The 56,988-nt window shown below is 60.4% G+C and carries 54 protein-coding genes, 1 tRNA gene and 1 pseudogene (1 of these 56 cut by a window edge); 25 read left to right on the forward strand and 31 right to left on the reverse strand.

Annotated features, from left to right (window positions below; translation table 11 throughout):
* Positions 1-244: 244 nt before the first annotated feature.
* The 7 genes from GJA_RS17315 to GJA_RS17345 all read right to left on the reverse strand — a co-directional run bounded on the left by GJA_RS17315 (position 245) and on the right by GJA_RS17345 (position 4,751).
* Complete coding sequence (locus GJA_RS17315; RefSeq protein WP_038494598.1) at positions 245-1,387, reverse strand: patatin-like phospholipase family protein; 1,143 nt, start codon at positions 1,385-1,387, stop codon at positions 245-247.
* Positions 1,388-1,583: 196 nt separating this feature from the next.
* The gene (locus GJA_RS17320; RefSeq protein WP_038494601.1) at positions 1,584-1,928 is read right to left on the reverse strand and encodes a hypothetical protein; all 345 of its coding nucleotides are present in this window, start codon (positions 1,926-1,928) and stop codon (positions 1,584-1,586) included.
* A 64-nt stretch (positions 1,929-1,992) separates the two neighbouring features.
* Positions 1,993-2,373 (reverse strand): phage holin family protein, encoded by a 381-nt coding sequence (locus GJA_RS17325; RefSeq protein WP_038494604.1) that lies wholly within the window; start codon positions 2,371-2,373, stop codon positions 1,993-1,995.
* 20 nt (positions 2,374-2,393) lie between these two features.
* Positions 2,394-2,696 carry an ElaB/YgaM/YqjD family protein gene (locus GJA_RS17330; protein ID WP_038494606.1) on the reverse strand — a complete coding sequence of 101 codons (303 nt, stop codon included), beginning with the start codon at positions 2,694-2,696 and terminating at the stop codon, positions 2,394-2,396.
* A 48-nt stretch (positions 2,697-2,744) separates the two neighbouring features.
* Positions 2,745-3,281, reverse strand: a complete 537-nt coding sequence (locus GJA_RS17335) for a ferritin-like domain-containing protein (RefSeq protein ID WP_038494609.1) — start codon at positions 3,279-3,281, stop codon at positions 2,745-2,747.
* Between the two features lie 86 nt (positions 3,282-3,367).
* Positions 3,368-4,267 (reverse strand): OmpA family protein, encoded by a 900-nt coding sequence (locus tag GJA_RS17340; RefSeq protein ID WP_038494611.1) that lies wholly within the window; start codon positions 4,265-4,267, stop codon positions 3,368-3,370.
* Between the two features lie 106 nt (positions 4,268-4,373).
* Entirely contained in the window at positions 4,374-4,751 is a 378-nt protein-coding gene (locus GJA_RS17345; RefSeq protein ID WP_038494614.1) for a DUF4398 domain-containing protein, read from the reverse strand.
* Between the two features lie 259 nt (positions 4,752-5,010).
* Between GJA_RS17345 and GJA_RS17350 the strand changes: the two genes are divergently transcribed.
* Positions 5,011-7,062, forward strand: a complete 2,052-nt coding sequence (locus GJA_RS17350) for an AsmA family protein (protein WP_038494617.1) — start codon at positions 5,011-5,013, stop codon at positions 7,060-7,062.
* 56 nt (positions 7,063-7,118) lie between these two features.
* Complete coding sequence (locus GJA_RS26300) at positions 7,119-7,553, forward strand: DUF695 domain-containing protein (RefSeq protein WP_051781031.1); 435 nt, start codon at positions 7,119-7,121, stop codon at positions 7,551-7,553.
* Between the two features lie 15 nt (positions 7,554-7,568).
* Here the strand turns inward: GJA_RS26300 and GJA_RS17360 are convergent, their stop codons facing one another.
* Entirely contained in the window at positions 7,569-8,483 is a 915-nt protein-coding gene (locus GJA_RS17360) for a LysR family transcriptional regulator (protein ID WP_081905469.1), read from the reverse strand.
* A 108-nt stretch (positions 8,484-8,591) separates the two neighbouring features.
* Between GJA_RS17360 and GJA_RS17365 the strand changes: the two genes are divergently transcribed.
* Positions 8,592-9,614, forward strand: coding sequence for a hypothetical protein (locus GJA_RS17365; protein WP_051781035.1), 1,023 nt, complete (start codon positions 8,592-8,594; stop codon positions 9,612-9,614).
* 166 nt (positions 9,615-9,780) lie between these two features.
* Positions 9,781-9,999 carry an osmotically-inducible lipoprotein OsmB gene (locus GJA_RS17370; protein WP_038494621.1) on the forward strand — a complete coding sequence of 73 codons (219 nt, stop codon included), beginning with the start codon at positions 9,781-9,783 and terminating at the stop codon, positions 9,997-9,999.
* An 82-nt stretch (positions 10,000-10,081) separates the two neighbouring features.
* On the opposite strand, the gene GJA_RS17375 is transcribed toward GJA_RS17370, so the two are convergent.
* Positions 10,082-10,837, reverse strand: coding sequence for a Crp/Fnr family transcriptional regulator (locus tag GJA_RS17375; protein WP_038494624.1), 756 nt, complete (start codon positions 10,835-10,837; stop codon positions 10,082-10,084).
* 210 nt (positions 10,838-11,047) lie between these two features.
* Between GJA_RS17375 and GJA_RS17380 the strand changes: the two genes are divergently transcribed.
* From GJA_RS17380 to GJA_RS17390, 4 genes are all read left to right on the forward strand, one after another.
* A complete protein-coding gene (locus GJA_RS17380) occupies positions 11,048-11,707 on the forward strand; it encodes an outer membrane lipoprotein (protein ID WP_038494628.1) in 660 nt (219 codons plus the stop codon).
* Between the two features lie 141 nt (positions 11,708-11,848).
* The gene (locus GJA_RS17385) at positions 11,849-12,112 is read left to right on the forward strand and encodes a hypothetical protein (protein ID WP_038494631.1); all 264 of its coding nucleotides are present in this window, start codon (positions 11,849-11,851) and stop codon (positions 12,110-12,112) included.
* Between the two features lie 194 nt (positions 12,113-12,306).
* Entirely contained in the window at positions 12,307-12,453 is a 147-nt protein-coding gene (locus GJA_RS27485) for a lmo0937 family membrane protein (protein ID WP_010396376.1), read from the forward strand.
* A 188-nt stretch (positions 12,454-12,641) separates the two neighbouring features.
* The gene (locus GJA_RS17390) at positions 12,642-13,277 is read left to right on the forward strand and encodes a YiaD family glycine zipper/OmpA-like lipoprotein (RefSeq protein ID WP_479686748.1); all 636 of its coding nucleotides are present in this window, start codon (positions 12,642-12,644) and stop codon (positions 13,275-13,277) included.
* Positions 13,278-13,360: 83 nt separating this feature from the next.
* Here the strand turns inward: GJA_RS17390 and GJA_RS17395 are convergent, their stop codons facing one another.
* Positions 13,361-16,171 carry a M16 family metallopeptidase gene (locus GJA_RS17395; RefSeq protein ID WP_038494634.1) on the reverse strand — a complete coding sequence of 937 codons (2,811 nt, stop codon included), beginning with the start codon at positions 16,169-16,171 and terminating at the stop codon, positions 13,361-13,363.
* A gap of 169 nt (positions 16,172-16,340) precedes the next feature.
* Here GJA_RS17395 and GJA_RS17400 point away from each other — a divergent pair, with 169 nt between their 5' ends.
* On the forward strand, positions 16,341-16,892 hold the full coding sequence (locus GJA_RS17400) for a DUF3617 domain-containing protein (RefSeq protein ID WP_038494637.1): 552 nt from the start codon (positions 16,341-16,343) through the stop codon (positions 16,890-16,892).
* Here the strand turns inward: GJA_RS17400 and GJA_RS17405 are convergent.
* Positions 16,889-17,968 carry a porin gene (locus tag GJA_RS17405; protein ID WP_038494640.1) on the reverse strand — a complete coding sequence of 360 codons (1,080 nt, stop codon included), beginning with the start codon at positions 17,966-17,968 and terminating at the stop codon, positions 16,889-16,891. The genes GJA_RS17400 and GJA_RS17405 overlap by 4 nt on opposite strands.
* A gap of 325 nt (positions 17,969-18,293) precedes the next feature.
* Here GJA_RS17405 and GJA_RS17410 point away from each other — a divergent pair, with 325 nt between their 5' ends.
* Together GJA_RS17410 and cls are read left to right on the forward strand one after the other, a co-directional pair.
* Complete coding sequence (locus GJA_RS17410) at positions 18,294-20,357, forward strand: site-specific recombinase (protein ID WP_051781037.1); 2,064 nt, start codon at positions 18,294-18,296, stop codon at positions 20,355-20,357.
* Positions 20,354-21,757 (forward strand): cardiolipin synthase, encoded by a 1,404-nt coding sequence (gene cls / locus GJA_RS17415; RefSeq protein ID WP_051781039.1) that lies wholly within the window; start codon positions 20,354-20,356, stop codon positions 21,755-21,757. Before GJA_RS17410 ends, cls begins: the two co-directional genes overlap by 4 nt.
* A gap of 8 nt (positions 21,758-21,765) precedes the next feature.
* Here the strand turns inward: cls and GJA_RS17420 are convergent, their stop codons facing one another.
* From GJA_RS17420 to GJA_RS17430, 3 genes are read right to left on the reverse strand one after another with little or no spacing between them, the layout of a single operon-like run.
* Positions 21,766-22,584: a metallophosphoesterase family protein gene (locus tag GJA_RS17420; protein WP_038494647.1), complete on the reverse strand. Its 819-nt coding sequence runs from the start codon at positions 22,582-22,584 to the stop codon at positions 21,766-21,768.
* 21 nt (positions 22,585-22,605) lie between these two features.
* Positions 22,606-23,487 carry a diacylglycerol/lipid kinase family protein gene (locus GJA_RS17425; protein WP_339325662.1) on the reverse strand — a complete coding sequence of 294 codons (882 nt, stop codon included), beginning with the start codon at positions 23,485-23,487 and terminating at the stop codon, positions 22,606-22,608.
* A gap of 57 nt (positions 23,488-23,544) precedes the next feature.
* The gene (locus GJA_RS17430; protein WP_038494652.1) at positions 23,545-24,261 is read right to left on the reverse strand and encodes a phosphatase PAP2 family protein; all 717 of its coding nucleotides are present in this window, start codon (positions 24,259-24,261) and stop codon (positions 23,545-23,547) included.
* Between the two features lie 153 nt (positions 24,262-24,414).
* On the opposite strand from GJA_RS17430, the gene GJA_RS17435 reads away from it, so the two are divergent.
* Positions 24,415-24,639: a hypothetical protein gene (locus GJA_RS17435; protein ID WP_038494655.1), complete on the forward strand. Its 225-nt coding sequence runs from the start codon at positions 24,415-24,417 to the stop codon at positions 24,637-24,639.
* Positions 24,640-24,709: 70 nt separating this feature from the next.
* Here GJA_RS17435 and GJA_RS17440 read toward each other — a convergent pair whose 3' ends face one another.
* From GJA_RS17440 to GJA_RS17455, 4 genes are all read right to left on the reverse strand, one after another.
* On the reverse strand, positions 24,710-25,792 hold the full coding sequence (locus tag GJA_RS17440; RefSeq protein WP_038494658.1) for an AI-2E family transporter: 1,083 nt from the start codon (positions 25,790-25,792) through the stop codon (positions 24,710-24,712).
* A gap of 113 nt (positions 25,793-25,905) precedes the next feature.
* Entirely contained in the window at positions 25,906-27,090 is a 1,185-nt protein-coding gene (locus GJA_RS17445; RefSeq protein ID WP_038494659.1) for a DUF1501 domain-containing protein, read from the reverse strand.
* 14 nt (positions 27,091-27,104) lie between these two features.
* Positions 27,105-28,673, reverse strand: a complete 1,569-nt coding sequence (locus GJA_RS17450; RefSeq protein ID WP_242404565.1) for a DUF1800 domain-containing protein — start codon at positions 28,671-28,673, stop codon at positions 27,105-27,107.
* 123 nt (positions 28,674-28,796) lie between these two features.
* Positions 28,797-29,708, reverse strand: a complete 912-nt coding sequence (locus GJA_RS17455) for a LysR family transcriptional regulator (protein WP_038494665.1) — start codon at positions 29,706-29,708, stop codon at positions 28,797-28,799.
* Positions 29,709-29,815: 107 nt separating this feature from the next.
* Here GJA_RS17455 and GJA_RS17460 point away from each other — a divergent pair, with 107 nt between their 5' ends.
* Entirely contained in the window at positions 29,816-30,829 is a 1,014-nt protein-coding gene (locus tag GJA_RS17460; RefSeq protein WP_038494668.1) for a zinc-binding alcohol dehydrogenase family protein, read from the forward strand.
* Between the two features lie 59 nt (positions 30,830-30,888).
* Here the strand turns inward: GJA_RS17460 and GJA_RS17465 are convergent, their stop codons facing one another.
* Positions 30,889-31,431: a hypothetical protein gene (locus GJA_RS17465; RefSeq protein WP_242404566.1), complete on the reverse strand. Its 543-nt coding sequence runs from the start codon at positions 31,429-31,431 to the stop codon at positions 30,889-30,891.
* Positions 31,432-31,532: 101 nt separating this feature from the next.
* Here GJA_RS17465 and GJA_RS17470 point away from each other — a divergent pair, with 101 nt between their 5' ends.
* The gene (locus tag GJA_RS17470) at positions 31,533-31,874 is read left to right on the forward strand and encodes a YnfA family protein (RefSeq protein WP_038494671.1); all 342 of its coding nucleotides are present in this window, start codon (positions 31,533-31,535) and stop codon (positions 31,872-31,874) included.
* 569 nt (positions 31,875-32,443) lie between these two features.
* On the forward strand, positions 32,444-32,800 hold the full coding sequence (locus GJA_RS17480) for an addiction module antidote protein (protein WP_051781041.1): 357 nt from the start codon (positions 32,444-32,446) through the stop codon (positions 32,798-32,800).
* A 26-nt stretch (positions 32,801-32,826) separates the two neighbouring features.
* Here GJA_RS17480 and GJA_RS17485 read toward each other — a convergent pair whose 3' ends face one another.
* The gene (locus tag GJA_RS17485) at positions 32,827-34,035 is read right to left on the reverse strand and encodes an MFS transporter (protein WP_038494677.1); all 1,209 of its coding nucleotides are present in this window, start codon (positions 34,033-34,035) and stop codon (positions 32,827-32,829) included.
* Between the two features lie 186 nt (positions 34,036-34,221).
* On the opposite strand from GJA_RS17485, the gene GJA_RS17490 reads away from it, so the two are divergent.
* Entirely contained in the window at positions 34,222-34,632 is a 411-nt protein-coding gene (locus tag GJA_RS17490) for a DUF6713 family protein (protein WP_038494680.1), read from the forward strand.
* A gap of 79 nt (positions 34,633-34,711) precedes the next feature.
* Here GJA_RS17490 and GJA_RS17495 read toward each other — a convergent pair whose 3' ends face one another.
* Positions 34,712-34,951 carry a hypothetical protein gene (locus GJA_RS17495; protein ID WP_038494683.1) on the reverse strand — a complete coding sequence of 80 codons (240 nt, stop codon included), beginning with the start codon at positions 34,949-34,951 and terminating at the stop codon, positions 34,712-34,714.
* Positions 34,952-35,421: 470 nt separating this feature from the next.
* Here GJA_RS17495 and GJA_RS17500 point away from each other — a divergent pair, with 470 nt between their 5' ends.
* The 4 genes from GJA_RS17500 (at position 35,422) to GJA_RS17515 (ending at position 38,395) form a co-directional block, all read left to right on the forward strand.
* Positions 35,422-36,804: an aminotransferase-like domain-containing protein gene (locus GJA_RS17500; RefSeq protein WP_038500258.1), complete on the forward strand. Its 1,383-nt coding sequence runs from the start codon at positions 35,422-35,424 to the stop codon at positions 36,802-36,804.
* Between the two features lie 194 nt (positions 36,805-36,998).
* Positions 36,999-37,583, forward strand: a complete 585-nt coding sequence (locus tag GJA_RS17505; protein WP_144241582.1) for a hypothetical protein — start codon at positions 36,999-37,001, stop codon at positions 37,581-37,583.
* On the forward strand, positions 37,580-37,906 hold the full coding sequence (locus GJA_RS17510; protein WP_038494684.1) for an STAS-like domain-containing protein: 327 nt from the start codon (positions 37,580-37,582) through the stop codon (positions 37,904-37,906). The genes GJA_RS17505 and GJA_RS17510 overlap by 4 nt, the downstream gene beginning before the upstream one ends.
* Before the next feature lie 12 nt (positions 37,907-37,918).
* Positions 37,919-38,395 carry a hypothetical protein gene (locus GJA_RS17515; protein WP_038494685.1) on the forward strand — a complete coding sequence of 159 codons (477 nt, stop codon included), beginning with the start codon at positions 37,919-37,921 and terminating at the stop codon, positions 38,393-38,395.
* Between the two features lie 298 nt (positions 38,396-38,693).
* Here GJA_RS17515 and GJA_RS17520 read toward each other — a convergent pair.
* From GJA_RS17520 to GJA_RS17540, 5 genes are all read right to left on the reverse strand, one after another.
* Positions 38,694-38,783 (reverse strand) — tRNA-Ser (locus GJA_RS17520).
* A gap of 106 nt (positions 38,784-38,889) precedes the next feature.
* Complete coding sequence (locus GJA_RS17525) at positions 38,890-40,947, reverse strand: putative bifunctional diguanylate cyclase/phosphodiesterase (protein ID WP_038494688.1); 2,058 nt, start codon at positions 40,945-40,947, stop codon at positions 38,890-38,892.
* 2 nt (positions 40,948-40,949) lie between these two features.
* Complete coding sequence (locus GJA_RS17530) at positions 40,950-42,059, reverse strand: HDOD domain-containing protein (RefSeq protein WP_339325663.1); 1,110 nt, start codon at positions 42,057-42,059, stop codon at positions 40,950-40,952.
* Between the two features lie 288 nt (positions 42,060-42,347).
* Entirely contained in the window at positions 42,348-42,974 is a 627-nt protein-coding gene (locus GJA_RS17535; RefSeq protein ID WP_038494693.1) for a response regulator, read from the reverse strand.
* A 36-nt stretch (positions 42,975-43,010) separates the two neighbouring features.
* Entirely contained in the window at positions 43,011-44,369 is a 1,359-nt protein-coding gene (locus GJA_RS17540) for a cache domain-containing protein (RefSeq protein WP_038494694.1), read from the reverse strand.
* 199 nt (positions 44,370-44,568) lie between these two features.
* On the opposite strand from GJA_RS17540, the gene GJA_RS17545 reads away from it, so the two are divergent.
* The 5 genes from GJA_RS17545 (at position 44,569) to GJA_RS17565 (ending at position 52,587) form a co-directional block, all read left to right on the forward strand.
* Positions 44,569-46,629, forward strand: coding sequence for a carbon starvation CstA family protein (locus GJA_RS17545; RefSeq protein WP_038494697.1), 2,061 nt, complete (start codon positions 44,569-44,571; stop codon positions 46,627-46,629).
* Entirely contained in the window at positions 46,629-46,829 is a 201-nt protein-coding gene (locus GJA_RS17550) for a YbdD/YjiX family protein (RefSeq protein WP_038500264.1), read from the forward strand. Before GJA_RS17545 ends, GJA_RS17550 begins: the two co-directional genes overlap by 1 nt.
* Positions 46,830-47,028: 199 nt before the next feature.
* On the forward strand, positions 47,029-47,607 hold the full coding sequence (locus GJA_RS17555) for a YfiR family protein (RefSeq protein ID WP_051781045.1): 579 nt from the start codon (positions 47,029-47,031) through the stop codon (positions 47,605-47,607).
* Between the two features lie 8 nt (positions 47,608-47,615).
* Positions 47,616-50,474 (forward strand): response regulator, encoded by a 2,859-nt coding sequence (locus GJA_RS17560; protein WP_038494699.1) that lies wholly within the window; start codon positions 47,616-47,618, stop codon positions 50,472-50,474.
* 1 nt (position 50,475) lies between these two features.
* Positions 50,476-52,587 (forward strand): putative bifunctional diguanylate cyclase/phosphodiesterase, encoded by a 2,112-nt coding sequence (locus tag GJA_RS17565; RefSeq protein WP_038494702.1) that lies wholly within the window; start codon positions 50,476-50,478, stop codon positions 52,585-52,587.
* 19 nt (positions 52,588-52,606) lie between these two features.
* On the opposite strand, the gene GJA_RS17570 is transcribed toward GJA_RS17565, so the two are convergent.
* The 5 genes and pseudogenes from GJA_RS17570 to GJA_RS17590 form a co-directional block, all read right to left on the reverse strand.
* Positions 52,607-53,770 (reverse strand): esterase-like activity of phytase family protein, encoded by a 1,164-nt coding sequence (locus tag GJA_RS17570; protein ID WP_242404568.1) that lies wholly within the window; start codon positions 53,768-53,770, stop codon positions 52,607-52,609.
* Between the two features lie 48 nt (positions 53,771-53,818).
* A complete protein-coding gene (locus tag GJA_RS17575) occupies positions 53,819-55,036 on the reverse strand; it encodes a CaiB/BaiF CoA transferase family protein (RefSeq protein WP_038494705.1) in 1,218 nt (405 codons plus the stop codon).
* A 3-nt stretch (positions 55,037-55,039) separates the two neighbouring features.
* On the reverse strand, positions 55,040-55,630 hold the full coding sequence (gene recR, locus GJA_RS17580; RefSeq protein ID WP_038494708.1) for a recombination mediator RecR: 591 nt from the start codon (positions 55,628-55,630) through the stop codon (positions 55,040-55,042).
* A 44-nt stretch (positions 55,631-55,674) separates the two neighbouring features.
* Positions 55,675-56,001: a YbaB/EbfC family nucleoid-associated protein gene (locus GJA_RS17585; RefSeq protein ID WP_038494711.1), complete on the reverse strand. Its 327-nt coding sequence runs from the start codon at positions 55,999-56,001 to the stop codon at positions 55,675-55,677.
* A gap of 69 nt (positions 56,002-56,070) precedes the next feature.
* Positions 56,071-56,988 (reverse strand): annotated as a pseudogene (locus tag GJA_RS17590) (DNA polymerase III subunit gamma/tau) (it continues 1,176 nt past the right edge of the window).

Raw genomic sequence — 56,988 nt, forward strand, 5'->3', positions numbered from 1 at the left:
CCGATGGTCAATGCATACAGCCGCGTGGCGCTGGTGAATGCCGCCAGTGCGGAAAATATTGTCCCTACCAGGTTGGATAACATGCCGTTTCCTGTGAGTTCATCGAAGCATTCGATGAAGTGTCAAGCAACTTATTTATTTAGCATGTTAAAGTGTATAGGGAAATTTTTATTTGGTGCGCTCCGTTGACCCGGGTCAAGCAAACCGTGGTTCCGCAGTGATCCGACGATTCTTTAGCGCTGTCTCAGGCCGCATTACGCTGATATGGCGGCAATTCATGCACCACCAGCGGCGTATCTTCGGTGACGAAGGCCAGCCAGCCGGCAGCCTTGATGGCGCGCATGGCGTCCTGGTAACCCTGCTCCCAGCGCCATTCGATCGATCCCTTCGAGAAATTGATATCCTTGGCCGCCATATGCCAGTCGCGTCCCGCATACGGCAGGCGCACGATGTGCATGGTGCTGTCGCAGCCGAGCGCCGCCAATTCCTCGGCATCGCGCCGGTTGCGCGCATTGTCGGGCAGCATGGCGTATAACTCGCGCAATTTCTGCTGCATTTTATGGGTGTTGACGTAGTCTTCGATATGCCGCTTCGAGCGCGACGCAAAGGTCACGTCTTTCTGGCGCGTCTGCACTTCATCGAGCGTGGTCGGCTCGGGGCCTTCCGAACTCCATAAATCGACCATGAATACCAGCGTGTCGACGTGCGGCAAATCGTCCAGCACGGTTTCCAGCGGGGTATTCGAATACATGCCGCCATCCCAATACAACTGGCCATCGACGCGCACCGCTGGAAATCCCGGCGGCAAGGCGCCGCTGGCGAGGATATGTTCAACCGCGATCGGTTTTTCGGTACTGTCGAAACTGGTCAGGCTGCCGCACGTCACTTTCAGAGCGTTGACTGTCAGGCGCATGCCGCCCGGCTGGTTCATATAGTCGAAATCGACCAGCTCGCCCAAAGTGCGGCCCAGCTCGCTGGTATCGTAATAACTGGCTTCCTCGGGTTTCACCGGGATGCCAACCGGAAACATGCTGAACAGGCGCGGCTTGAAAAAGCCCGGCACGCCGCGCACCAAGGTGTCCAGCGTAGCCAGCCAGATATTGGAGCGGCGCTGCTCATCGGTGACCAGGTTCATGTCGATGCTGTCGCGGTGCGACACCCGTTCCCAGAATTGCTTCAGGCGCGGCAAGCGGTTTTTTTCATCGTTACCGGCAAGAATGGCGGCATTGATCGCGCCAATCGACGTGCCGACCACCCAGTCCGGCACCAGGCCATGTTCATGCAGTGCGTGGTAGACCCCGGCTTGATAAGCGCCCAACGCGCCGCCGCCTTGCAAGACCAGCACGATGCGCAAGCCCGCAGGATTCAGTTGTTTGATCGAAGTCACTAAAATTGCTCCGTTCTGTGGCGTGCAAGGACTGCACTATGAAACTCATTGTAAAGTATTGTGCAGCGCAAGGTATTTCTAATGTTTTCTTGCGTGCGATCAAACGCCATACAGGATTTAGCGCATGTCACATAGGTCGCAGGCAAAAAAAAGCGCCGTCGTAACGGCGCCGTCAGGCTGCTGCGGAACAGCAAGATTAACGCTTGCGGCGCGATAGCCAGTTAACCGCCACCGCCGCCGCGACGGCAACGCCGATGGCCGGCTTGACCAGCTTTTTGCGGGCGATGAAGGACAATACCGTCAATACATACGGCATCATGCCTTGCAGGCGCAAACCGCCAGGCGCCATCAGGCTTTCCACCCGGTTGCTGGCGAAACCGACGGCGTGTTCCACCACGCCCTGCAACAGCGAATTCGGACGCAGCGCTTCGCTGACATGGGCCCGTGCATGCACGATGCCGACCCGATACAGCTCGCCTTGGGCAATTAATTTTCGTTTGTGCGCAGCGACTGCTTCCGCACTATCGTCGTGATTCGACATTCCGCTCTCCAGGATCGTTGCCGGCGAGGCCAGGCGTATCAGCGCCCGGCCCGGCCGCGCAGACTTACATCAACATGTCGCGGTCGGCTTTCAATTCCGCCATCGTGGCCGGCATGGTCAGCTTGCCTTGACGCAACAAGCTGCGCGCATATAGCGCCAGGCCGATGGCCAGCACCACGAACAGCGCCGTCATGATCAGCAGGATTTTCCAGCCCAATGCGTCCCAGGCCAGGAACACTACCATCACGCTGCCGTAAGCGATGGCAAACAAGCCCGCCACCATCGCCAGCGCAAAGATCACGATCAGTTGCAGCACATGATTGCGCACTTCCGACAGTTCAATGGTCGCCAGCTCCAGGCGCGACAGCACCAGCCCGATGGCATTGCGCGCCAGCCCGGCAAGGGAGCCGATCAATCCCGGTCCCTGGTGAGTAGACTTGTCCATATCGCTCCCGCCAGTGTGGATTACTTACGGCCCAGGATGAAGCCGACCAGCAGGCCGACGCCGGCTGCGGCGGCGATGGTGCGCCATGGGTTTTCCTTGACGTAGACGTCGGCCGAAGCGGCGATCTGTTTGCCGGCTACAATCGCGTTCGCTTGCGCTTCCTGGGCTTTCGCCAGGGCGGCGTCCAGGGTGCGCATGCCGCGGGTACGAACTTCGTCAGCTTTTTCACCGGTCAGCGCGGCCGCTGCGCTAAACAGCGCTTGCGCGTCTTTGACCAGAGTTTTCACATCGTTGTTGACGGTCGTAATATTGTTTTCCAGCATGATTAAACTCCTAATGAATGAATAAAGTGTCACTGTACTGCGTAAAACCTATGCAAGCAAATCGCGCATGTCATCAGCGTGCTCTTCTTCAACTGCCATGATCTTGATCAACAAGTGACGCGTGGTCGGATCGCTGTCGCCAATTTTCGCGATCATTTGACGATATGATTCGATCGCCACGCGCTCGGCAATCAGGTTGGCACGCACCATGCTTTGCACATCGGCAGAGTCATCATACTCGGCATGGCTATGCTCGAGCAATGTTGCTGGATTGAAATCAGGCTCGCCATTCAACTGGACGATGCGTTCGGCCAGCCAGTCGGCGTGTTCCTGCTCTTGGGTCGCGTGTTCCAGGAATTCAGCCTTGATGGGACCGTTTTGCAAACCGCTGACGGTGTAATAGTGGCGCTTATAGCGCAGCACGCAGACCAGCTCGGTCGCCAGCGCGCCATTCAACATGCCGATCACCGCCTTGCGGTCGCCCTGGTAGCCGGATGTGACCGGACCATCGTCGAGGTTTTGAGCGGCGGCGCGGATTTCCGCGGTGTTGATTCCACTTGGAATCGAAGTCGGGGTAGCAGACATGATAATCCTTCACAAAAGATTACTGCTTGGGTAAGCGCCGGCACAGATGATCCGGCCGGCGCTGCCTTGAAACTTGCATCGCAAACTTAACGGCGGGCCGGGATCGCCGTCCCGTCTTCCGACAATACAATTTCGACGCGGCGGTTCAACTGGCGGTTGCTCGCGGTGTCATTGCCGGCCACCGGGAACGCGGCGCCATAACCATTGGTGGCGATGCGGTCGCGGCTGATGCCGAGGTCGAGCAGCGCATTGCGCACCGCTTCGGCGCGGCGTTTCGACAAGTCCAGGTTATGCGCCGAGCCGCCGGTGCTGTCGGTAAAACCTTCGATCAGCACGGTGCGCTGCGGGTTGCTGCTCAATACATCGGCCAGCTTGCGCGCAGTGGCCGTGCCGGTCGCCGTCAAATTGGCCTGGTCGGTGCCGAACAGCACATCGCCCAGCGTGATAATGATGCCGCGCTCGGTTTTCTTGGCCGACAAATCGGCCAGTTGCGCTTCCAGCGCAGCCGCGCGGGCTTGCGCATTGCGCGTCGCGGCCTGGGCGTTTTGCGCCTGGGCCTGGGCAGCAAGCGCCTGGGCTTGCGCCGCTTCAGCCTTGGCCTGGGCCTGGTTGGCTTCCTGGGTGCGGGCGTCCAGGCGCAACTGGTCGCGCTGCTTGCCGGCGTTGGCGATGTCGGCTTCGGCCAGTTTCTGTTTGGCTACTTCTTGCGCGGTGGCGATTTTTTGCTTGGCCAGATAGGCCAGCTTGTCGACCTTGTCGGCGTCGTCGCGGCGCTCGGCGGCGGCGTTGGCTTGCTCCAGCGCGGCGCCGGCTTCCCGGAATTCACGCGCCGCATAGGTCGATACGGCCGGATTCGATTGCGCCGCCATGTAATCGCCGCGGGTTTGATCCAGCAAGCTGGTGCTGGTGGGCGCGGTGCTGCAGGCGGCGACAAAGACAGCCATGGCCAGCAGCGCCGGCAATGTTTTAAGGGTATGTTTTTTCATGATATTTTTCCTTGGCTTGTGCAAGCGAACCACTCTTCATGACCATGAGCGCGGCTTGCTTCTTATTGGTTTTGATCAGCGCAACGGATGCGCCCGAAATAGGGGATTACTTGTTGGCGCGGTCGAGTTCTTCGCGCATGGCACGAATGTTTTGATTGATTTCATCGGCGGCGCTGGTCGCCTTGGCCGAATTAGCCTTGCTTTGCGCCAGCTTGGCGTCGGCTTGTGCCTGGTCGGCCAGCTCACGCGCGGTTTTGTAGTCGCGGTCTTTCAAGGCTTGATTGGCGCGGATCATTTTTTCGCGCGCCGAGCGCATTTCATCCGGCGCCAGTTCAGCCGCGCCAGCGCTGGCGGCATTGTCGACGGCAGCGCGCGATACCGCGACATCGGCGGTGGCAGGAGTTTTCAAGCTGCTGCATCCGCTCATCAGGATCAGGGCGGCGCCGCACACGGCCAGCAGTTGCGTATGTACTCGTGTTGTCATTGTTATTCTCCTTGGCACTACGTTGATGGGGGAACTGCGTCTGTAAAACCAGTTGCTGTATGACGTTATAGGCGCTAGTTCCAGCTACCTCCGTTCGGTGCCGCACATAGCGTGCGGATTCGACAACATTGACTGGCGATCTCGACTGGAGGCTCACTTTGTGCGCGTGCGTACATAAAGGGAACATTGATTGGTGTAGCATCAACAAAAATCCTGCCACGCCCCAATGCCTCCGCCCCCGCTAAGAAAGAAGCCCGCCATGACCATGCCGCGCCGTACCAAAATCGGACTCGCCATCGCCTCCTTCGTCATCACGGTGCCGGTGGCGGCCGTCGTCGTCTTGCTGAATGTCGATTGGAACCGCGCCAAGCCGTGGCTCAACGAGCGCACCAGCGAAGCCATCGGACGCCCGTTCGCCATCCATGGCGACCTGTCGCTGACCTGGGACAAAGGCGCCAATGCCGGACAAGAAAAGACTTGGCGCGACTATCTGCCATGGCCGCACCTGGTGGCCAAGGATGTGCATGTCGGCAATCCGGCAGCGATGACTGCCGCCGATAAAACCTTGCCGGCAGACATGGCCAGCGTCAGCCAGTTTTCGTTTTCGCTGAATCCGCTGGCGCTGCTGGATAAAAAGATTGCCATCCCCGAGTTACGTTTTAATAGTCCGCAAGTGTTCTTGCAGCGTAATGCCGACGGTAACAATAACTGGACCTTCGACAAGAAAGACAAGCCGTCCCCGTGGCAACTCGATTTACAGAGCGTGGTGTTTACCAAAGGTACCATCCACCTGATCGACGCCCGGCAACATGCAAACATCCGGGCCGACGTCGACACTATCGCTGCCGATCCGACATACGGCGTCAGCTGGACCGTGCGCGGCAAATACAATGGCGATACGGTCAGCGGCAGCGGCAAGGCCGGCGCCGTGCTGTCGCTGCAACAGCAAATCGCGCCCTACCCGGTCGCCGCCGACCTGAAGGTTGGCGGCACCGCGATCGCCATCGTCGGCACGCTGACCAGGCCAACCGAGCTGGCGGCGCTCGACATGCGCCTGAAAGTATCAGGCGCCAGCATGGCACGGCTGTATCCGCTGACCGGGATTGTATTGCCGGAAACCCCGCATTTCGCCACCGAAGGCCATTTGACGGGCACGCTGGGCGCACAGGGCAGCCGCTGGCGCTACGATGCATTCAGCGGCAAGGTCGGTTCCAGCGATATCGGCGGCCAACTGGCATTCCAGCAAAAACAGCCGCGCAATCTGCTGACCGGGGCGGTCAAGTCGCGCTTGCTGCAATTTAGCGACCTGGGACCGCTGGTCGGCGCCGATTCGAACGCCAGCAAGACCGAGCGCGGCGTGCCGGCGGTGCAGCCGGCCGACAAGGTCTTGCCGGTGGAAACCTTCAAGACCGAGCGCTGGACCAGCATCGACGCCGACGTCAGTTATCAGGCGGCAAAAATTATCCGCGACAAGGACTTGCCGATCAGTAATTTGAACACCCATTTCATCTTGAAAGATGGCGTGTTGTCCTTGCTGCCGCTCAATTTCGACATCGCCGGCGGCAAGCTGACCTCGGAAATCAAGCTCGACGGCAGCGGTAAAACCAATCCGCATGCGATCCGCGCCGAGCTGACGGCCAGCGCGCGCCACCTGAAATTGCAGCAATTGTTTCCGACCCTGGACGCGCTGCACACCAGCGTCGGCCAGATCAATGGCGACGCCAAGCTGAGCGCGACCGGCAACTCGGTGGCCAGCCTGCTCGGCTCGTCGAATGGCGAAGTCAAGACCTTGATCGACCAGGGCACCATCAGCAAATTATTGCTGGAAGAAATGGGACTGAATATCGGCAATGTCGTGCTGACCAAGCTGGTCGGCGACAAACAAGTCAAACTCAATTGCATGGCGACCGATTTCGCCGTCAGCAATGGCTTGATGCAAACCCGCAGCTTCATCGTCGATACCGAAGAAGCGCTGCTGAACGTCGACGGCACCGTCAACCTGGCCAATGAAAAGCTGGACTTGACGCTGAAACCGGATACCAAGAGCCTGCGCGTCTTTTCGCTGCGTTCGCCGCTGTATGTGCGCGGCACCTTTAGTAAACCGGATGTCAGCGTCGACAAGGGCGTGCTGGCCTTGCGCGCCGGCGGTGCGCTGGCGCTGGCGGCGGTGGCGCCGGTGGCGGCGCTGATTCCGCTGATTAATACCGGCCCGGGCCATGACAGCGCCTGCGGCAAATTGCTGGCCGAGGCCCGTGTCAAGCCGGTGGCGCCGCCGCCGGGCAAGACCTTGCATGTCAAGCCGAACAAATAAGTGGAAAACGGCGGCACCCTTCATAATGGCGCTTTTACCTTTTTATCTTTGTCACCATGAATTTATCGTCCACCTCCGCTAAATCCTGGGCCACCGTCGTGACCCATAGCGACGCGCAAGCGATCATCTATCGTTTTGTCGACGCCTTCCATCCGGACTGGGATTTGTCCACGCAGCCGGACCGCATCATCCTCGCCTGGAAATATCAAGCGGAAAACGGCATGCCGTCGCCCGCCGAACGGGAGCGCATGGAGGCGCTGGAAGAAATCCTCGAACCGGTGGTCGAAGAAGAGGGCTTCGCCACGCTGGCGCTGGTGTCGACCGGCGAAAACTTGCGCGAATGGGTGTATTACACGGCGTCGGGCGAGGAATTCTTCAACCGCCTGAATCAGGCGCTGGCGATCCACCCACGCTTCCCGATCGAAATCCACAGCGCGCCGGACCCGGCCTGGACCACTTATGAACGGCTGCGCGCCAGCGTGGTCAAGTAAGACCCGCTCACGGCGTCAAGCCGGCAAGATGAAATCGTCGCGCTGCAAGTTGTCAGCCAGAAAATCGATGAAGACCCGCACCCGCATCGGCAATTGATGCCGGCTCAGGTAACAGGCGTAATGGCCGCGATTGCTGCCGCTGATGTAATCGCGCAAGACCGGCACCAGTTGCCCCGAGCGTATCAGCGGTATCAATTGATAGCTGCCCAGTTGCACCAGCCCCAGCCCCGCGATCGCGGCCTGGGCGCAAGCATAAGGATCGTTGGCCGTGTAGCGGCCGCCGACAAACTCGCTGAAGATGCTGCCCTGGTGCTCGAATTCCCACGGGAACGGCCGGCCAGTCGATGCCAGCCGGAAATTGATGCATTGATGGTTGGCCAGCTCGGCCGGCGTGGCCGGCACCCCATGTTGCGCCAGGTAAGACGGCGCCGCGCAGACCAGCATTTGCATCGGCGCAATCTGGCGCGCGATGATCTCGTGGTCGCTCAAGCGGCCATTGCGGATCGCCACATCGATGCGGTCGCCGACCAGGTCGGCGTGTTTATCTTCCAGTTGCAAATCCAGCTCGATATCCGGATAGGCCCGCAAAAAGGCCGGGGCCAGCGGCGCGATGAACTGGCGGCCGAAACCCTGGGTGCAACTGACCCGCAAGATGCCGCGCGGCTCGCTGGTGGTCTGGCCCAGGCCCAGCGCCGCGCCATGCAAATGCTCCAGCAGCGGCGTGACGCGCTGCAAATACACCACGCCTTCCTGCGTCAGGCTGACGGTGCGCGTATTGCGGTTCAGCAAACGCACCTTCAGCGACTCTTCCAGCCGCTTGATGCTTTTGCTGACGGCCGGCGCCGACAAGCCCAGCTCCGCCGCCGCGCGCGAAAAACTGCCGGTCGATGCGACCTTCATGAAGGCAAGAATGCCTGAAATATTTTGCATCGGCCAATTTTACTGGAATTAACTTCAGGTCACGACAGCGATAACCCGGACACGCCTTATCCCGGCGCGCCATCCGCCTCACAATCCATGCAACGATGAAAGGATGGAATGATGCAGATCACAACAAAATGGACCGACTGGGCCTGGCTGCCGCCGTTTGCGGCAGTGTTGTATTACCCCTGGGGCTTGGCCGGCGCCAACCGCGCCGTGCTGGACGGCGCGCCGTTGGCAGCCGGCGCATGGCTGCTGAGCGCCTGCCTGGCGCCGCTGTCCGGCGTGCTGGCCGTGCACTTGCTGGGCCGCCATGCGGTGTCGGCGCGGCAATTGACGGCGGCCCGGCTGGCCCACCTGGCGGTCGCGGCGCCGCCGCTATTCACCTTGATGGGCGTGCTGCTGTACCTGATGAAAATCAATGGCCACGACGCCGCCGTCTGGAGCGGCTTATGGGCCGTGCTGCTGCTGGCCGGCTTGCTGCAAGTACACACCGGCAGCCGCGCTGCACCGCCGGCGCTTGATGCGCGCCTGTACCGCGGCTTGCGGACGATGCACGGTGTCAGCGCGCTGCTGTTGCTGCTGGTATTCCTGGCGCCGCATCTGTTCAACCATGTGTTCGGCTTGTGGGGCATCGACACCCATCGGGCGCTGATGCGGATATTGCGCGTATGGTATCGCAACGGTCTGCTGCAACCATTGATCATCGCCGGCTTCGCTTTCCAGATTGTCAGCGGCCTGGTCTTATTCAAGCGCAAGAGCGGCGTCGCCCGCGATTGCTACGATACGCTGCAAACCGCGTCCGGCGTCTATCTGGCGGTATTCATCGCGGCCCATGTCAATTCGGTATTCACGCTGGCGCGTTATTTCGGCACCGATACCGATTACGCGTGGGCGGTCGGCGCACCGACCGGCTTGCTGGCCGATCCGTGGAGCATCCGCCTGGTGCCGCATTACGCGCTGGCGGTATTTTTCCTGGCCAGCCACCTGGTGTGCGGCGCGCGGCTGATCCTGCGCACGCACGGCATGGCGGCGCGGCGGGCCGACCGGCTCAGCGCTGTCCTGCTGGTAATCGGCTTGTTGCTGACGCTGCTCATTGCCGCCGGCATGCTGGGAGGCCGCCTGCATGGCCAGCCATGACGGCACACTGAGCTGGTAACACTCGGTAACACTTTAGCAAAAACAAATGTGCGTTGTCGTACAGACCTTGTTAAGGCACAGGCCTACCCTGAAGGTGCGCTTGAAAAAACCACATCCGCGTGCGCCTGTTGCCGCTGCGGAGTTTGCCTCAACAAGGAGATACAAAATGAATACCATCAAAAGACTTGCAATGACCACCTCGATCGCCACCCTGGTATTGAGCCTGAGTGCGTGCGCCAATATGTCCAACCAGGATAAAAATACCGCGATCGGCGCGGGTGTCGGTGCGGTGGCAGGCTCCGTGTTGACCGGCGGCAGCACTGCCGGCGCCATCGGCGGCGCGGCGGTCGGCGGCGTGATCGGTAATCAAGTCAAGCCGAAGTAATCCGCTTGCCTCCTGACAGGGGCTGACACGTCAAAAGCGCGGCGGCCTGTCCCGGCTGCCGCGCTTTTTCACCTCCGGCTTTTTACAGGAAAACGTTGGCCATGCCGATCGCGCCGGCATCCTTGACCAATTCGTAACAGCGGCACGATACCGCTTCCAGGCCGGCCGAATCGAGGATTTCAATATTGCCGCGGCTATACGTGATCAGTTTTTGCTGTTGCAGCGCGCTGGCCGCCTTGGTCACGCCGACCCGCCGTACGCCCAGCGCATGCGCGAGGAATTCATGGGTCAGGTGAAATTTTTCTGATTGCAAACGGTCGCGGGTAATCAGCAGCGAGCGCGCCAGCCGGGCTTCAAGGACATGAAAACGGCTGCATACGGCGATCTGGATCGCTTGCGCCAGCAAGGTGTCGGTATAGCGGTACAGCAAGCGCTGCAACGATTCCATGCGGCTGAATTCGGCGCAAAAATCGGTGCTGTCGATGCGCGTGGTGCGTCCCGAGCGCTGCACCACGGCGCGCACTTGCGCCACGTCATGGCCCAGCGCCACCGACGAACCCAGCATCCCTTCACGGCCGACCGAACCGACTTCCAGCGTCATGCGTCCTTCAGCCACCGCCAGCAACGAAATCAGGCTGTCGGCCGGGAAATAAATATAGCGGATCGCCTGGCCCGGCTCGTACAGCACGTCGCCGACTTCCACCGTCACGGTATCGGTCAGCGCGGACAGGTGCGCCAGATCGTCTTCCGGCAGGCTGGCCAGCAAGCGATTGCCCAGCGGCGGCGTGCTGCCGTTGGCGCCCCCCGGACTGGCACCCGGACTCCAGGACAGGTTCATGGTGCTTGTGGACATTGATGACCTTGCCTTTTCGAGTGGATAGCGACTGATATACGAGGAATTGCAAAGTTATTCTGTAGCGTAGCGGCAAATATTTCGCCTGTATGTACGGTGACGCACGGAAGTGCAAGAAGCAAAGCCGGACAATGTGCCAGAAGCCAAAATTTCGCGGCTCAGCAACACCCTACAAAACCAAAAAAGGATTCAACCATGCAAGACCAAACACCTCCAAAATCATCGATGCACCCGTTGCTGATCGCCGCTGCCGCCGCCGTGATCCTGTTTTGCGCGGTCGGCAGCGCCGCCCTGCTCGGCTGGCTGCCCGCGTCGAAGGGCGGCAATCCGCCGGCCGGTTCGCTGACGGCCAGCGACCGGCAAGCCAGTGCGCCAGCGCCAGCCGACACGGCCAATCTGCCGCTGCCTGCCCCTGCGCCATTGCCGGCGCAGCCAGCGCCGCGCCAACTGGCGGCCGCAGCGGCGCCGGTCCAGCGTCCAGCCGCGCCGGCGTATGCCGAGCCGGCGCCGGAACGGCGCGTCTGCCCGAATTGCGGCGTGGTCGAATCGGTGCGTGAAATCACTACCCGCGCCGAGGGCAGCGGTATCGGCGCGGCCGGCGGCGCGGTGGTCGGCGGCTTGCTCGGCAACCAGGTCGGCGGCGGTCGCGGCCGCGACGTCGCAACCGTGCTGGGCGCCATCGGCGGCGCCGTCGCCGGCAATCAAGTCGAAGGCAATGTCAGGGCCATCCATAGCTACAACGTCAGGGTGCGGCTGGAAGACGGCTCGTCCCGCACCGTGCATCAATCGGCCAACAACTGGCGCGCGGGCGACCGGGTGCGCATCGTCGACAACGATTTGCGCGCCAACGGTTAATCCCATACCGGCACGCGCAAACGCCCCGCTCGACGGGGCGTTTTTCATTTTGGAAGTGCGGCAACGTACAGATCGAAAATCAGGCAGGCCCGACAATGGTTCCAGGTTGCAAGCTGTATTACTTCCACGCAAAGGACGAACATGAACAACAAGATGATCTGGGCTAGCTTGATGAGCGGCGGCCTGATGGCCACGGCGCTCGGTTTCGGCGCGCTCGACAGCGGCTATCCGGGCAGCAGCGCGGTGCTGCCGGCGATCGCGGTATTGCTGCTGCTGACAGGCGGCCTGGCCAGTTGCCTGAGCGGCTTGATCGGCATGACCGGATTGATGGCCTGGATACCCGGCCTGGAACATCCTGAACCAAGCAGTGCAAGTAGTCCGCCTGCCGAAAATCGCAACATCTGAGCGTTTGTGTACGGCAGCGTACAGAAAGGAGTGTAGGCTGGGAAGATAATGACACCATGACATCAACGTTGCCAAAGTTTCATGGCAGCAGCGGATGCCGGAACGATTGCACGCTGGCCTCACCGTCACCGTTGTCGTCGCAGATAGAACCGAGGCTCGCTACCTAAGCCCTATAACATTACTGAGGACACATCATGCTCTATACAATCGCCGTCGTTCTGATCATCCTTTGGCTGCTGGGTCTGGTCACCTCGTACACCATTGGTGGTTTTATTCATATCTTATTGGTCGTTGCGGTTATCATGGTGCTACTGCGCCTGATCAGCGGACGCGGCTTATAGCCGCCACCCGGACCAGCGGCGCAGGCCGCCGGCGTCCGTGCATCGACAGGCGCCGGCGGCGCCGCATCGCTCGCGGTGCGGCGCCGTTTTAGCGCCATGTTCCACTCGAAGTTACTATCCATAACAAAGCCAGGAGAACATCCATGCAACAATTCAAAATCAGTCCAATAAGCAAAGCCCTGATCGGCATGATTGCCCTGACGATGGCCGTATCCGGCTGTGCCGACATGTCCGGCACCCAGCGCGGCACCGCGACCGGCGCGGGCGTCGGCGCCGGCCTGGGCGCGCTGATCGGCGCGACCACCGGTGGCGGCGGCGGCAATCGCGCGGCTGGCGGCGCACTGATCGGTGCGGCGGCTGGCGCGATTGCCGGCAATATCTGGTCGACCAAGATGGAAAATCAAAAACGCGCCATGGAACAAGCGACCCAGGGGACCGGCGTGCAAGTGTCGCAAACCGCCGACAATCGCCTGAAAATGGAAATCCCGAGCGACATTTCCTTCGATACCAACCGGGCCGACATCAAGTCGAACTTCCGCCCCATCCTCGACCGTTTTGCCAGCACGCTGAACGACAACCCGGCGACCACGGTGAGCATCGTCGGCCATACCGACAGCACCGGCAGCGATGCGATCAACCAGCCTTTGTCGGTCGAACGCGCCGCGCATACCCGCGATTACCTGGCCCAGCGCGGCGTATCGCCGACCCGCGTGGTGGTCGAAGGCCGCGGTTCGCGCGAGCCGGTGGCGTCGAATAATGACAATGCCGGCCGTGCACAAAATCGGCGTGTGGAAATTTATGTCGCGGAAGTGGCACAGCGCTAAGCTGGCCCGCACCTGGCCTGACTCCCGCTGATGAACAGCCACAGCCGGCCCTTGCAGCCGGCTGTTTTACTTCTGCTGTAAAACTATTTGGCCGGCTGGCCAGCCTTGCTGAAATCGCCGGCGCTGATCACCGACAGGTCGGCCGGTTTCAGGTAGTGGCGCAGGCTGTCATTCACCTGGACCAGGGTCAGTGCATTGACCTTCTGCTCCAGATCCTTGTCGTAGGCCATGGTACGGCCCAGTTCCAGGTACAACGACAATTTCCCCGCCAGCGGAGCGTCGGAGGTACGCGCCACCTCTTTGGATTGCAGCCAGGCTTTCTTGGCTTCGGCCAGTTCGGTTTCGGCAAAACCATCTTTCAGCACGGTATCGATTTCTTCGCGCAAGGCCGCTTCCACCTTGGCCGTGTTTTGCGGCGCGCTGATGGCGTAGGCAAACCACAGGCTGGCCGGTTCGCGCGCGCGCACCGTCAATTGCGAACCGACACCGTAGGACAAGCCCTCTTTTTGGCGGATCCGGTCCGCCAGACGGCTGCGCAAGGTGCCGCCGCCCAGCATATGATTGGCGATCAGCAGCGCCGGATAAGCAACGGCGTCATCCTTCAATTGCATCGGTTCGAGCGCCAGCAAGAAGCTGTTGGCCTTGTCCGGCGTTTCCAGCGCGAGCTTGGCGCCGGCCGCCGGCTTGATCGTGTCCGGGATGCGCACATACGGCTGGGCCGCCTTCCAGTCGCCAAACAGCGCCGCCACTTGCGCTTTCAACGCGGCCGGATCGAAATCGCCGACCGCCGAGAAAGTCGCGTCCGAGGCGCCGTAATATTGCGCGTGGAATGCTTTGATATCGTCCAGGCTGGCGCTTTTGAGTTGCGCCAATTGCTCGGGCAAGGTCCCCACATATCGCACATGGCCTTGCGGATTGGCGTCGATCAGGCGCTGGAAAGCGTTCAGCGCCAGCGGTTGCGGCTCGGGCATGTCCTGTTCGGCGCGGCCGACCCGCTCACGCTGGGCTTCCAGGAACTCGCTCTCGGCATAGGCCGGCTTGCGTAACACCTGGCCCAGCAAATCGAGCGCCTTGGCCAGGTTTTCGCGCTTGCCGGTCAGCGTCGCGCTGACGCCTTCGGCATTGCCGTTGACCGCGACCTGCATATTGAGCTGATCGAAACGGTCCTTGATTTCCTGGCGCGACAAACCCGCGCCGCCGTGCAGCAGCAAGGCGGCGGCGAACTCGCCTGTGACTTGCTTGCCTTGCAGGCTGGCCGCGCTCCCCATGCGCAATTGCAATACCACGCTGACCGCGCCCCCCTTGGTTTTCTTCGGCAGCAATGCGCCTTTCAAGCCGCCCGGCAAGGTGAAGCGCTGGGTGCGGGCTTCGATATTGTCCGGACTCGGATCGAACGCTTCGCCCTTGGCGAGCACCGCGCGGCCGGTATATCCGGCCAACTGCGGCGCCACGTCGGCATAGGCCGGCACCACGGTGCGGTCGGGCGCATCGGTCGGGATGAAACGGCCGACGGTGCGGTTCGACGACTTCAGGTATTTGACGGCCGCCGCCTGCACCGCCGCCGCATCGATCTTTTCCAGCTGGTCGCGCTGCAGGAAGAACAGACGCCAGTCGCCGGCGGCCAGCGATTCGGTCAGCGCAATGGTCAGGCGCGCCGTATCCGACGTCGCCAATTCGATAGCCTTGCTCACTTGCTGCCTGGCGCGCACGACTTCGGCTTCGGTGATCGGCTGTTGCTTGATGTTTTCCAGCACGTTGAGCATCACGCCTTGCGCCTCGTCGAGCTTGCCGTCGGCCGGCACCACGGCGCCAAAGATGGTGTAGCCGGGTTCCAGGTTGCTGACCGAGTTGATGTCGATGCGCGACGCCAGCCTGGTCTCTACCAGCGCCTTGTGCAGGCGGCCGCCCGGCGCATCGGTCAGGATCTTGCCCAGCACTTCCAGCGCCACCTCATCCGGATTGCCCGATGGCGCCACGTGATAACCGGCGCCGACGAACTGGGTGCCGCCGCTGCGCCGCACGGTCACCGAACGCTCGCCATCCTGGGTCGGCTCGGCGGTGTAGGTCGGTTCGATGATACGTTGCGGTTTCGGTATCTTGCCGAACACATCGCTGATCTGCTTCAAGACCTTGGCTTCATCGAAACGGCCGGCGACCATCAGCAGCGCGTTATCGGGCTGGTAGTATTTGTGATAAAAGGCGCGCAGGCGCGGAATATTGACTTGCTCGATATCGGAACGGGCGCCGATCGTCGATTTGCCGTAATTGTGCCAATCGTAGGCGACTGCCTGGATGCGTTCGCTGGTGACGCCGATCGGATCGCTTTCGCCCATCTCGAATTCATTGCGCACCACCGTCATTTCACCTTTTTGCGTTGCGGGGTTCCACAAATCGTTCTGGTCGATCGCCGCATTGACCATGCGGTCCGCTTCCAGCGCCAGCATCTGGCGCAAGTTATCGTCGCTGGCCGGGAAGGTCGCGTAATAATTGGTGCGGTCGTACCAGGTGGTGCCGTTGAAGCGGGCGCCGGTCGAATTCAAGACTTCGACCGGCGTCTTGCTGCCCTTCTTGACACCGAAATTGGCGCTGGGCTTGAACATCAAATGTTCCAGCAAGTGGGCCATGCCGGTTTCGCCATAGTTTTCGTGGCGCGATCCGACCATGTAGACGATATTGGTGGTCAGCGTAGGCTTGCTATCATCTGGAAACAGCAGCACGCGCAAGCCGTTTGCCAGGCGGTATTCGGTAATGCCCTCGACCGACGTCACCTTGACCGGTCCGGCTGGCGCGGCGCTTTGATGGGACTTGGATTGAATGGCGGGAGGGACTGCGGCAAACACGAAGGCCGGCGACAAGATGCCGGCGCTGAGCAAGATAGCGGTAATCGGTTTCAAATCAAATTCCTGTCAAAAAGTTCAATCAACAAAGGTGGCATGCAGCCGGATCACGCTGCAATCTGTACACAGTACGGCATCATTGTCAATAACGCAAGCAGCCTGCCGGACGCCGCCGGTCGGACCACCTGGTTTATGCTGATGGCTAGCAAACCAGCCTGGAGTTTTCATGACCCATCGATTATTGAACATCATCATTGCCGGCAGCCTGGCGCTGGCGGCCCTGCCGCAGTTGGCGCTGGCGCAAACCATCAAGCCCGGCCTGTGGCAGATCGATAACAAGATGCGTGCCGCCGATACGCAAACCGATACCGCCATGTCGGCGATCTTGCAGCAGTTGGGCAATTTGCCGCCGGACCAGCGCAAGGCGCTGGAAGACATGGCCGCGCAGCGCGGCGTGGCCATGCCGAAGATAGGCGCCGACGGCGCCGTCACGGTAAGCGCCTGCATCACGCCGGAAATGGCGGCCAAGAAACAGATTCCTACCGGCCAACCCGGCGATTGCAGGTCGAACAATGTGCCGCTGGCCGATGGCATGCAACTGTCATTTACCTGCGCCAACCCGCAATCTAGCGGCGAAGGCAAGCTGACCTACCAGGGCGACCAGGCGTTTACGATGGCGATGAAGGTGAATACCAGCGCGCGCGGCACGCCGGAACAGTTGACGGTGAATAGTTCCGGCAGATGGCTCGGCGCAACGTGCCCTGCCACAGCGCGTTAAAAGCCGTAGCGTAATCCAAGGTTAATGGCTGAGTTGCCGCGCCCGGCATCGCTGGCGTTGCCGACCGTATATGGCGCGCCATTGGTATTCCGGATCTTGGCGTAGGACGCATAAAAATCGGTGCGCTTCGAGAACGAATACGTCATGCCGATCGCGATCTGCCGGGCGTCGCGGTTGGCCAGGTCGCGGTCGTCCTTGCGGATATACGAGGCCATGAAATTGGCGGCGCCGACCGGCACCGAAATACCGGCCAGCATATCGCGGCTGTCGGTCGACGACATCGACAGCGCCAGGCTGCCGTACGGATTCGACGGGTCCCACGGCGAACTGCCCAGGCCCTTGTTGACGCCGAACGCGGCAAACGCGATCGCCGGACCCAGATTGACATTGGCGGCCACCAGCGTGTTGCGCGCCGACGTGTCGATCGGCATGGTGGCGCCGGCCTGGATGATATTGTTCTTGCGCTGGTGCGCCACGCTCAGGTTGACCACGCTGTTGGCGTAACCCAGGGTGGCGCCGTACGCGCGGTTGATATCGCTGCTGTACGGCGATTCGCCAAAGCTGTACAGCGCGCTGGCGCTCAGGCCGCGCAGCAGCGGCGTCGAGTATTTGACGGTGTTGTCGTAGCGTTTGCTGGTAAAGCCGATCAGGTTGCTGGCGCTGCCCGCCATGCCGCCCTTGAACGGATCGGCCACATCGGTCAGCGTCAGGTATTGCGGATTGTATTGGCGCCCCAGCGTCAACGCGCCCAGCCGGCCATCAAGGCCGACATACGCCTGGCGGCCGAACAAGGTGCCGTTCTGGTCGGACTGGCCGGTGTCGTTCAGCACCCCGGCTTCCAGCGTGTACACGGCGGCCACATCGCCGGCGAGGGCTTCGCGACCGGTGACGCCGAGGCGCGATCCGGACGCGACTCCGCCCGACAATTTGGTGGCCGTGCAGGTGCCGCCATTCACGCAGCCGCGTTCCGCCACCAGGCCGGCGTCCAGCAAGCCATACACCGTGTTCGACGTCTGCGCTTGCGCGGCAAGCGCAAACGGAGCAAAAACGGCAAGCGCAATATACGAGGTCTTCATGATGTCTCTTCTCGAAGCGATATCTAAAAGTCCCTGGAATGAAGCTGGGCCATGCGCCATATGTTTCTAGACGTATAGTTATATTATCTGCGCTTTATTGCAAGTTTTTTGTGCGGATAGCCACACAAGATCACGATACAACCATCGCCAGCCGTTGCCCATGCACAAAAAGCGCTTGCTTGCGCTGCCTCAATGACTTTCCGAATAGAAACATACTCGAAAAACAACAGTTAATCTCTTGCATGTTCGGCGACGCACACAGGCAAGGTCTCGGCAGGCGGTACACTACTGTTTTTGTTTACTGCGGCCCGTCCGTTTTTCCCGCATGCTTGCCATACTCGAACGCATTGATAGCAACACCAGCACCATCGACCTGCTGGTCGACCTGTTTAATATATTACGTCCCAAACGTCCATCGGACGGCGCAAGCGCCACCGCGAATGTCCGCACCTTGTGCCAGTTACTCAAGGGAAATCCGAAACACGCGCGCGCATTACACGAATACGTGTTGCGCATCCTCGGCACGCGCCGCCACAACAGCCTGTATACCGACGTCGGCATCTTGTCGAACGATGGCTTTTTCACCGAACTGAAACGGCGCATTTCCTACCGCATCTTGCCGCCCGCGCTGGGCGATGAGTATCTGAACGATGCTTTGGGACAAGTGCTGTACCTGACCACCGATTACCTCTGGATCGCCAGCGTGCCGGCCGCCGACTGGCTCGACTTGTGCAACGTGCTGGCCAATGCCGACGACCCTGACGAACCTGTGCAGCGCGGCAATATCATGTTGCCCGGCATGCTGGATGCGATCCGCACGCTGTCGTACCGGATTTGCGCGATCGGCCTGGAACCAGAACTGACCAAGTTTCACACCGAAATCGAAATCTTCCATTCACCCTTCATGGTGCAAAACACCGAAGTGAACGCCTACCTTGAAGGGTATGCGCGCTTGCTGATCGGCGACAATAGCGGCGTCGAAGACGCCAGACACTTGCTGGTGATGCTGGATCAGTGCGACGCGGTGATCGTCAAGATCCGCAAGAAAGCCTTGTACCAGGGCACCAGCATTGCGCTGACGTATTTGCTGGTATCGCTGTCGCAAAGCATCGAGCGCTTGCGCAAGCTGCTGTTCCTGGTCGATATCACCGGGCAATTGCCGGGCGATCCGGCGCTGGCCCCGGACACGCCGGTCAGCCCGCGGCAGGCCGCCGCTGTCGCGCTGGCGCTGGAATTGATCGAAGCGCACAACAATAAGTACGCGGTGCGCGACTTGTTTGCCGACAATATCAACTTGCTGGCCCGTAACGTCACCGAAAACGCCAGCCGCACCGGCGAGCACTATATCGCCGAAGACCGCAAGCAACTGGGCGGCATGTTTTTATCGTCGGCCGGAGCCGGCCTGGTGATCGGTTTCATGGCGCTGTTCAAGATCCTGATGAGCTATCTGCGCTCGGCGCCGCTGGTCGAAGCGTTCATGTTCAGCATGAATTATTCGATCGGCTTCATGTTCATCCACTTGCTGCATTTCACCGTCGCGACCAAGCAGCCGGCGATGACCGCGTCGCGCATCGCCGCCGGGCTGCATAGCAACGATGGCAGGAATATCGACCTCGACAGCATGGCCGAGCTGATCAACAAGGTATTCCGCACCCAGGTCATCGCGGTGCTGGGCAACCTGGCCACGGCGATCCCGACCGCCTATGCGATCGCGCTGGGCTACAAGGCGGTCAGCGGCCACCATCTGGTGTCGCCCGACAAGGCGATGCACTTGCTGCACGATATAGACCCGATCGGTAGCCCGGCGCTGTTTTATGCGATGATCGCCGGTATCTGCCTGTTCGTGTCCGGCCTGATTTCGGGTTATTACGACAACCAGGCGCTGTACACCCGCTGGGCGCAGCGCATCAGCCAATTGCGCGGCCTGGGCTGGGTGATCGGCCAGCAACGCTTGAAACGCCTCGGCCTGTACCTGGAAAATAACCTGGGCGGCTTGATGGGCAATTTCTATTTTGGTATCTTATTAGGCAGCATAGGCACACTGGGTTTCTTGCTCGGCTTGCCTATCGATATCCGCCACGTAACATTCTCTGCTGCAAACTTTGCGACAGCCCTGGTCGGATTGGATCACAATATGAGTTGGCAACTGGCAACGAAATCGATCGCCGGCTTTTTAGGCATCGGCACCGTCAACCTGCTGGTCAGTTTTGGCCTGGCCCTGTGGGTGGCATTGCGCTCGCGCCAGGTGCGCTTCAAGCATGGTTTGCAATTACTCAAGCTGTTAGGAAAACGCTTCCTGAACGCGCCGCTGGACTTTTTTATCGGTTCTAAAAATCCCGCGCCGCCGATGCTGGAAGATGATATGACCTCGATCAAGGGACACAAATGACACCCAGAAGCGCGCCGCGTTGTTTGTCGTTGGGTTTGATAGTGCTGCTCACGGGCTGGATCTTGGCAGCCTGTGCATCATTACCCGACGTCAAGAACCTGAGCGCCAGCCTGGAGCCCAAGGCCACGCCCAGCGTCACCACCGGCAAGGGCGCCTTGCTGGCGGTGAACAGTCGCAGCGCGCTGATGGCCAAACGCTGGGCCAGGTCCGGCATGGACTTGAAAACCCAGGCCGCGCTGGAAGAAGCCGCCACCGGCGTACCGCTAATCAAAGGCAATAAAGTCACGCTGCTGTTCGACGGTCCGCAAACCATGGAACAGATGTACCAGGCGATCGCCGCAGCGCAAAATAATATCAACCTGGAAACCTATATCTTCGACCAGGATGAACTGGGCTTGAAGTTCGCCGACATGCTGATTGAAAAGCAGCAAGCCGGCATCACCGTCAACGTGATTTACGACAGCGTCGGCACCATCGGCGTGCCGCAGGCGTTCTTCGACCGCATGCGCAACGCCGGCATCCATTTAGTCGCGTTCAATCCCGTCAATCCCGCCAAGCTGCGCGGCGACGAATGGAAAATCAATAACCGCGACCACCGCAAGGTGTTGATCGTCGATGGCAAGATCGCGTTTACCGGCGGCATCAACATCAGCGACACCTACGCCAAGAGCTCGCTATTTCGCTCCAAGTCGAAGCCGACCGATAAGAAAGACGTCGGCTGGCGCGATACCCACGTCAAGGTCGAAGGCCCGGCCGTGGCCGCCTTCCAGTGGATGTTCATCAAGACCTGGACCCGGCAAGACGCGGCCGACCTGCCCGACTCCGACTATTTCCCGGTATTGTCGGAAGTCGGCGACAAGCTGGTGCGCGTGATCGCCAGCGAACCGGGCGGCGGCTTTGAAATCTACAAGGCGTATATCCTGGCGATCCAGGAAGCGAAAAAAAGCATCCACATCACCTCGGCCTATTTTGTGCCCGACCAGCAAACCGTCGATGCGCTGAGCGCCGCCGCCAAGCGCGGCGTCGATATCAAGGTGATCTTGCCGGGCGTCTCCGACAGCGGCCTGGTATTTCACGCCGGCCACGCGCTGTACGAGCAGTTATTGGCCAGCGGCATCAAGATCTACCATTTGCAACTGGCCGTGCTGCACGCCAAGACCGCCGTCATCGATGGCGCCTGGTCGACGGTCGGCTCGACCAATATCGACATGCGCAGCTTCTTGCACAATAGCGAGCTGAATGTGGTGGTGCTGGGCGACAGTTTCGGACGCGAAATGGAAAATGCGTTCCGCGAAGACTTGCGCGATTCGGTGCAAATCACCAAGGAAAAATGGGACCAGCGCCCGCTCGGCGACCGCCTCAAGGAATGGGCGGCGCGCTTCATGAATTACTGGCTGTAAATCCTGCCTTAGGATAATCTGTTGCTGCTCCACACCCCGCCGCTGCGCTGGAAAGTTTCACTGCTGGCCAGCGTAAAATCGCTGCCGCCATCCGGCCACCTATAACGCTCGACCGTGATTTCATCCGGCTCGATGCGCAGCGCATTGAAGGAATTCGATTCGCCGCGTCCGCGCGTGGAAGTTGCGGTACCGGCTTGCACCATCAGCGCCGCATAACCGTCTATCTTGTAGCGTTGCGCCGTATTGCCGGCATGGCTAGCGTGCAAATGGCCGGCCAATAGCAAATCGACGCCGCATGCGGCAAACATGTCCACCGCCAGCGGCGCCCGGTCGACCAGCTCGCGCCTGGCGAAATGCGGCGGCAAATCGAAGGGATGGTGGGTAACGATAATTTTCGTCAAGCTGGACGGCACGCTGTCCAGCCGGCTGCGCAACAGCGCGATCTGTTCATGGCTGATGCGGCCATCCTTGACGGTCAGCGAACGCGCGGTATTGATGCCCAGCACGGCGATTTCATCATCGACATATTCCGGCGTCAAATCCGGCGTCACATAACGCCGGTATTTGACCAGCGGCGCCAGGAAGCGGCTGGCGAGATTGTAGAGCGGCACATCGTGATTGCCCGGCACCACGATCTGCGGTCCCGGCAAGCGATCCAGGAAGGCCCGCGCGGCGCGGAATTCATGGCCGCGGGCACGCTGCGTCAAGTCGCCCGACACCACCACCACATCCGGCTCCAGCCGTTCGACCAGCGCCGTCAACGGCGCCAGCAAGTCCTGGTCGACCCGGCCGAAATGCAAATCGGATAAATGCACCAGCACGCGCATGCTTGCCTCCTTGGTCTGACGTTATGCGGCAGGCACCAGCACCGTCAGCGCCGCCACCCGGATGCGGTACGACAATGGCGTGGCCATCACCGTCACTTCGCCGTCGGTGGCGACCCGCAAGCGCTTGTGGCGGGTTTCTATCGTCATCTCGCGCGCCGTCAGCGCGTCGAAATCCTTTAATTGCGCCAGCCGCCCCAGCAACGCATGCCAGGCCAGCCGCACCAGCCCCAGCCGTCCGGGACGCTGCGCCACGTACAGGCTCAAGGTGCCGCCATTCAGACGCGCGCGTTCGCCGATATTAAAACCCTGCATCAGGTATTCGTTATTGCCGATGAAGACGAATGGCGTGCGCCGCGCATGTTGCTCGCCGTTCAGGCTCAAGCGCACATTCAGGAAAGGATAACGGCGCAGCGCCGCCATGGTCGCCCAGCAAAATGCCAGCCACTTGCCGCGGCCCAGTCTGCGCTGCTGCTTTTCGCGGTCGCGTACGATGTCGGGATACAGGCCGAGGCTGGAATTGTTCAGGAAAATCCGCCCGTTGACCTCGCCCACATCGACCTTGTGCGGCACGCCGTTGGCCAGGTTGGCGATCGCCTCATCGAGCAGCAAGGGAATCTTCAAATCCTTGGCAAAATGATTCAGCGTACCTAAAGGCAATACGCCGAACACCGCCTCACTGCCGACCAGCCTGGATGCGACCGCGTTGATGGTGCCGTCGCCGCCGCCTGCCACCACCAGGCCGATACCGTCGCGCAGCGCCTGTTCGGCGGCGGCGATCATGTCGGCGCCGCTTTGCGCCAGCACGATCGTCGCATCCAGCCCGGCCGCCTTGAACCTGGCATGCAATTGCGCGCTCCAGCCGGAGGCGTAACCGCCGCCGGCGCCGGCATTGATGATGACCACGGCAGCAATCAGGATAGCTCTCCCGGCATTCAAACAAGGGTTGATCGTATCAAGGGTTTATCGAAGCCCTCGGCTCTCGCGGCGCCGGCGCAGCGTGGAACTGGCCGTGATGCAGACTGCCAGCCAGCCGCTGCTTTCCACCATCGCCGCCAATACATCGCTCAAATAATGCGCACCCAGGTAAACGCGGCTGAAAGCGACCAGCACCACCATCAGTACCGTACCGACGGCAATCGCGCTGCGCATGCTCCATTGGCTGGTCCGGCACATCAGGTAGGCGCCGATAATGCCGTACAAGATGGTCGCGGTCGCGGTATGGCCGCTGGGAAAGCTGTACGAACTGAGCGTCAAATGAATGAGCGGTTCGTCGAACACCGGCCGCGCCCTGACGAAGGTGTACTTTAACAGTACATTCAAAAGCATGCCGCCCGGCATAGCCACCAGCAGCGTCAGCAGCCAGTAGCGCGCTTGCTTCACGTAAAAATACAGCGCCAGCGAGGCGCATAGCACAACGATGCCGATCACGCTGTGCAAATGCGTCACCACCACCAGCGCCGGCGTCAGCCAGCCGACCGCGTGGCGATTGAACCACTGCGCCACCTGCTGGTCGAGCACGGTGATTTGCTGCGCGCCCATCACCGCCTCGGCGAGTTCGGCAAAGATCCACGCCGCCACTAGCAACACCACGATGCCTGCCGTCAAATGCAAGCCCAGCTCGCCTTCCGGCGACAGGCGCGCCTCGACAAAACGCCGGATTTTTTGTACTGTTTTCAACTCTTTATTCCCTTGCAAGCCGCATTCCCTCTCGTTGGATCAAAAAACCACAAAAACAAAAAATCCTGTTTATTCATACAGTGACTGTGTTTTTATACAGTACCTATGCTATCCTGATGTCTCGTTCAACACATCTCCCTCAAAGGAATTGTCATGACAACATTGAATAACGGTTTCGGTTCCCGGTTTGGTTTGGAGTACGCTCCCAACTCTTTCCTGGTTCGCATGGGCAAACGTGAAATGCTGGTTTGCCGCGATTTCCGCAAACGCTACTATGCTGTCAATCCTCTGATCGAGTGTGGCACCGGCATCGAGCCTGGCTACGTTGAAGTGCTGCTGATGCGCCGCTGGCTGTTGATACTGTCGAAGGCGCATTAATGCCCGGCGGCGGCGGGCGCGGAAGTCGCAGTCGAACCTGGTAATACAGGCCGACCGCCTCCTCACAACTTCATGCGTCCGGCGCAGCCGGGCTGGCAGGTGTGCCGTCTTCGAACAGCTTCGCCTCGTACCACAAGGTAACAAACAGCACCATTACGACCGGGCCGATGAACAGCCCGACCAGGCCCAGCGTTTCGACGCCGCCCAGGATGCCGAACAAGACTGCCAAAAACGGCAGCCGCGTCGCATTGCCGATCATGCCGGGCCGCACAAAATGATCAGCGATAAACAGCACCACCGTACCCCATATCGCCACGCCGATGGCGCCCGCCATGTTGCCCTTGAATACCAGCACGGCGGCGGCGCCGAGAAACGCCAGCGGCGCGCCGAATGGGATGATGGCGAGGATGCCGGTGCCGAACGCCCACAGCGCTGGCGAGGGCAAGCCGGCCACGCCGTAGGCGATGCCGATCAGCACGCCTTCAGCCAGGCCGACCAGCACCAGGCCATTGACGGTGGCGCGTATCGCGGTCGGCACTTTTTGCGCGTAGCGCGACCAGCGCTGCGGGCTGAAGCAATGGCTGCCGATGGCGTCGATCTGGCGCGTCAGCGCGGCGCCATCCTTGTAAAAGAAGAACAGGCACAAAAACGCCAGGCCAAAGTCGACCAGGCGGTGGAATACATCGGTGCCGAGAATTTTGAGCATGTCGCGCGCCGAATGAAACGCGCCGACGCCGCTGCCGGAAAATAAATGCGCCAAGCCGTGCGGCTGGCTCAGGGTGGCCAGCCACCAGTCGCGGATCGAGTCGCTGAAAAAAGGGATATTCTGGATAAAGTCCGGCACCGGTATGCCGTCCAGATTGGCATTGACGACAAAGTTCGCCATTTCCGGCGCCTGGCGCGCCGCTTGCGCCACGCCCATCAACACCGGGATCACAAACACGCAAGCACATACGAGGGTCAGCAACAGGGCCGCGAGGATAGCACGATTACCCATCGCAACACGCATGCGGCGATACAGCGGCCAGGTCGCGACGCATAAAATACCGGCCCACACCAGCGGCAAGAAAAACCGCTGCATGACAAAAGCCGTCAACGCAATCAGGGTCAGCGAAAAACCGGCGCTCAACAAATCGCGCTGCATATCAGTCATTGTGCTTACTCCGCAAATATCAATGACGGGATTCTACAGCGTGCCGTATCATCGCCCTATTATTTGGCCTGCGGCGCGACACCGGCCACGCCAGCCCGGCTACACCAGCCCGGCTACACCAGCCCTATATCCTGCGGCTTCACGCCGGCGAACACCTGCTCCAGTTGCGCCGCATTCAAACCGAATGCGCGGCTAAACAATCCGCCCAGCACGGCCCGGTATTCATTGAGTACCGGGAAATCGCGGTTCTGGAACAGCGTCGGCTGTTCGACGCGGATTTGTTCACCGGCGATTTGCTTGCCATGGATGCCGCCGCCCAGCACCCAGTACACGCTGCCATGGCCGTGATCGGTGCCCCGGTTGCCGTTTTCGCGGAAGGTGCGGCCGAATTCGCTGACCACGACGACGATGGTATCGCGCCAGTCGTCGCCCATTTCTTGCGAAAATCCCGCCAAGCCGCGTCCCAGTTCCTCAAACCGGCCGGCCAGGTAGCCGCTGGCCCCGCCCTGTCCCACATGGGTATCCCAGCCGCCGACATCGACAAAGCCGATGTTGTACTTGTCCTTCATCAGCTTGGCGATACGCCGCGCCTCCCCTTCAAACCCTTTGGCGCTGATGGCGTTGCGGTTGGCCGCCGCCATTTCGCCGCTCAACTCGCGGGTCACGTCGTCGCGCACGACAAAACCTTCGTTGACCTGTTTTTCCAGGCCGGTGCCGTGGTACATCGCGCTGATGATCTTGCTCTGGCGTTGATCCAGCCCCGGCTTGCCGACCGAGCGCAGCGCCATATTCGGCACTTGCAGGTCGCCCTGCAAGATCAGCGGCAACTGGTCGGTAAAGGCGATCGCGCCATTCGCGTTCAGGGTCAACGCCAGCCGGTTCAGGAAACCGGAACGGTAATCGCGGCGGCGATCGATGTCTTGCCCCAGTTCGATGCTGTCCTGGGTTTCAAAGTGACTGCGCGTCAAATCGGTGGTGCCGGCAAACGGAATAAAGGCCGCCTGGCCGCTGTTGTAGAGCGGATAGATGGTGTCGCGCAAGGCTGGATGCAAGCCCCAGTCGGCATTCAGGGCCAGCGCCGCATTGACATCGCCGCCGGGCCGCGGCACGGCGATATTCGGCCGCGCCTCGTAATAAAACTGGCTGGCCACCGGCACCAGAAAATTGTTCGCGTCGTAGCCGCCGCGCAAGAACACAAGCAGCAGCTTGGTTTTGGTGGCAGGCGCCGCCATCAAGTTGCCGGCATGCGCAGCCAGCGGCATGGCGGCCAGCGCTTTTAACAGGTCGCGACGATTCATGGCATTCCTCGGGATTAGCGGTGCATCATTTCTGGGGAAGACAGCAAAAAGGTATTCCATTCCTGCGGCGACGCGGCCTGCTCCAGCGCCTGCAAGGTGGCCGGGCTCAGCGTCTTTTGCAGCGACTGGTAATACAAGGCGCTGGCCAGTTGCGGGAATGCGGCGCGCTCTTGCGGCAACAGGCCTTCGCTCTTGAACAGGCCGGCATTGCCGGAAGCGATCGTCTTGGCGATATCGAAACGGGTCGTCATTTGTCCCGGACTGGCCCACGCGCTTTCGGTCAAGGGATAACCGTCCGGCGTTTGCCGCCCGTACAGCGGCTGGCCCATGCGCGCCAGCCAGCTCAGCATCGGCGCGGCGTTCAGGACAGGCTTGCCGTCATACGCCAGGCGCACCGCCGATACCACATAATGCAGCGGGTCCTTGAACTTACGGCTCAGCGATTGCTCGAATTCCGGACTGTCCAGCAAGGTCTGCATGGTGGCGGCGATATCGCCGTCGCTACTCTGGAAGGTGTGCGCCATCCGCTCGACCAGCGCACTATCCGGTTCGTCGGCGACAAAATACACCGCCAGCTTGTGGCTGATGAAATGCGCGGTGGCCGGACTGCGGCTGAGGCGGTCGATCGCTTCATCCACTTCGGCCAGGCCGCGTCCCCTGACCGTTTGCCCGAGAAATTGCTTGTCGCCATAATCATGGCGCTTCGGGTTGAATTCAAACAAGCCCTTGCGCACATATTGCGACTGCAATTTGTCTGGCACTTTCGGTGTTTCAGTGCCCAGATTGACGCCGAGGCCGGTCAAGATGCGCGCCAGTTCCTGCACGTCGCGCTGGCTGTAGCCGCCGTTGATACCCAGCGTATGCAATTCCATCAATTCGCGGGCGTAATTTTCATTGATGTGTTTATTGGCGTTGGCTTCATTGTCGAGGTAACGCAGCATCGCCGGATGGTGCACCGTGGCGCTCAGCAAATCGCGGAACTTGCCCAGCGCATGCGGTGCGATCGCATTCATTTCATAATCGCCGACCATCGCGCGCAAGTTTTGCTTGCCTTGATGCACGCTGAAATGATTCATCCAGAACCATGTCATTTGCTGCTGCAACTGGTTCGGCGAGTACAAATCCAGCAATAGCGAGCGGGTCGCCGCCTCTTTCGCGAGGCGGTTCATTTCCTGCTGATAAGCTTGCTGCGCGGCTTTCTTGTCATCGTCGCTGAGCATGCCCTTCACATCCTTGCGGTTTTGCTCGATCTCGATCACCAGTTGGTCCAGCGGACGCTGGCTGATCGTCATCGCATCGATTTGCGCCCGCACCGCCGGCGGCAAGCGCTGCGGCCCCGGGTGCAATTGACTGGCCAGATAGCGTTCGCGACCTTGGGTTGCCAGTTGTTGCACCGATGCGGCATCGACACCCCAGCTGACACGTTCCAGCAAGGCCACCGTGCCGCTGCCGGCCGGCACCACGGTGGCGGGGATGGCAGGCGCCAGCGTGGCTTGTCGACTATTGGCGGCGCAAGCGGCCAGGATGACGGCGGCCAGGCAGGCGGATACCAGGCGGATGCGGGGCATGGCGGAATGTGTCATGAATCAGTCCTCTTGCTTGGGCTTCACATTGTATGGCACTGATGAGTATCAAGACAGAATGCGCCAGCCTGCTCCGCGGATGACCGGACACCACGTCTTAATTGCAACGAGTTGTAAGCAAAACTATGCCATCGCCGCGCATTCGGCCCGCAAAAAGTCGCGTAAATGAATGACCGTCGGCGTCACTTGCGCCCGGTGCAAACACACCAGGTGCAGCGGCGCCGCTTCGCCCGCGACTTCCGGCAACAATACCTGCAAGCGGCCACTGCGCAAATCGTCCGACACGTCCAGTCGCGATTTATAGGCGATGCCCAGCCCCGCCACCGCCCAGCGCCGCACCAGGTCGGCATCGTCGGCGCTGCGGTTGCCGCTGACGGTCAGGCTGACCGGTTCATCGGCGCCGGCACTGGCCGGGCGATAAAAAGTCCAGCGGTCATGCATGCCGTCTTCCAGTGCAAAGCGCAGGCAGTTGTGATGCAGCAAGTCTTCCAGTACCGTCAAGCGGCCATATTGCGCAATATAGCCGGGCGACGCCACCAGCACGCGCTGGTTGTCCGGCGCCAGCGGCATCGCGATCATGCTGGAATCTTCCTGCTTGCCATAGCGGATCGCCATATCGACCGGCTGGCGGTACATATCGGCAATCCGGTCGCTGACATTGATCTGGTAAGCAATCTTGGGGTACTGCAATTGAAACTTGTCCAGCCAGGCCAGCAGCAAGTTGCGCCCAAAATCCGAGGGCACCGATATTTTCAAGGTGCCGGCGAAACTGTCCTTTCCCTGAATCAAGGCGTCATGTCCCTCCTTCAGCAGCCGCAACGCTTCGCGCGCATGGATCAGATAATGCTCCCCCTCTTCAGTCAGCCGCAGCGAGCGGGTGGTGCGGGCGAACAGGCGCAAACCCAGCTCCCCTTCCAGCCGCTTCAGCCCGGCACTCGCCAGTGCCGGAGAAATGTCGAGTTCGCGCGCGGCCGCCGACAGGCTGCCGCGGTCGGCGGTTCGCACAAACACCAGTAAATCATCGAGTCGCAGCAATTTTCTTGATTCCTTTGAAAGTGTTTCCGTGTACGGCGTCTTTTTCTTTATAACAAAAGAAATCATCATACGCCGATCATATCTCTGACCAGCCAGGAGCAAGCACTATGAAAGCAATTGCCTATCGTAAATCCCTGCCAATCGCACAGGCCGACTCGCTGATCGACATCGAATTACCGGTTCCGGTCGCCGCAGGCCATGACTTGCTGGTCGAAGTCAGAGCCGTGTCGGTCAATCCGGTCGACACCAAGATCCGCAAGAACCGTAATCCGGCCGAAGGCGAGGTGCAAGTGCTGGGCTGGGACGCCAGCGGCGTCGTCAAGGCCGTCGGCCCGGACGTGACGCTGTTCCAGGTCGGCGACAAGGTCTGGTATGCCGGTTCGATCGCCCGCGCCGGCACCAATAGCGAATGGCACCTGGTCGATGAGCGCATCACCGGCCACATGCCCGCCTCGCTGGATTTCGCGGCGGCCGCCGCGCTGCCATTGACCGCCATTACCGCTTGGGAATTATTGTTCGAGCGCCTAGAAGTGAGCCGCGACACCAGCGCTACCGGCAAATCACTGCTGGTGATCGGTGCGGCCGGCGGCGTCGGCTCAATACTGGTGCAACTGGCGCGCCAGTTAACCGGCCTGACCGTGATCGGCACCGCATCGCGGCCGGATACGGCGGCATGGGTCCAGCAACTGGGCGCGCACCACGTGATCGACCACACCAAGCCGCTGGCGGACGAAATCAAACGGACCGGCTTGCCGCCGGTGAATTACGTGATCAGCCTGAACCAGACCGACAGCCACTTCGACCAGATCGTCGAACTGATCGCACCGCAGGGAAAATTCGGCCTGATCGACGACCCGGAGCTGATCGACGTGCGCAAATTCAAGGGCAAGAGCGTGTCGCTGCACTGGGAATTGATGTTCACCCGCTCGCTGTTCCAGACCGACGATATGCAAAAACAGCATGATTTATTGAATCAAGTAGCCAAACTGGTCGACGCCGGCACCATCAAGACCACGCTGGCTGAGCGCTTCGGCAAGATCGACGCGGCCAACCTGAAACGCGCCCATGCTCTGCTGGAAAGCAACAAAGCCAAGGGCAAGATCGTGCTGGAAGGGTTTTAAGCGCTGGAACGAACTGTAGAACGATAGGCCGGGTACAGGCTCCCCGGCCTGTAAGGCGATTATTTCTCGGCCGGGTCCAGGTAAAACACGGCAAACACTTTCAGCGGCGACGTCTCGGTCGCCTTTTCGGTGCGCACCACGGCGCAATCGTCGGCCGCCAGGCTGCGCCAGTTTTGCACGCCGGCCTTGGCGAACATCGCGTGGGCCGGTGCGGCGGCGCCCAGGTCCAGCACCAGGCAAGCGTTGCGCGGACCGCCAGGCGCGTAATTGACGGCGCGGATTTCAATCCCGAAAGTCGTCATCCACGGTTCCCACAAGCCTTTTTCCTTGCCTTCGGCCATGCGCTTCAGCATCTCGGCGAACGACAAGCCTTTCTTGACCGTCAGCAGCAACGCTTCCAGCGATGGCGCATAGCGCGGATCCGGGCTCTTCTTGCCGGCGCCGCATTCGGCGATTGCCTTCAATTCCTTGATGAAGGCCGCGTCGCGCTCGGTGTAATCGCGCATCCGGGCGTAAAACTCACTGTCCAGGAATGGATTGACCGTCAGCTTCGGTGTCGCCTCGTCGCGTCTTTTGGCTGGAGGGGTGGTTGTTTTTGTCATGGCGGTGGCGAGTATCTGTGAAGGCGACAGTTTACCATCCAGCCGCCCCTGTCCGGCTGTATATAATGTTGCCACAATTTTCCCAGGACAAGAAAGCAGCTATGGAATGGACCGCCATCACCCGCACTTTTGCATTATTTACGGCAACTGCCGTCGCGGAGCTGGTCGGTTGTTATCTGCCGATGCTGTGGCTGGGCGGTAAGGCCAGCGCCTGGCTGCTGCTGCCGGCCGCCATCAGCCTGATGATGTTCGTCTGGCTGCTGACCTTGCACCCGGCCGCCAGCGGCCGCGTCTACGCCACGTATGGCGCGATTTATATCGCCACCGCACTGATCTGGCTGTGGCTGGTGGACGGCGTGACGCCGGCATGGACCGATGTTGCCGGCGTCGGCCTGGCACTGGCCGGCGCGGCCGTGATTGCCATGGGCAGCAGGGCTGCCTGACCTATCCGATGACACGATCAGGCCGCCACAGCCGCCGCCTTGATCGCCGCCCGCAACGCCATCTGCGCGATCCGCGCGCCGCATCGCACAGATGCAGTTTTCCCTGCGCCACTCCGGTACGATATTCTGGCCCGACAGCCTGCTGGCGGCTTGACATGACTGGGATCAAGTCCCTGGCACAGCGTGGTTCTATTCTATTAAACACAGGGCATTGACTGCCCATGGCGGTGCAAATCAAATACAAAGCCAAAAAGGAAAGGAACAATCCAGCGAGACGCATCACCTCCCGGTTGACAAACAAGAACAAACGATTACTATGACTATTCCTAATCTGATCAAGACCTTCAAGACTGCGGAGTATCGGTATTGGGAAGCCACGCTGGACGTGGTGGCATCCACGACAGTAGCTGCGCGGATCAAGAACCTGCAGGATCGAAAGAAAGGTAATTGAGCCGCAGTAGGCGAAGGGGTATGCGAACTGCGGTGGCCGCCCAAGCAAAACGCAAGAAGGCACAACAGGCAGAGCAAGCGAAGGTAATGGCGGCACAACGCAAGGGAGGCAAGAAAAAATGGCCCAAGATAACATCGACACCGCTTTCGCCCTCGCCGACCTGAAAGCGCTCGGCTTGACTGAGTTCGACCCGGCCGACTATCTGACCAGCCCGAAAGCGATCGCACATTACATGAGCGAGATCGCAGCAACCGGCAACGCTGACCTGTTGCAATCGGCAATGAACGATGTCGTCCGCGCGCATGGCATGAGCAAGGTCGCAAAAGAGGCGCAGATCACCCGCGAGGGCGCGTACAAGGCACTACGCAAAGGTAGCAAGCCGCGCCTCGAAACCGTGATGGCCTTGCTCAATGCGATGGGCATGCAGTTCGCCATCGTTCCCAAGGCCCACGGCAGCAAGGCTCTGGCGGCATAGTTCAGTGCGGATGGAAGACAGCCGAATCAGCTCCCCAATCCCTTCCGCACCCGCCACGACAATGGCAATGTCAACAGCAAGATCGCCGCCAGCGTGATCACGGCGACAGGAATGCCTGCCACATCGCCCAGCCCGCCAAACAATACCGGCGCCAGCGCACCAGCGCCGATGGTGCCGGTATAGAACAGCGCGAAAGCTTGCTCCCGCTTGCCCGCTTCGGCCAATTCCGGCACCACGCCATACAGCACGGAAGACGTTCCATTCAACGCCAGTCCCAGCAGCGGCAGCATGGCCATGACGCCGAACAGCGGCAACCATACCACGGCCAGTATCAGCAGCGACGTGGCGGACTCGGTGATCCATACCGTCTTCATCATGCCGATGCGTGCACCCAGATAGCCGCACAATAACTTGCCGAACGCACCACCGACAAACAATAAGGACAGCGCCACACCGATGCCCGCAGTGCCGGTGCCTTTGCTTTTCAACAGGAATGGCAAAAAGGTCAGAAATCCCATCCGTACCGCGCTATCCAGGGCGCCAGTCGTCAACAGCGCCCATAAGCCGCTTTTCGAACCGCTCCCATTGATGGTCTTGGCGGATTTTTTCTTGTCCGACTTCAATTCCTCCGCTGCCGGAAGCAGCCACCACAGTGCAGCAGCAGCCGCCAGGCCAAGCAGCCCGATCAGCGTGACACTGGCCTGCCAGCTGACAAGCAGCAGCAACAAGCCGACCAGTCCCGGTATCAGCGTCTTGCCGATGTCGCCGGCAAAGTTATATTGCGACAACGCCTGCTTCACTCCGCCGCCCGCCTCGTGGGTATCGGTAACGATCGACGACGCCAGCGGATGCTGGGTACTGGCGCCCAGCCCGCCCAGCAACAGCGCAATCAGCAACACCGCCAGGCCACCGGCCTGGCTGGCGATCAGGTAAGCCAAACCAGCCAGCGCCGTCCCGCCGACCAGCATGCGCTCCCGCCCCCAGCGCCTTGCCAGCTTGCTCGCCAGCAACTGGAAGACCGCCATCGTCCCGGAATAAGAGCCGCGTAACAGCCCCACCAAGGCATAGCTGATGGAAAATTGCGCCTGCCAGATCGGCAGCAGCACATAGATGACATCGGTCAGGCCGTCGTGTATCGCGTGCGCGCCGCAAGCGGCGATCAGCGAGCGCCGCCGGATGGATTGATCTGTAGCCTGGTGCTCACGGGTAAGCGCTGCGCTGCTCGGATCGGTCATTGCTCTGGGTGTCGGAAAAGTAGGAGACGATAGCTTACTACAGCAGGTCCGGGTTAATCAAAATCGGATAGGTTCGGCCGTTTTATTTTTGCATGGGGTCGTCCATGGTCAAATTTATTATCTTTTTCACGCTTGCGCCATAGGTTTAACTTATACTTAAAGAAACTTTTACAGAAGTGATTCCGGATGACTAAAAGCTACTTGGCAACGATGGTACTGCTCGTTTTACACCAAATCGACGCCGCTTACTGGAGAGAGTGGGAAATGTTCCATCTTCCAGGCGGGATTCAGGGTTTTCTGCTATTCAATATATTAGTCGTGCCGCTGGTGTTCCTGGGCTATCAGCATGTGATTTTATCGAGCCCCAAAGCGTTTGTTTCGGCGGCTGGCTGCGCGGCGTTGGGGATTGCGACGTTTGTGATACATGCGGGTTTTGCTGTGACAGGGCATGAGCAATTTCAGTTGCCGCTTTCGATGGCGATTATCGTGCTGTGCTTGGCGAGTGGCTTGTGGTTGTTGTGGGAGTTGAGGGGTTTCAGGTCGAGCAAGGCTGTGGCTGATGGCAGGCGCGATGCTATTTGCCGAAGCGAACGCTGACCCGCCCTGCCGATGCTGCCCGAGCCGCATCGGGGAATTGCTGCCGCATCACTGGATATCGGCCGACTATTCTGTGCCATCAGGGGAGGGTCAACTCCAAACCGAGCATCCTGCCAAGGGCGAAGGTGAAGAGCCCCAGGCCCAGCAGCGATAGCACGAAGACTGCGGCCACCTTGCCGGCCGCGCGTAGCACCGCGCGCTTATCCGTCTCCTTCCCCTTCTTCCCTTGATCGTAATGCCACTTGATGGCGAAGAACATGCCCGTGCCGAGCACGAGTCCCTTGAACGTAACGAAGACTATCGGAATCCAATCCATCATTTTGAGTATTTCCAGGCTATTACTTGACACTATCTATCGTGAGGAGCACTACCTCAAAACGCTGCTTCAGCAGCTACATTTTTTTTCAAACCGCTCCCCAGGCATCCTGTTTGAATCTTTCAGTATATCTAAGTAGGTCGTGGAAAATAATGGTGAAATTATGACGAACAGAACCGGATGCGCTGCAAGGGGGCCCGCCGAGGGCGCTCGTTGCGACGCAGTGCGAGCACTGCTAACAAGGTGCAACACCGCAGAGCGCCGGTTATGGAAGTCAGAAATCACAATCATTTATTACGATCTACTTCGCTATGAAATATCAATCGGATCCAGCGGAGTGATTTGCCGAATCCGGATGAGAGAGGAGCAAACGCCAGCGACTGCCATGCAAGGATGGTGTTGCTGCACGCCCTGATGCATACTACTTAAAAACAATTTCCATACATTGAGACAAAATGTCCCAGTTAAAAACCATGCAAGATGAAAATTTACCCATCTGGTTGCCGCGATTGGCCGGGAACAAAGGGCCACGCTTTTTGCAGATTGCGGATGCGTTGCAGGCGGCGGTGGCAGACGGATCTTTGACCCCGGGTGAGCGCCTGCCTCCGCAGCGCCAGTTGGCAGCACAGCTGGACGTCGACCTGACGACGATCACGCGCGCATACGACGAAGCCAGACGCCGCAACTTGTTGGAGGGCCGCGGCGCCCGGGGCACCTATGTCGCGGCGCCGAAAGTCGAGTTGAACGCTATCCTCGACCTGAGCATGAATACCCCGCCAGCGCCGGATGGCGTGGACTTCGACGACATGTTGAAACAAGGTTTGTCTCAAGTATTGATGAGGGCAGATAATGAATTGCTGATGACTTACCACTTGGGCGGGGGAAGCGACTCCGACCGCAAGGCCGGAGCCAAATGGCTGGCACCGATGTTTGGACATCTGGATTCAGGGCAGCTGCTTGTCTGTCCGGGTGCGCAAGCGGCGATCGCCGCATTGATCCTTGCGCTGACGGAGCCTGGCGATGTCATCCTGGCAGAGCCGACGAGTTATCCCGGCTTGCGTGCCGCGGCCGCCCAATTCGGCCGGCACATCATTGCGGTGGAAGCGGACCAGCACGGGATGGTGCCTGAACTGCTTGAGGCAGCGTGCCGCCAGCACAAGCCCGGGCTGGTCTACCTCAATCCGACATTACAGAACCCGACCGCCATCACCATGCCGGAACGCCGGCGCAAGGAGCTCGCCAGCATCGCGCAGCGCTGCAATGTACGCATCGTCGAGGACGATCCCTACTGGCTCCTTGCCGATGCCCCGCCACCGCCGATTGCCACGTTTGCCCCGGAACAGGTGATCTACATCTCAACCCTGTCGAAATGCCTGACGCCCGGCTTGCGTGTCGCCTTCGTGCTGATACGCGACCGGCACGAACGCGAACGTTTCCTGGTCGCGCTCAGATCATTTGCGCTGATGGTCGCGCCTCTGACGGCCGCACTGGCCACGCAGTGGATACTCGACGGTTCGGCTGACCGCTTGATGGAAGGCGTACGCAAGGAGGCGCGCCTGCGCCACCGGATGGCCCGGGATATTCTGGCGGGGCGCTACAGCGGCTTTGATGACGGCCTGCATGTATGGCTCGAGTTGCCGGCGTATTGGAACTCCTCGCAGCTTGCGCGTGCAGCCGACAAGGAGGGCATCGCAGTCACGCCGGCGGAGGCATTCGCCACCGGCAGCGGACACGTGAATGCCATTCGGATCTCTTTGGGGTGTATCAAGGACAGGGGGCGCTTGCAGGCAGGGCTTCAGCGGCTGTCTCAGTTGCTGGCGCGGCGGCCGGAGGGGTTTGGGGGGGCGGTGGTTTAGCTGTTCAGGGAATACTGTGCTTTATTCGGGAGTGCTCTCAATGCTGTCGCAAATTGGTTTGCTGGCTCAGGGTTTATTGATCGTGAGATCACGCGCGAAAGTGAACAGACTGGAAAAAGCTACGTTAGCCGTGCAGCACAACGTTCGCTTTGGGGGGAAAGCAGATGCTCGTATAGGTCCAAGAAGCTGCAGTTGTGTCAAACTTTAATGTCGCAAACGACGGACTTGGCAAGCTTCGACAAGCGTTGGTGCCGAACTTTATTTGCACGCGCAGCGCGTCGATATCCCTTGCATCAATTTATACAGGCATCACCGAGGCTATGACCAACGTTTCCAATCATGCTTACGATTTAAGCCGGGAGGATGGATTGGGAATTGACGATCAGAAAGACTGGTGGATGTTCTCTCATGAAAAAGACAACTATCTTTCCGTTGCCTTTTGTGACTTAGGTGCGGGCATACCGCGCACTCTTCCGGTGAAGCGCCGCAGCGTCTGGAATAGATTAGTCCGTAAAGGTCTGAAGAACGATTCAGACATCATCAAATTTGCTGTGAAGGACAGTGTGTCCAGAACAAGAAAGAGTCATCGCGGAAAGGGGCTGAGGCAGATCATGGAGGTCATAAATGGACTCCCAGATGCCCAAGCAATCGTCTATAGTAACCGTGGGGTCTTCATGATGAATTCTGGTGGCGCATCTCGCTCAGTTGACTACCATGATAGTATACTTGGGATCTTGATTTTTTGGAAAATTCCCTTGCCAGCCAAGGAGGCAGTATGATCACCACAATTAGAGTAGCACAAGAATTTTCGCGATTTCCAGCAGGTCGTTTTGTAAAAGATGGCCCGTTCAGTGGCGAGCTGTTCCGTCGTAAATTTCTCGAACCGGCCTTCAGAATGGCAGAGAAGGTTGTAGTCGACCTGGACGGCGCACGCGGTTACGGCTCCTCATTTTTAGAGGAGGCATTCGGCGGATTAGTACGCTTGGGTATCCCCAAGCATGATGTAAAAGACAAGCTAGAAATACAAGCAAGCAACACAAGTCTCAAAGTGGAAATTTTGGACTACATCGATAAAGCAGTGCCAATCCTCGTGCCTCACTAAGCATCGGCGTATATGGCTGATAAGAGTTTTTGGGATGGGATTCCTTGGGCTATTGCGGTAATCGGGTGGGCATGTACGCACTTCTTCAGTGAAGCTAGGGAACGCAGGAAAGAGGTGCGCTCCCAGCTCGATAAATTTTACGAGCAACTTCAAAAACTTGAACAGGATGGTCGTGCGTTTCACTGCTCTGAGAAATTTGACGGCATCAAATCTGCGGATTTGATTACACGCATTTATAGCCTTGAGCGATTATTAACGAGGGTAAAGATTGTAAGTGTAGACAACCTTAATCCTTACATAATAGCTGTTCGCAGAGCCTTAACACTGAATAATTTTGATGTCTCTGCTTTCGTATCGCAAACCCATTCTAGCCCCATTGCACTGGAGATCTCGGCGGCCATAGAGGACTTGGAACTTGCTATTGAGCACCAATATACAGTGCGCTATCCGAACAAATTTCCGTACTTTCAATTTAATATCCGTAACTGATCGAGCAACAGCGAATTTCTCCGGTATGTGGGTACGAGGGCCAGTTCTGCCTTTCGGACACGAGCTTACGCGTTGTACGTCGTAGAAGCCAGCTCAGTCACGAACCTAATTAGAACCACGAAGCGCGCCCACGGCGCGCAGGGCTGCCGCGCAGCGGCAGCAGTTGGGCGATTCGGGGAGGCTTGCGCCGGTAGGCGCAAGGCCTTCGAATCTCACACGCAGGGCGCGCAGGCGCCCTGCTCGCTTCCGCCAAGAAATAAAAAAAGCCGCCCGAGGGCGGCTATTCTTTTTTATTTCTTGGCGGAAGCGGTGAGATTCGAACTCACGAACAGCTCACACCGTCGCCAGTTTTCAAGACTGGTGCCTTCAACCACTCGGCCACGCTTCCTGCTGCCGATATTATACATAATCCACTCCACCTTACCAATCTATCCCTGCGCGATAACTGTTTCCCTACAGAAAAATGCACGCTGAAGCGACACGCAACAGCCATGTCAGCTGTCCAGGCCCCAGTTCTCGCGCAAGGCCGCTTCGAATTCCAGCGCCGGCAACGGCTTCGAAAACAAGTAACCCTGCACTTCATCACAGCCTGAGCTCTTCAAAAACGCCAGTTGTTCGACCGTTTCCACGCCTTCGGCGATCACTTTGTGGCGCAGTTGCCGGGCGATGCTGATGATGGTGCTGGCGATCGCGCAGTCGTTGCCGTCGTCGGGGATGCCGGTGGTGAAGGACCGGTCGATTTTCAAGGTGTCGATCGGAAAGCGCTTCAGGTAGGACAGGCTGGAGTAGCCGGTACCGAAGTCGTCCAGCGACAAGGCCACGCCCAGCTCGGTGATGCGGTCCATGATGCCGATTACGCGCTCGATGTTGTTCATCAGCGTGCTTTCGGTGATTTCCAGTTCCAGCCACGCCGGTTCCAGGCCGTAGCGCTGCAGGGTCTGTTCCACCCGCACCGGCAAGGCCGGAGTGAATTCGCGCGCGGAAACGTTGACGGCGATGCGCACCGGCGGCAAGCCGGCCTGCTGCCATGCCTGGGCCTGGGCGCACGCCGCTTGCAGCACCCATTCGCCGATGTGCACCACCAGCCCGGTCGCTTCGGCCAGGGGAATGAATTCGGACGGCGGGATCATGCCGCGCTGCGGATGGCTCCAGCGCACCAGCGCTTCGGCGCCGATGATGCGGCCGGTCGCCAGCGCAAATTTCGGCTGGTAGTGCAGCAATAGCTGGCGCTGCATCAGCGCGTGCCGCAAGCCGGTTTCGACGCGCATGCGTTCTTGCATGCCGAGGTTCATCTCATGGCTGTAGAAGGCCACCGATTCGCTATCGCTGCCGCCATCCTGCTTGGCGCGGTACATGGCGATGTCGGCCAGGCGCAGCAGGGTTTCGGCGTCGCCGCCGTCTTGCGGGTAGACGCTGATGCCGATGCTGGCGCCGACGCGCAAATCATGGCTGTCGATCAGGAATGGCTGTTCCAGCGAAGCCAGCAATTTTTGCGCGACGGTGCTCGCTTCGAAGTGCTGGCCGATGTCGAGCAGGCACACGGCGAATTCATCGCCGCCTAGCCGCGCCACCAGGTCCTGGTCGCGCAGCACGCCGCGGAAACGTTGCGAGATCTGGCGCAGCAATTCGTCGCCGATAGGCCGGCCCAGCGTGTCGTTGATCAGCTTAAAACGATTCAAGTCGATGAACAGCACACAAGCATGGGTCCTGGTGCGCTGCGCTACCGTCAATCCCTGGTCGACCAGCTTGGTCAGCAGGGTGCGGTTCGGCAAGCCGGTCAGCGCATCGTAATAGGCCAGGTGGTGCAGCCGCTCTTCGGCCAGCTTGCGTTCGGTGATGTCGGTCAGGTAAGCGATCAGGCCGATCGCGCGCTCCTCCATGTCGCACAGCGGCGACAGCGACAGGCTGGCCCAGAACACTTCGCCGTTTTTCTTGCGGCGCCGCACTTCCATCAGGCGCCCGCCCTGTTCGGCAAAGGCGTCGTGGAAACCGGTGTCTTCATCTTCGTACAGGAACAGGATGTTTTGCCCGACCGCTTCCACCGAGGTGTAGCCGAACAGCCGCTCGGCGCCCTTGTTCCAGCTGGTGATGTAGCCGGTCAAGTCCATCGTCAGCACGGATTCGTGGATCTGGTCGAGGATTTGCGATTGCTGTTGCAGCAGCGCCTCGACTTGGGCGTAAGCATGGGTCGAGCGTTGTGCCAGCGAATGCACTTGCAGCACGCCGGCGGTCAGCGTGGCCAGGCTGGCCAGCCGGCCACGCTCGTCGTCGCCATATTGCTCGCGGCCGCAGACCGCGAAGTGGCCGAAACACTGGCCGTCGTAGCGGATTTCCTGGATCAAGCCCTGCTCCAGGCCGGGCAAGCCGGCGCCATAGCCGGGTTCCGCCAGGATGCCAGGCGCGGCGGGCAAGTAACGGCCATGCGGGCTGGCGGTGACGGCGCGGGCGATGCGCCCCAGTTCCTCGATCAGGGCCGGGCCGCGCAAGCGCAATACCGCGTCGCACAAGGCGGCGCTGTCGCCGAGGTAGTCTGATACCGGTTGCAGCAACATGCTTACAGGTTCCGGCTGACCTGGATTGCCCATTGATAAGCCTCCAGCAGGCTGCGCCAATAGGTTTCAGCATCGATGCCGGCGCCAGCCAGCACCTCGGGGGACATATCGGCAATCGCATGGCCGCTTTCAGCCAGCACCAGCAAACGTCCCAGCTCGCCGCCCCGCTCGCGCAACGCCAGCGCGACTTCGGGATCGAGCTTGAGCACGGCCAGGATCTGCTCCATCGGTATGCCCAGCAACACATCCAGCAGCGAAAACACGCCGGCCATGAAGGCCAGGTCTTGCTGGTCGCGGTCGCCGCCGTGGTATTTGCACAGCGCTTCCATGTGCGCCGCGCGCACCGCCGCCAGCGGCAGCAAGGCATGGTTGCCGCCATCTTCTTGCTGCCGCGCGTACAGCAGCAGTTGCAGCCAGCGCTGCAATTGACGCCGGCCCAGCAAGGTGATCGCTTGTTCAAAATTACTGATCGGGATGCTGAGCCCGAACGCCGCCGAGTTGGCCAGTTTCAGCAAGTGATAGGACAGCGATGGATCTTGCCTGAGCTGCAGCGCCAGTTCGGGCGCATCGGCGTCGCGCGCCAGCAAGGCCAGCAAGGTCAGCAGGCGCTTGCGCGAAGTGCCGTCGTCGGGATTGCCCCTATTGCGCGCCGCATGCAGCGCGTGCTCGCCGGCAAACCACGAAAAGCCGCCGCCGCGGCATTCGGCCAGGCGCGTGGCGCTGTCGACCTGGTGCACCAGGTGCGGGCCGGGCAAGGCCAGCAGTTGATGCAGGCTGGGCAAGTCGCCGCGGCTATCGATGCTGGTCCCGTGCGCGCCCATCTTGAGCGCCGTCATGCCGGCCGCGCCGTCGAGCAAGATCCGGTAGCCGTCGTCGGCCAGTGCCAGGCAGCGCTGTTGTACCGGTTTGCCGGCGGCCACAGCGGAGGGAATACGCAACAGGGTGCGCCGGGCCGGCAGCGCGGCCAGCACACTGTCGCTCAAGCCGCACGGATCGCTCAGCGTAACGATCAATTGCAGCGGCGCCAACGCGGCGAACACATCGCCTGCGCTGAGCAGCATCGACAGCGCGGCATCGCTTGCCTGCAACGGCAAGTGCAATATGACGGCCACCCACTCATGATGAGCATTGGCAACTGCTTGTAATCCCACCAATGGAAACAGCTTGGATTCAGACGCGGACATCGGTATCTTTGTATGGGCGCAATGGTAATGAAACGGTTGGTGACGCATAAATCTCTTAGTAAAACGAGCAAACGTCACCAGCCTCAGCCATTCTATCCGAATCCATCTAAACAGACAGTTTTATTTTGGCAATAGTAATGGAAGAAGATTACTGGTTTCATGCATACAATGCATACCAATTTTGCATAACAATTTAGCATGGCAACTCAGGGCACATCAGCCATCGAACTGGGCATGCTCGACCGCATATTTGATCAGTTCAGCCTGCCCCTCGATGCCCAACTTGCGCTTGATGTTCAAACGGTGGGTTTCGACGGTGCGCACGCTCAAGTCCAGTTCGCGGGCAATCTGCTTGTTCGACTGGCCGGCCGCGATATGCTGCAAGACCTGGTGTTCGCGCACCGTCAGGTGGGTGTCGTGGATCAGCGGACGCGCCAGTTGCTGGGCCAGTGCGGCGCTGTAATAGATGCCGCCGGACATCACGGTCTCGATCGCGAACACGATATCCTTGCCCGGCGCATCCTTCAGCACGTAGCCGCGCGCGCCGGCCTGTATTGCCTGCGACACATATTCCAGCTTGTCGTGCATCGACAGTATCAGCACCGCGATGGCGGGAAAGGCCGCCTTGAACAACGCCGTCGCATCGATGCCGTTGATGCCGCGCATATTAATGTCCATCAAGACCAGCTCGATATTGTGCTGGCGCGCCTGTTCCAGCGCCTCTTCGGCGCCGCCCGCTTCCGCCACCACGTCGAAATGCGGCACGGCTTCGAGGCGTGCGCGCAAGCCGTCGCGCACCAGCGGATGATCGTCGACCAGCAGGATTCGGATGACTTGCTTCATAATGTTTGCTTCATAGCGTTTTTACGATCATGGTATTCAAATTGTCAGGTCGACCCGCGCCAGCACTACCGTGCCGGACGGCGATGAAGTGATCAGCAAGTCGCCGCCGATCGCTTCCATCCGTTCCATCATATTGCGCAAGCCGATGCCGTGTTTCGGGTGCAAGGCGATGCCGTCGGTGTCGAAACCGATGCCGTCGTCGGCGATGCGCAATGCGACCCGGTGCGGCGATCCGCTCAGTTCGATGACGATCTGGCTCGCTTGCGCATGCCGCTCGATATTGGTCAGCGCTTCCTGGGCGATGCGGAACAGCACGGTATTGGCGACGTCCGACAAACCTTCGCTGCCGCCTTCGGCCCGAAATACCACCGGCGTCCTGCTATTGTCCGAGAATTCGCCGGCCAGGTGTTCCAGCGCCGCCGCCAGGCCCAGGTCGTCGAGGATCGCCGGACGCAGATTATGCGAGATGCGGCGCACTTCGCCCAGCACATTATTGAGTTGTTCGGCGGTACGCTCGAAAGTGGCTTGGGCCTTGGCTTGTTGTTCGGCAGTGCCGGTCAGGCGGATAATGCCCGCTTCGATTTGCAATTTGATCGACACCAGCCATTGACTGATGCCATCGTGCAAGTCGCGCGACAGCCGCGCCCGTTCCTCTTCCTGCGATTCGACCACGCGCTGGGTCAGTACTTTCAGCTTGGCGTCGGCGACCCGCAATTCGCTGATATTGAGCGCCAGCCCGGACACCGCCAGCGCCAGCGAGCTGAGGATGGCGATCGCCGCGATCCACAGCATGGTGCTGCGGATATTGCCCGATTGCTGGGTATCGACCCGCGCCAAGGCATCGTCGACATCGTCGAGATAGATGCCGGTGCCCATCATCCAGCCCCAGTCCGGCATCAGTATCACATAACCGAGTTTCGGCGCCGGCTTGTGGCTGGACGGCTTGATCCAGTTATAGCGCTCGAAACCGCCGCCGGTCTTGGCTCGCTGCAACAAATTCTGTATCGTCAGGCGGCCGCTGGCATCGCGCAATTGCCACAGGTTCTGGCCGACCAGTTCCGGCTGGCGCGGATGCATCAGAGAATTGCCTTGCATATCGTAAATAAAGAAATAGCCGTCATCGCCATAACTGAGCGCGCCGAGGATGCGCTTGGCTTCTTCCAGCGTAGCCGGATCCTTGCGTCCCGAACGGTACAAATGGGCGATCGAATGGCTGGCCAGCGTCACATAATGTTTCAGCTCGGCTTCCTTGCTGGCCAGATACGCTTGCTGGATGGTGGCCCGCTGCTGCTGCGCCAGCATGATGGCCTGATGCCGCACCGCCAGCGCGATGCCGCACATGGCCAGTATCAGCGGCGTAATTGCCAGGAAGATTACTTTTTGCCTCAACTTCATGGCGTTTCGCTATTCCGGGGTGAAGGGTCCGATTTTACGTTGCCGCGCCGGATTCGGCCTGCGTAATAATACTTAGTGCAACTGCGTAATGCTGCGCTTGATCTAGTTATACGAATCGTGAATACTCGCCATAAGCTGACAATTCCGTACCGGCACAGACCGGGCGAGTGCGGCGCCCGTCTATTCTTGGAGGAGCAATATGCAGCGTTTCATGAAACAACTAGGCTGGGCCGCGCTGGCCCTGGCCGGCGCCGGCTCGCTGGGCGTCATCGCCCTGCAGCGCGGCGAATCGATCAGCGCCATCTGGATCGTCATCGCCGCCATCTGCATTTACCTGATCGCCTACCGATTCTACAGCCTGTACATCGCCGACAAGGTATTCGGCCTCGACGCGCGCCGCATGACGCCGGCGCACAAGTTCAACGATGGCCTCGATTATGTGCCAACCAATAAATTCGTGCTGTTCGGCCACCATTTTGCCGCGATTGCCGGCGCCGGCCCGCTGGTCGGCCCGGTACTGGCCGCGCAAATGGGTTATTTGCCGGGCATGCTGTGGATACTGGCAGGTGTGGTATTCGCCGGCGCGGTGCAGGATTTTATCGTATTGTTCATTTCGATGCGCCGCGACGGCCGCTCGCTGGGCGACCTGATCAAGGCGGAACTGGGCGAAATTCCCGGCATGATCGCGCTGCTCGGCACCTTCATGATCATGGTCATCATCCTGGCGGTGCTGGCGCTGATCGTCGTCAAGGCGCTGACCGGCTCGCCGTGGGGCAGTTTTACCGTGATGGCGACGATACCGATCGCGCTGTTCATGGGCGTGTATTCGCGTTACATCCGGGTCGGCCGCATCGGCGAGATTTCGCTGATCGGATTTGTGCTGCTGATGCTGGCCATTATCGGCGGCCAGTATGTGCAGGAATCGCCCCTGTTCGGACCGATGTTCACCTTTACCGGCACCGAATTGACATGGATGCTGATCGGCTACGGTTTTGTCGCCTCGGTATTGCCGGTCTGGCTGTTGCTGGCGCCGCGCGATTACCTGTCGACCTTCTTGAAAATCGGCACCATCCTGGCGCTGGCAATCGGCATCATCTTTGTCGCGCCCTACCTGAAAATGCCGGCCATGACCAAGTTCATCGACGGCAGCGGCCCGGTCTGGTCGGGCAATCTGTTCCCGTTCCTGTTCATTACCATCGCTTGCGGCGCCGTGTCCGGCTTCCATGCGCTGATCGCCTCCGGCACCACGCCGAAGATGATCGAGAACGAAAGCCACGCCCGTTTTATCGGTTACGGCGCGATGCTGATGGAATCGTTTGTCGCCATCATGGCGCTGGTGGCCGCATCGACCATCGAACCGGGCGTGTATTTCGCGATGAACAGCCCGGCCGCGCTGATCGGCTCGACCGCCGAATCGGCCGCGCAGGCGATTTCGCAATGGGGCTTTTATGTGACCCCTGAGATGCTGACCCAGACCGCCAGGGATGTCGGCGAGCACACCATCATTTCGCGCGCCGGCGGCGCCCCGACCTTGGCGGTCGGCATGGCCCACATCTTGTCCGGCGTGATCGGCGGCAAGACCATGATGGCCTTCTGGTACCACTTCGCGATCCTGTTCGAAGCGCTGTTCATCCTGACCGCGGTCGACGCCGGCACCCGCGCCGGACGTTTCATGCTGCAAGATTTACTGGGCAGTTTCGCACCCAGCCTGAAAAAGACGGAAAACGTTTACGCCAACCTGCTGGCCACCGGCCTGTGCGTGGCGGCCTGGGGTTATTTCCTGTACCAGGGCGTGGTCGATCCTTTGGGCGGCATCAATACCTTGTGGCCATTGTTCGGCATCGCCAACCAGATGCTGGCAGCCATCGCGCTGACGCTGGGCACCTGCGTGCTGTTCAAGATGAAACGCGGCCAATACGCGTGGGTCACCATCACGCCGACCATCTGGCTGCTGCTGTGCACGCTGACCGCCGGCTGGCAAAAAATCTTCGACGCCAACCCGCGCGTCGGTTTCCTGGCCCACGCCGGCAAGTACTCGGCGGCGCTCGACCAGGGTACCTTGCTGGCGCCGGCCAAGTCGGTCGCGCAGATGCAGCAAATCGTGTTCAACGATTACCTCGACGCCGGCCTGGCGGGCTTCTTCATGATCGTCGTCATCAGCGTGATGGTGTTCGGCATCCGCACCATCTTGTTGGCGCGCGCCAATAACAAGCCGACCACCCGCGAAACGCCGTTCCAATCGATGCCGACGGTGCCATGATGCTGGACGAAATCGTCAAGGCCGGCCGCTACCTGGGGCAAAGTGTGCGGCTGATGGTCGGCTTGCCCGAATACGATACCTATGTCGCGCACCGGGAATTGACACATCCCGATGAGCCGATCATGTCGTACGAAGAGTTTTTCCGCGAACGCCAGGAAGCCCGCTACGGCGGCGCCGGCAAGCGCGGCGGTTGTTGCTGACAAGCAATCAGTCTCCTTCAGGCGGACATATTCCTTAGGGAGTGGTCCGCTTTTTTTATTCCCCGATCATTGCCGATTCATCTATAGACCCAAATCAATACCTTCTAGAAACTTCCCGCTTATCTTGAATTTTTCCTATTGGAATTAAGTTTTTTCCAACCGGACCACCGCTTGAAGTCATACCAGCTCTGCCGCACACATGATGGAATTCAAGCACCGCCACCGTATCGTTGTGTCCGCGGGCCAGTATTGGTTGCCGCGGCGTATAGCGATATGGCTGTTATTGCTGGCCTGGGGCGCGCCCGGGCCGGGCCTCGCGGCCGGCGCCGATCCGGCGATGACCATCGGTTTTTTATACAACATCGCCCGCTTCACCGACTGGCCGGCCGGTTCGCGCGAATCGCCGCTGACCTTGTGCATGATGGGCGATACCGAGACGCTGAGCCAGGGATTGACCGGTTTTGAAGGGCGCACGCTGTCCGGGCGCGAATGGAAGGTGCGCCATATGTCGCGGCTGGGGGAATTACATGGTTGCAATATATTATTTATCGCCAAATCGGAGGAACGTTATCTGGCCGGCATCCTGCCCGGCGCCCATGCGCGCAATGTGCTGACCGTCAGCGATATCGATGCGTTCGCCGAGCTTGGCGGCATCGTCGGCTTGAGCGGCAATGACGACAAGATCGAATTCGACATCAATACCGCCGCCGCCCGCCACGCCGGCTTGCGCATCAGCTCGCAGGTATTGAAACTGGCTCGCAGCATCCTGGGGAGATAACGCTGTCCATGTTCAATTTCGACCGCTCCAGCATCAGCCAGAAGCTGACCATGATTTCCGTGCTGTCGACCGGCAGCGCCTTGCTGCTGGTGTTTATCGCGTTTGCCGCGACATCGGTATTGAGCCATAAGGAAGATGAGGGCAAGCAACTGCTGTCGCTGGCTGGCGTGATCGGCACCAACAGCGTCACCTCGCTGTTATTCGCCGACAAGAAGCAAGCCGAGCAAACCCTGGCCGCGCTGGGCGTCAAGGATGAAATCACGCAAGCCGCGCTGTTCGACCGCGACGGCAAGCCGTTCGCCCGTTATGTGGCGCTGATCGCCGATGAAAAGCCGGAGCAGTTGCCGGGGCTGAGCGCCTTGCGCCTGGCCGAGATCGGCGCCCAACCGGTGACCGAGACCAGCGGTCCGTTCTGGGCGCCGGAAATCCGCCTGTACCGGCCGATCCGCAACAACCAGGAAATCATCGGCACGGTAATGATCGAAGCCGACTTGATCCATATGTGGCTGGGCATCTTGCGCCACCTCGGTGCGATCAGCGGCGCGACGCTGTTTTCATTTTTGCTGGCGCTGTTCCTGGCGGCCCGCTTCAAGGGCGTCATCGCCGAGCCGATCACCAAGCTGATCAATGCGGCGCAAAAAGTGTCGAGCAGCCAGACTTATACCCACCGCATCCTGCACCAGCGCAGCGACGAACTGGGTACGCTGATCGACAGTTTCAACGACATGCTGGCGCAGATCGACAGCCGCGACGCGACGCTGGCGCATTATCGCGGGCAACTCGAACGCCAGGTCAGCGTGCGTACCGAGCAACTGGAAAAAGCCAAGAACGCGGCGGAATCGGCCAGCCAGGCCAAGAGCGCGTTCCTGGCGACGATGAGCCATGAAATCCGCACGCCGATGAATGGCGTGCTGGGCATGACCGAGCTGCTGCTGGCCAGCCAGCTGACCGAGCAGCAGCGCCACTACACCAGCATGGTCAAGCGCTCCGGCGAGAACTTGCTGGTGATCATCAACGACATCCTCGATTTTTCGAAGATCGAAGCGGGTAAGTTGACGGTGGAATACATCCGCCTCAATTTCCGCGAATTGCTCGACGATATAGACCACGTCTTTTCGCCGCAAGCGAACGCCAAGAATATCCGCCTGGAATTCGATATCGCCAACGATATCCCGATCGCCATCAGCGGCGACCCGAACCGCCTGCGCCAGGTGATCGTCAACCTGCTCGGCAACGCCATCAAATTCACCGAGAGCGGCAAGATCACCGTCAAGGTGCAAGTGGCCGGCGAAGATGCGCAAACCGTCAGCCTGCGCTTCGAAGTGCACGACACCGGCATCGGCGTATCGAGCGAAGCGCAAACCCGGATCTTCGAATCGTTTTCGCAGGCCGACGGTTCGACCACCCGCAAACATGGCGGCACGGGGCTGGGACTGGCCATTTCCAAGCAGCTGGTGGAATTGATGGGCGGGAAAATCGGCGTTGACAATGCTCTAACGCAAGGCTCGATCTTCTGGTTCGAAGTAAATTTCGATAAGCGGCGCATCGCTTTCGACGATGCCTCGTTCAACCCCAAAACCACCCAGGGAATCCGCGCTTTGATCGTCGACCAAACGCCAGGTACGCGCGAAGTGCTGGAGGGCCAGCTGGCCAGTTGGCATATCGCCAGCGACAGCGCCGTTTCAGCCACCGACGGCTTGCAAAAACTGTATGCGGCGGCCCAGCGCGGCCAGCCCTACGATGTCGCCCTGCTCGACATGGAATTGCCGCGTACCAGCGGCCTGGCGCTGGCCGCCACCATCAAGGCCGACCCGCTGATCGCCGACATCAAATTGCTGCTGCTCAGTACCGACCGGGGCGCCGCCGACACGGTGCAGCGGCGCGAAGCCGGCGTGGCCTTCCAGCTGATCAAGCCGGCGCGCGAGTGCGACTTGTTCGATTGCATTGTCACGCCGATGCGCGCCAGCGAAGGCATGCGTATCAGCACGCCGCACCTGCCACGGCCGGCATCCAGCCGCAAGCGCAGGAAAGTCTTGCTGGCGGAAGACAATCCGGTGAATATCGAAGTGGCCATCGCCATGCTCGACGGCCTGGGCCTGGAAGTGGTCTGCGCCCACAATGGCGAACAGGCGCTGAACGCGGCCCGGCGCGACGATTTCGACTTGATCCTGATGGATTGCCAGATGCCGGTGATGGACGGTTTTGCCGCCACCGCCGAAATCCGCCGCCACGAACAGCAATGCGGCCATGCGCGCCTGCTGCCGATCGTCGCGATCACCGCCAACGCCTTGCAGGGCGACCGCGAAGCGTGCCTGGCGGCCGGCATGGACGATTACCTGAGCAAGCCATTTACGCAGCAGGAACTGGGCCATACCATCGCGCGCTGGATCACGCTGCCGCGCGCCGCGACCGTGCATCACGATGAATTGCCGCCCAGGCCGGCGCCCGCCACACCGGCGCCAGTCGCTGCCCCGGCGCCGATGCAGCTTGCGGCGCGCAAGCCGGCCGCCGCCCACAACATCAACCGCCACGCGCTGGACAATATCCGCGCGCTCAGCAGCACCGGCGGCGACGCCTTGCTGGAACGGGTGATCCACGCCTTTGTCGACGATACGCCGCAGCAATTCCTGACCTTGCGCGCGGCCATCGACAGCCGCAATACCGGCAATCTGCGCAAGGCCGCGCACAGCCTCAAGTCGAGCAGCGCCAATGTCGGCGCCGACACGCTGGCTCAGCTGTGCAAGGACATGGAAACGCTGGGCCGCAACGACAGCACCGAAGGCGCAGCCGGCCTCCTGTCAGAGATGGAGCAGGAATTTCACGCCGTACGGCTTACCTTGAGCGCAATCCTGGAAAAGGAAATCTGACATGACAGCGCCCTTATCTCGCAAGCGCGGCCTGGTGCTGGTGGCCGACGACGATCCCGTGATGCGCATGCTGATGCTCGAAATGCTGAGCCAGGTCGGGCTGGACGTGGTCGAAGCCGACGATGGCATCAAGGCGCTGGCGTATTACAAAAGCATGGCGCCGGACCTGGTCTTGCTCGACGTCGACATGCCGGCCATGGACGGCTTTACCGTGTGCCGCGAAATCCGCCGCGCCGAATCGGCGATCACCGTGCCGATCATCATGGTCACCGGCGGCGACGACCTGGAAGCCGTCACCCACGCCTATGAAGAAGGCGCCACCGACTTCATCTCGAAGCCGATCAACTGGCCGATCCTCGGCCACCGCGTGCTGTACGTGCTGCGCGCCAGCGACGCCATCGCCCGGCTGCGCATCGCCGACGCCCACAACCGCGCCGTGCTGGCGGCGATTCCCGATACCTTCTTCCGCCTCAACAAGGAAGGCTTTTATCTCGATTACGAACAGGGCCACGATTCCAGCGCGATCTTCTCGAATGAAAACTGCGTCGGCAAGCACATCAGCGAAGTGCTGCCCAGCGACATCGCCGAGCGCTTGCTGGAACAAATGCACACGGTGCTCGACACGCACCACATCCGCTCGGTCGATTACGCGCTGACGCGGCAAGACACCACCCGCCACTTCGAGGCGCGGCTGGTGGCCACCGGCGCCGAAGAAGTGCTGGGACTGGTGCGCGACATCAGCGAACGCAAGCAGACCGAAGAGCAAATCCGCCGCCTGGCGTATTGCGACAGCCTGACCGGCATCCCGAACCGCCAGGCCTTCCTGGAAACGCTGGAACGCGAACTGGCGCGCTCGAAACTGGGCAACAAGAAATTCGCCGTGCTGTTCATGGACCTCGACGCCTTCAAGCGCATCAACGACACGCTGGGCCACAACGTCGGCGACCATTTATTAAAAGTGGTGTCGGAACGGCTGCGCGAAACCATCCGCCCGAGCGACCTGGTGTCGCGCACCGCCGACCTCAACAACACCAACCTGGCGCGCCTGGGCGGCGATGAATTCACCATCCTGATCCCCGATCTGGAACGGGTCGAAAACGCGCTCAACGTCGCGCACCGGGTCAAGGAAGCGATGCGCCGGCCATTCCTGATCGACTCGCACGAGATATTCGTCACCGCCAGCATCGGCATTTCGCTGTATCCGGAAGACGGCGACGATTGCAACTCGCTGCTGAAATATGCCGACACGGCGATGTACCACGCCAAGAATTGCGGCAAGAATAACGCCAAACTGTATAGTTCTTCGTTGACGATGCAAATCATGAGCCACGTCAAACTGGAAGTCGGCTTGCGCAAGGCGCTGAAAAACAATGAACTGTATTTGCTGTACCAGCCGCAAATCGACGTACCCAGCACCAGGATCGTCGGCGTCGAAGCGCTGGTGCGCTGGCGCCACCCGGAACGCGGCATCATCTCGCCGACCGAATTCATTCCGCTGGCGGAAGAAACCGGCTTGATCGTGCCGATCGGCGAATGGGTGTTGCGCACCGCATGCAGCCAGGCCAAGGCATGGCAAATCGATGGCGTACGGGCGATACGGATGGCGGTCAACCTGTCGGCCAAGCAATTCAAGGATGAAAACCTGATGCAAATCGTGCTGTCGGCGCTGGAAGACACCGGGCTCGACGCGCGCCTGCTGGAACTGGAATTGACCGAAGGCACGCTGATGGACGACGCCAGGGCCACCATGGTAACGCTGGAGCAATTGCGCGGCATCGGCGTCTACCTGTCGATCGACGACTTCGGCACCGGTTATTCGTCGATGAATTATTTAAAGCGCTTCGACGTGCGGGCCTTGAAGATCGACAAAAGTTTTATCTCGGGCTTGCCGCAGGATTCGGAAAACGCCGCCATCACGCGCGCCATCATCGCCATGGCGCATGGCTTGAAAATGGTGGTGGTGGCGGAAGGCGTGGAAACCAATGAGCAACTGCTGATGCTGGAAGAATACGGCTGCGACATGGCCCAGGGTTATTACCTGGGCCATCCGTCGCCGCATGAATCGATTACCGCGATGCTCGACAAGCAGGCGGCGCTGATGCGGCCGAACTGATGTCGAGGCTAGCCAAGAATTATTTCGGCAATACTTCAAACGCCAGCAGCTGGGTTACTTGCTTGTGGTTGAAATTGTCGTCGGAAATCAGCACCAGGCTGTCATGGCCGTTGGCCAGGCGCGGGCCCCACGAAATGCCTTCGATATTGTCGAGCCGGTCCAGACCCAGCGTTTCCAGGTCCAGCACCAGCCGCTTGCGCATCGCCACGAAGCTGGCGCCCTGCAAGGCCGGGATGCCGCTGATGTCGGTCGCGCCGTCGGTATCCATTTCGTAAATCCGGATATGGTTTTTATACGTGCCTTGCGCATCTTCGACGCCGGCACGCTCGATCGCCAGCAATTGATGGTCGTTGACGGCCAGGATTTCCGACACACCATTCTCGGCATGCTTGCCCGGCGCCGGCGACGAGGCAATCGGACCCAGCGGATACGCATATTGCGCCAAGACCTTGCCGTCGCGCGCGATACGGGTCACGCGGGTCAGCGAACCGGCTGACGGCGTCGATACCGGACCATCCTGGTACAAGGACGCTTCCATGCCCAGCCACAATGAATCGCCATCGGGCGCAAATGACAGTCCCTCGAAACTCAGGTTGTTGCGCGAACCGGTTTCTTGCTGCGATACATTAAACATCACCGGCGTCGGCAGCGTCGACAGGTAATTGCCGTTCTGGTCGGCGTGCTTGACGAAGGGATTCAATCCCAGGCGGCGGTCGCCTTCGCTGCCGTACCACAGGCTGGCGTCGCGCGGATCGATACGGATGGTTTCGACATCCGGCACCTCGCCGCCGTGCGCCTGGTACTCTTCCACGTTCTGGTAATTCGTGCCGTCGGCTTGCTTGAAATAATGCATACCAGTCAGCGTCACTGACGCAAACGCGCTGGCGTCGTAATCCAGCCGGGCGCGATAAAAACGCGCCGGACTGAACTCGGAGCGGTCATCGCTTTCGATGATCCAGGTGCCGCTGGCCGGATCGTAATCGATGCCCGACAAACCGCCGACCGGCGTGCCCTGGAATTCCTGCTTCAGTGCAATCCGCTGCTCGCCGATCAGGCGCAGTCCGGCGATCGAGCGCTGCGCGGCCGATGCCTGCGAGGCGGGCGGCTGGACCGCGCAAGCGCTTAATAAACCTGCCGCCAGCAAGGCTGGAATCAAACGCCCGTTAAAAATACTATGCTTCACTTCTTTTCCTTTTTTTAGGGAGGGGACAGATCACATTTTTTGCAATGTTCACAACACGCCATCCTGCCGCAATTGGGCAATCGCCGCGGCGTCGTAGCCCAGCGCGGCCAGTACTTCATCGTTGTGCTGGCCCAGTTCCGGTCCCAGCCATTTGGTCCGGCCCGGCGTTTCGGACAGCTTCGGCGTGATCGCCGGCAGCTTGACCGGCGTGCCGTCGGCGAAATGGTGTTGCTCGAACATGTCGCGGGCCAGGAATTGCGGGTCGCTCATCATGTCGCGCACCGAGTAGATTTTTCCGGATGGCACGTCGGCCGCCTTCAGCACGGCCAGCGCGCTGTCGATGGTGTGGCCGGCGCACCAGGCCTGGATCGCGTCGTCGATGTCTTGCGTGCGTGCCACGCGGCCGTCGTTGCGCGCCAGTTGCGGGTCGCCCGCCAGGTCGATGCGGCCCATGGCCAGCATCAGCCGCTTGAAGATGGCGTCGCCATTGCCGGCGATCACGATATTTTCGCCGTCGCCGGTGGTGTAGGTATTCGACGGCACGATGCCCGGCAGCGAACCGCCGGTGCGCTCGCGCACCACGCCGGCCTGGTCGTATTCCGGCACCAGCGACTCCATCATGTTGAACACGGCTTCGTACAAGGCGACATCGACCATCTGGCCCTGCCCTTGCACCTTGCCGCCGCTCGCATCGCGGTGGCGCAAGGCCATCATCGCGCCGATCACGCCATGCAGGGCCGCCACCGAATCGCCGATCGATACGCCGACCCGCACCGGCGGCCGGTCCGGGAAGCCGGACACATAACGCAAGCCGCCCATCGATTCGCCGATCGCGCCAAAGCCGGGCACGTCCTTCATCGGCCCGGTCTGGCCAAAGCCGGACAGGCGCACCATGATCAAGGCTGGATTGTCGCGCTTCAGCTGTTCATAGCCAAGCTCCCATTTTTCCAGCACGCCGGGACGGTAGTTTTCAATGATGATGTCGGCTTCCAGCGCCAGTTGCCTGGCGATGGCGCGGCCGCGCGGGTCTTTCAGGTTCAGCGTCAGGCTTTTTTTATTGCGCGCCTGCACCGACCACCACAGCGACGTGCCGTCTTTCAAGATGCGCCATGTACGGATCGGGTCGCCGCCTTCGGGCGCTTCGATCTTGATGACGTCGGCGCCGAATTCGGCCAGCATGCGGGCGCAGAACGGGCCTGCGATGAGGGTGCCGAGTTCCAGCACTTTAATGCCGGCAAGAGGGCCGGCCGACACTTTTTTTTCCATTGCTTAAGTTGCCCTGCGGTCGAGCATCGCGCGGGCGATCGTGCCCGCGTCGACGTATTCCAGTTCGCCGCCCACCGGCACGCCGCGCGCCAGCCGGCTGACTTTCAAGCCGCGCGCTTTCAGCATTTCGCTGATGTAATGGGCGGTCGCTTCGCCTTCATTGGTGAAGTTGGTGGCGAGCACCACTTCGGTGACGACGCCATCATTGGCGCGCGCCAGTAATTTTTCCAGATGGATATCTTTCGGGCCGATGCCATCCAGCGGCGACAAGCGCCCCATCAACACGAAATACAGTCCCTTGTAAGTCAGCGTCTGCTCGATCATCAACTGGTCGGCCGGCGTTTCCACCACGCACAACAAGCGCGTGTCGCGTTCGCCGTCGAGACAGGTTTCGCAGATTTCGAGTTCGGTAAAGGTATTGCACATGCCGCAGTGATGCACGGCGTCGACGGCCTGGAACAGCGCCCGCGACAGCATCGCCGCCCCTTCGCGGTCGTGCTGCAGCAAATGGAAAGCCATCCGCTGCGCCGACTTGGGGCCGATGCCGGGCAGGCGCCGCAGCGCCTCGGTCAGGAATTCAAGCGCCTTGGCCATGAATCAGCCTGGGTTGGCGCTGAATGAAACGGGCTGACGGTACATCAGAATGGCATTTTGAAGCCGGCTGGCAAATTCATGCCGCCGGTCAAGCCTGCCATTTTTTCAGCCGAGGTGGCTTCCGCCTTGCGCACGGCGTCGTTGAACGCGGCGGCGACCAGGTCTTCCAGCATGTCCTTGTCGTCGGCCAGCAGCGATGGATCGATAGCCACGCGCTTGACGTCGTTCTTGCACGTCATGACGATCTTGACCAGGCCGGCGCCGGACTGGCCTTCGACTTCCACCAGCGCCAGTTGCTCTTGCGCTTTTTTCATATTGTCTTGCATCGCTTGCGCCTGCTTCATCAGGCCAGCCAATTGGTTCTTCATCATAAACGTGTTCTCCGTATTAATTAAAACAAATAAGATTCATCAGGTGTGCCGCACTCCGCCGAATTCCGCTTAATGCAGCGTGGCCGGCGGCGGCGTGATCGTGCCCGGCACCACGAAGGCGCCAAACTCGCGCTTCATGCTGAGCACGAAGGGATCGTGTTCGATAATTTCCTCGGCCTGCAACTGGCACGCTTCGCGGTGCGCCTGCGCTTCGGCGCTGGCGGTGTACCAGACCGCGCCCAGCTCCGTATCGACGTTGACCTTGCGGCCGAAGCGGTCGCTCAGCGCGGCCGCCAGTTTCTCGACGTTGGCCGGGCTGCGCCAGGTTTCGATCGGCACGCGCAAACGGAACAAGGTACTGTGGCCGTCATGCTGGCACTCGATCAGTTCGGCCTGCACCGCCAGTTGCTGCGCCACGCCGCGCAATGGCAGCACGGCGGCCACGGCCGGCCAGTTGCCGTCCCAGTCCAGGCCCGGCACCGGCGTGATCACATACGGTGCGGCGGGCGCTTGCGGTTTGGGCGCCGGTTTCGCCACCGGAGCGGCGGGAGCGGCTTCGGCAGGCGCGGCCTGCACCGCGGCCGACGCGGTATCGTCGGAAAATTCGGTGACCCATGGCGGCATGTCGTCGTCGGGTTCGGACTGTTGCTGCGGCGCCGGCTGGCGCACCGGCGCTGCTCCCGGCTTCGCTGACACGGCGGCTGGCGGCGCATCTTCCCACGGCGCCGGCGCTTTTGGCTTGACGGCGGCCGGCGGTGCAGCGGGTGTCGCGGCAACTGCCGGCGCGGCCGGAGCCGAAGCCGGTGCAGCTGGCGCGGCGGCCGACGGCGGCGTCGGATTATTGCCCGGACGGCCCTTCGACGCGGCGCGCGCCGCTTCCAGCGCGGCATTGATCGCGGCGCGGGCCGAACTGACGGGTGCCGCTGGCGCGGTGGCCGGTGCGGCGGAGGATGCGGCGGCTGGCGCGGCCGGGACTGGTGGCGTGCG

Origin of the sequence: Janthinobacterium agaricidamnosum NBRC 102515 = DSM 9628 (assembly GCF_000723165.1) — a bacterium.
In the GTDB taxonomy this organism is placed as follows: domain Bacteria; phylum Pseudomonadota; class Gammaproteobacteria; order Burkholderiales; family Burkholderiaceae_D; genus Janthinobacterium; species Janthinobacterium agaricidamnosum.

Excerpts from the sequence above, each read along its gene's own strand:
- GJA_RS17330 (WP_038494606.1), bottom strand. The coding sequence starts at position 2,696 with ATGCTGGAAAACAATATTACGACCGTCAACAACGATGTGAAAACTCTG.
- GJA_RS17325 (WP_038494604.1), bottom strand. The coding sequence starts at position 2,373 with ATGGACAAGTCTACTCACCAGGGACCGGGATTGATCGGCTCCCTTGCC.
- GJA_RS17370 (WP_038494621.1), top strand. The coding sequence starts at position 9,781 with ATGAATACCATCAAAAGACTTGCAATGACCACCTCGATCGCCACCCTG.
- GJA_RS17385 (WP_038494631.1), top strand. The coding sequence starts at position 11,849 with ATGAACAACAAGATGATCTGGGCTAGCTTGATGAGCGGCGGCCTGATG.
- GJA_RS17460 (WP_038494668.1), top strand. The coding sequence starts at position 29,816 with ATGAAAGCAATTGCCTATCGTAAATCCCTGCCAATCGCACAGGCCGAC.
- GJA_RS17445 (WP_038494659.1), bottom strand. The coding sequence starts at position 27,090 with ATGAATCGTCGCGACCTGTTAAAAGCGCTGGCCGCCATGCCGCTGGCT.
- GJA_RS17545 (WP_038494697.1), top strand. The coding sequence starts at position 44,569 with ATGCAGCGTTTCATGAAACAACTAGGCTGGGCCGCGCTGGCCCTGGCC.
- GJA_RS17390 (WP_479686748.1), top strand. The coding sequence starts at position 12,642 with ATGATTGCCCTGACGATGGCCGTATCCGGCTGTGCCGACATGTCCGGC.
- GJA_RS17345 (WP_038494614.1), bottom strand. The coding sequence starts at position 4,751 with ATGACAACACGAGTACATACGCAACTGCTGGCCGTGTGCGGCGCCGCC.
- GJA_RS17465 (WP_242404566.1), bottom strand. The coding sequence starts at position 31,431 with ATGACAAAAACAACCACCCCTCCAGCCAAAAGACGCGACGAGGCGACA.
- GJA_RS17585 (WP_038494711.1), bottom strand. The coding sequence starts at position 56,001 with ATGATGAAGAACCAATTGGCTGGCCTGATGAAGCAGGCGCAAGCGATG.
- GJA_RS17540 (WP_038494694.1), bottom strand. The coding sequence starts at position 44,369 with ATGAAGTTGAGGCAAAAAGTAATCTTCCTGGCAATTACGCCGCTGATA.
- GJA_RS17575 (WP_038494705.1), bottom strand. The coding sequence starts at position 55,036 with ATGGAAAAAAAAGTGTCGGCCGGCCCTCTTGCCGGCATTAAAGTGCTG.
- GJA_RS17320 (WP_038494601.1), bottom strand. The coding sequence starts at position 1,928 with ATGTCGAATCACGACGATAGTGCGGAAGCAGTCGCTGCGCACAAACGA.
- GJA_RS27485 (WP_010396376.1), top strand. The coding sequence starts at position 12,307 with ATGCTCTATACAATCGCCGTCGTTCTGATCATCCTTTGGCTGCTGGGT.
- GJA_RS17335 (WP_038494609.1), bottom strand. The coding sequence starts at position 3,281 with ATGTCTGCTACCCCGACTTCGATTCCAAGTGGAATCAACACCGCGGAA.
- GJA_RS17535 (WP_038494693.1), bottom strand. The coding sequence starts at position 42,974 with ATGAAGCAAGTCATCCGAATCCTGCTGGTCGACGATCATCCGCTGGTG.
- GJA_RS26300 (WP_051781031.1), top strand. The coding sequence starts at position 7,119 with ATGAATTTATCGTCCACCTCCGCTAAATCCTGGGCCACCGTCGTGACC.
- GJA_RS17440 (WP_038494658.1), bottom strand. The coding sequence starts at position 25,792 with ATGACTGATATGCAGCGCGATTTGTTGAGCGCCGGTTTTTCGCTGACC.
- GJA_RS17450 (WP_242404565.1), bottom strand. The coding sequence starts at position 28,673 with ATGACACATTCCGCCATGCCCCGCATCCGCCTGGTATCCGCCTGCCTG.
- GJA_RS17365 (WP_051781035.1), top strand. The coding sequence starts at position 8,592 with ATGATGCAGATCACAACAAAATGGACCGACTGGGCCTGGCTGCCGCCG.
- GJA_RS17510 (WP_038494684.1), top strand. The coding sequence starts at position 37,580 with ATGATCACCACAATTAGAGTAGCACAAGAATTTTCGCGATTTCCAGCA.
- GJA_RS17375 (WP_038494624.1), bottom strand. The coding sequence starts at position 10,837 with ATGAACCTGTCCTGGAGTCCGGGTGCCAGTCCGGGGGGCGCCAACGGC.
- GJA_RS17380 (WP_038494628.1), top strand. The coding sequence starts at position 11,048 with ATGCAAGACCAAACACCTCCAAAATCATCGATGCACCCGTTGCTGATC.
- GJA_RS17490 (WP_038494680.1), top strand. The coding sequence starts at position 34,222 with ATGACTAAAAGCTACTTGGCAACGATGGTACTGCTCGTTTTACACCAA.
- GJA_RS17470 (WP_038494671.1), top strand. The coding sequence starts at position 31,533 with ATGGAATGGACCGCCATCACCCGCACTTTTGCATTATTTACGGCAACT.
- GJA_RS17515 (WP_038494685.1), top strand. The coding sequence starts at position 37,919 with ATGGCTGATAAGAGTTTTTGGGATGGGATTCCTTGGGCTATTGCGGTA.
- GJA_RS17565 (WP_038494702.1), top strand. The coding sequence starts at position 50,476 with ATGACAGCGCCCTTATCTCGCAAGCGCGGCCTGGTGCTGGTGGCCGAC.
- GJA_RS17560 (WP_038494699.1), top strand. The coding sequence starts at position 47,616 with ATGTTCAATTTCGACCGCTCCAGCATCAGCCAGAAGCTGACCATGATT.
- GJA_RS17485 (WP_038494677.1), bottom strand. The coding sequence starts at position 34,035 with ATGACCGATCCGAGCAGCGCAGCGCTTACCCGTGAGCACCAGGCTACA.
- GJA_RS17525 (WP_038494688.1), bottom strand. The coding sequence starts at position 40,947 with ATGTTGCTGCAACCGGTATCAGACTACCTCGGCGACAGCGCCGCCTTG.
- GJA_RS17420 (WP_038494647.1), bottom strand. The coding sequence starts at position 22,584 with ATGCGCGTGCTGGTGCATTTATCCGATTTGCATTTCGGCCGGGTCGAC.
- GJA_RS17500 (WP_038500258.1), top strand. The coding sequence starts at position 35,422 with ATGCAAGATGAAAATTTACCCATCTGGTTGCCGCGATTGGCCGGGAAC.
- GJA_RS17495 (WP_038494683.1), bottom strand. The coding sequence starts at position 34,951 with ATGATGGATTGGATTCCGATAGTCTTCGTTACGTTCAAGGGACTCGTG.
- recR (WP_038494708.1), bottom strand. The coding sequence starts at position 55,630 with ATGGCCAAGGCGCTTGAATTCCTGACCGAGGCGCTGCGGCGCCTGCCC.
- GJA_RS17350 (WP_038494617.1), top strand. The coding sequence starts at position 5,011 with ATGACCATGCCGCGCCGTACCAAAATCGGACTCGCCATCGCCTCCTTC.
- GJA_RS17480 (WP_051781041.1), top strand. The coding sequence starts at position 32,444 with ATGGCCCAAGATAACATCGACACCGCTTTCGCCCTCGCCGACCTGAAA.
- GJA_RS17435 (WP_038494655.1), top strand. The coding sequence starts at position 24,415 with ATGACAACATTGAATAACGGTTTCGGTTCCCGGTTTGGTTTGGAGTAC.
- GJA_RS17555 (WP_051781045.1), top strand. The coding sequence starts at position 47,029 with ATGATGGAATTCAAGCACCGCCACCGTATCGTTGTGTCCGCGGGCCAG.
- GJA_RS17550 (WP_038500264.1), top strand. The coding sequence starts at position 46,629 with ATGCTGGACGAAATCGTCAAGGCCGGCCGCTACCTGGGGCAAAGTGTG.
- GJA_RS17340 (WP_038494611.1), bottom strand. The coding sequence starts at position 4,267 with ATGAAAAAACATACCCTTAAAACATTGCCGGCGCTGCTGGCCATGGCT.
- GJA_RS17400 (WP_038494637.1), top strand. The coding sequence starts at position 16,341 with ATGACCCATCGATTATTGAACATCATCATTGCCGGCAGCCTGGCGCTG.
- GJA_RS17410 (WP_051781037.1), top strand. The coding sequence starts at position 18,294 with ATGCTTGCCATACTCGAACGCATTGATAGCAACACCAGCACCATCGAC.
- GJA_RS17405 (WP_038494640.1), bottom strand. The coding sequence starts at position 17,968 with ATGAAGACCTCGTATATTGCGCTTGCCGTTTTTGCTCCGTTTGCGCTT.
- cls (WP_051781039.1), top strand. The coding sequence starts at position 20,354 with ATGACACCCAGAAGCGCGCCGCGTTGTTTGTCGTTGGGTTTGATAGTG.
- GJA_RS17360 (WP_081905469.1), bottom strand. The coding sequence starts at position 8,483 with ATGCAAAATATTTCAGGCATTCTTGCCTTCATGAAGGTCGCATCGACC.